Annotated in this window: 29 protein-coding genes (2 of these 29 only partly in view); 28 read left to right on the top strand and 1 reads right to left on the bottom strand. The window is 43.1% G+C overall.

Translation table 11 applies throughout. From position 1 onward, the window contains the following. From N7U62_RS08385 to N7U62_RS08300, 18 genes are all read left to right on the top strand, one after another. Positions 1-647, top strand: partial view of a DUF5060 domain-containing protein gene (locus N7U62_RS08385; RefSeq protein WP_264137493.1) — the 3' end only. The gene continues 1,186 nt to the left of window position 1, outside the view; only the last 647 of its 1,833 coding nucleotides appear in the window; the start codon falls outside the window, past its left edge; the stop codon is at positions 645-647. Positions 648-650: 3 nt separating this feature from the next. Then, on the top strand, positions 651-2,264 hold the full coding sequence (locus N7U62_RS08380) for a sulfatase (RefSeq protein WP_264137492.1): 1,614 nt from the start codon (positions 651-653) through the stop codon (positions 2,262-2,264). Next, positions 2,257-4,554, top strand: coding sequence for a glycoside hydrolase family 3 N-terminal domain-containing protein (locus tag N7U62_RS08375; RefSeq protein ID WP_264137491.1), 2,298 nt, complete (start codon positions 2,257-2,259; stop codon positions 4,552-4,554). Before N7U62_RS08380 ends, N7U62_RS08375 begins: the two co-directional genes overlap by 8 nt. Before the next feature lie 7 nt (positions 4,555-4,561). Continuing rightward, positions 4,562-5,809, top strand: coding sequence for a hypothetical protein (locus N7U62_RS08370; RefSeq protein WP_264137490.1), 1,248 nt, complete (start codon positions 4,562-4,564; stop codon positions 5,807-5,809). A 21-nt stretch (positions 5,810-5,830) separates the two neighbouring features. Next, the gene (locus tag N7U62_RS08365) at positions 5,831-6,682 is read left to right on the top strand and encodes a hypothetical protein (protein ID WP_264137489.1); all 852 of its coding nucleotides are present in this window, start codon (positions 5,831-5,833) and stop codon (positions 6,680-6,682) included. A 447-nt stretch (positions 6,683-7,129) separates the two neighbouring features. Next, the gene (locus tag N7U62_RS08360) at positions 7,130-11,233 is read left to right on the top strand and encodes a hybrid sensor histidine kinase/response regulator transcription factor (RefSeq protein WP_264137488.1); all 4,104 of its coding nucleotides are present in this window, start codon (positions 7,130-7,132) and stop codon (positions 11,231-11,233) included. A gap of 215 nt (positions 11,234-11,448) precedes the next feature. After that, complete coding sequence (locus tag N7U62_RS08355) at positions 11,449-12,357, top strand: hypothetical protein (RefSeq protein ID WP_264137487.1); 909 nt, start codon at positions 11,449-11,451, stop codon at positions 12,355-12,357. Between the two features lie 29 nt (positions 12,358-12,386). Then, on the top strand, positions 12,387-15,440 hold the full coding sequence (locus tag N7U62_RS08350; protein ID WP_264137486.1) for a SusC/RagA family TonB-linked outer membrane protein: 3,054 nt from the start codon (positions 12,387-12,389) through the stop codon (positions 15,438-15,440). A gap of 41 nt (positions 15,441-15,481) precedes the next feature. Further along, the gene (locus N7U62_RS08345) at positions 15,482-17,164 is read left to right on the top strand and encodes a RagB/SusD family nutrient uptake outer membrane protein (RefSeq protein WP_264137485.1); all 1,683 of its coding nucleotides are present in this window, start codon (positions 15,482-15,484) and stop codon (positions 17,162-17,164) included. Between the two features lie 113 nt (positions 17,165-17,277). After that, a complete protein-coding gene (locus N7U62_RS08340) occupies positions 17,278-18,525 on the top strand; it encodes a hypothetical protein (RefSeq protein ID WP_264137484.1) in 1,248 nt (415 codons plus the stop codon). 4 nt (positions 18,526-18,529) lie between these two features. Then, the gene (locus N7U62_RS08335; RefSeq protein ID WP_264137483.1) at positions 18,530-19,390 is read left to right on the top strand and encodes a hypothetical protein; all 861 of its coding nucleotides are present in this window, start codon (positions 18,530-18,532) and stop codon (positions 19,388-19,390) included. Between the two features lie 52 nt (positions 19,391-19,442). Next, entirely contained in the window at positions 19,443-21,905 is a 2,463-nt protein-coding gene (locus N7U62_RS08330; protein ID WP_264137482.1) for a beta-galactosidase, read from the top strand. 502 nt (positions 21,906-22,407) lie between these two features. Next, the gene (locus N7U62_RS08325; protein WP_264137481.1) at positions 22,408-25,221 is read left to right on the top strand and encodes a BNR-4 repeat-containing protein; all 2,814 of its coding nucleotides are present in this window, start codon (positions 22,408-22,410) and stop codon (positions 25,219-25,221) included. 266 nt (positions 25,222-25,487) lie between these two features. Further along, entirely contained in the window at positions 25,488-28,334 is a 2,847-nt protein-coding gene (locus N7U62_RS08320; RefSeq protein ID WP_264137480.1) for a BNR-4 repeat-containing protein, read from the top strand. 301 nt (positions 28,335-28,635) lie between these two features. Continuing rightward, entirely contained in the window at positions 28,636-31,071 is a 2,436-nt protein-coding gene (locus N7U62_RS08315; RefSeq protein WP_264137479.1) for a glycoside hydrolase family 2 TIM barrel-domain containing protein, read from the top strand. Beyond that, the gene (locus tag N7U62_RS08310) at positions 31,071-31,862 is read left to right on the top strand and encodes a 3-keto-disaccharide hydrolase (protein WP_264137478.1); all 792 of its coding nucleotides are present in this window, start codon (positions 31,071-31,073) and stop codon (positions 31,860-31,862) included. Before N7U62_RS08315 ends, N7U62_RS08310 begins: the two co-directional genes overlap by 1 nt. 32 nt (positions 31,863-31,894) lie before the next feature. Next, the gene (locus N7U62_RS08305) at positions 31,895-32,560 is read left to right on the top strand and encodes a TonB-dependent receptor plug domain-containing protein (RefSeq protein WP_264137477.1); all 666 of its coding nucleotides are present in this window, start codon (positions 31,895-31,897) and stop codon (positions 32,558-32,560) included. A 93-nt stretch (positions 32,561-32,653) separates the two neighbouring features. Further along, positions 32,654-33,877, top strand: coding sequence for a mandelate racemase/muconate lactonizing enzyme family protein (locus N7U62_RS08300; RefSeq protein ID WP_264137476.1), 1,224 nt, complete (start codon positions 32,654-32,656; stop codon positions 33,875-33,877). 38 nt (positions 33,878-33,915) lie between these two features. Here the strand turns inward: N7U62_RS08300 and N7U62_RS08295 are convergent, their stop codons facing one another. Next, the gene (locus N7U62_RS08295; protein WP_264137475.1) at positions 33,916-34,800 is read right to left on the bottom strand and encodes a helix-turn-helix transcriptional regulator; all 885 of its coding nucleotides are present in this window, start codon (positions 34,798-34,800) and stop codon (positions 33,916-33,918) included. 86 nt (positions 34,801-34,886) lie between these two features. Here N7U62_RS08295 and N7U62_RS08290 point away from each other — a divergent pair, with 86 nt between their 5' ends. The 10 genes from N7U62_RS08290 to N7U62_RS08245 form a co-directional block, all read left to right on the top strand. Then, positions 34,887-36,317 carry an L-fucose/L-arabinose isomerase family protein gene (locus N7U62_RS08290; protein ID WP_264137474.1) on the top strand — a complete coding sequence of 477 codons (1,431 nt, stop codon included), beginning with the start codon at positions 34,887-34,889 and terminating at the stop codon, positions 36,315-36,317. A gap of 18 nt (positions 36,318-36,335) precedes the next feature. Further along, the gene (gene rhaT / locus N7U62_RS08285; RefSeq protein ID WP_264137473.1) at positions 36,336-37,388 is read left to right on the top strand and encodes an L-rhamnose/proton symporter RhaT; all 1,053 of its coding nucleotides are present in this window, start codon (positions 36,336-36,338) and stop codon (positions 37,386-37,388) included. A gap of 10 nt (positions 37,389-37,398) precedes the next feature. Then, positions 37,399-38,916, top strand: coding sequence for a sulfatase family protein (locus tag N7U62_RS08280; RefSeq protein WP_264137471.1), 1,518 nt, complete (start codon positions 37,399-37,401; stop codon positions 38,914-38,916). Next, positions 38,913-42,350: a glycosyl hydrolase gene (locus tag N7U62_RS08275; RefSeq protein WP_264137470.1), complete on the top strand. Its 3,438-nt coding sequence runs from the start codon at positions 38,913-38,915 to the stop codon at positions 42,348-42,350. The genes N7U62_RS08280 and N7U62_RS08275 overlap by 4 nt, the downstream gene beginning before the upstream one ends. A 93-nt stretch (positions 42,351-42,443) precedes the next feature. Then, positions 42,444-44,822, top strand: a complete 2,379-nt coding sequence (locus N7U62_RS08270; protein WP_264137469.1) for an alpha-L-rhamnosidase-related protein — start codon at positions 42,444-42,446, stop codon at positions 44,820-44,822. After that, on the top strand, positions 44,823-47,201 hold the full coding sequence (locus N7U62_RS08265; protein WP_264137467.1) for an alpha-L-rhamnosidase-related protein: 2,379 nt from the start codon (positions 44,823-44,825) through the stop codon (positions 47,199-47,201). It begins immediately after the preceding gene. A gap of 30 nt (positions 47,202-47,231) precedes the next feature. Then, positions 47,232-50,498, top strand: coding sequence for a family 78 glycoside hydrolase catalytic domain (locus N7U62_RS08260; protein WP_264137466.1), 3,267 nt, complete (start codon positions 47,232-47,234; stop codon positions 50,496-50,498). Between the two features lie 230 nt (positions 50,499-50,728). Next, positions 50,729-53,980, top strand: a complete 3,252-nt coding sequence (locus tag N7U62_RS08255) for a glycosyl hydrolase (RefSeq protein WP_264137465.1) — start codon at positions 50,729-50,731, stop codon at positions 53,978-53,980. A gap of 11 nt (positions 53,981-53,991) precedes the next feature. Next, positions 53,992-56,943, top strand: a complete 2,952-nt coding sequence (locus tag N7U62_RS08250) for a DUF8487 domain-containing protein (protein ID WP_264137464.1) — start codon at positions 53,992-53,994, stop codon at positions 56,941-56,943. A 49-nt stretch (positions 56,944-56,992) separates the two neighbouring features. Beyond that, positions 56,993-57,671 carry the 5' portion of a family 43 glycosylhydrolase gene (locus tag N7U62_RS08245; RefSeq protein ID WP_264137463.1) on the top strand. Its footprint extends 260 nt past the window's final position, so only the first 679 of its 939 coding nucleotides appear in the window; its start codon is at positions 56,993-56,995; the stop codon falls past the right edge of the window.

Here is a 57,671-nt window from a genome sequence, read left to right as displayed (position 1 = left end):
AAAAGTACTATCAACCTTTGGTGGATGAAGCAACCGATGTTAAAGGGTTTTCAATACAGACCAACAAACCGGACTTTCATCGTGTGCATAGCGTCACCAGCAAGTGGGTGAAAGCCTCGGCGGCCAGTGGTCGCAAGCTGGTAGTAGCAGTAGATGAACCTGGAGATGCACGACACGCGCTGGTACCGGATAAAGACAACATTGATCATAACAATGCACGAATAAATGCGCTATGGGGTACGCTGATGGCAGGAGGAGCCGGACTAGAATGGTATTTCGGGTATCAACATGATCATTCTGATCTGACTTGTGAATCTTGGAGAAGTAGAGATGCATTTTGGGATCAATGCAAAGTGGCGCTCGACTTTTTTACTCAAAATGAATTGCCATTGACCGAGATGGTCAATATGAATGAAATGACGGCTGATACCACAGACTATGTGTATGCTAAAAATGGAGATACCTATCTGGTCTTCATCAAGGAGCCTGGGAAAATTGAAATGGAATTGCCAGATATCGGTTACAATGCCTCTTGGCTCAATCCCAAAACTGGCGAGCAAATCACCATTGATGGACAAACAGAAAATGAGAAGATCAACTTGGATAGCCCATTCGAGCTTGATGCTTTGTTATACTTGACTAAATAAGAAATGAGCGAAATTAGGAGATTTAGATGGGTTGTTATGGTTTGGTGCTTTGTGTTAGTAAGCTGTGCTGAGCAAAGTTCCGTGAAACCCAATTTTCTGGTGATTGTGGTGGATGATTTAGGAAAACACGACTTGGGAGTCACGGGCAGTCAATTTTACGAAACTCCCAATATAGACCACCTGGCTTCTGTCAGTACCCAATTTGAAAATGGTTATGCTACTTGTGCAGTTTGTAGTCCATCCAGAGCCAGTTTGCTTACAGGTAAATTTACCGCTACCCATGGCATCACAGATTGGATTGGTTCTCCATCTGGTACCGATTGGCGCAAGAAAAATCGTCATACCGTACTGTTGCCAGCGGAGTATGAGCATCGACTAGATCAAAATTATGTAACGCTACCAGAAGCGCTCAAAGACAACGGGTACAAAACCTTATTTGCAGGCAAGTGGCACGTTGGTAGTCATAAAGATCAGTCCTCACCCACAGATCATGGATTTGATATCAACATCGGTGGTACCCACAAGGGGTCTCCTCATGGTGGGTTTTTTGCTCCTTTTAATAATCCTGAGCTGGAAGAGAGACCGGATGAAAAGGGAATGAGTCTATCAATGCGGTTGGCCAATGAGACTTCAAAATTCATAGAGGATCACAAAGACAATAGTTTTCTGGCATATCTATCCTTTTATGCCGTTCATGCACCGATACAAACCACCGAAGAAAAATGGAATAAGTATCGTGACAAAGCTGAGGAGATGGGACTTGCCGAAAATGGATTTGAAATGGAGAGAGTATTGCCGATCCGGGTGCAACAAGATAATCCGGTCTATGCCGGACTGATCGAGCATGTGGATGATGCTATTGGTTCTGTTTTGTCTACTTTGGAGCGATTAGGCTTGGATGAAAATACTGTCGTGATTTTTACCTCGGACAATGGAGGGGTGGCCTCTGGAGATAATTTTTCAACATCCAACTTGCCTCTGAGAGGAGGCAAGGGATACCAATGGGAGGGAGGGCTGAAAGTGCCACTTTTCATTCATGTGCCCTGGATGGAAAATAGAGCTATGGACATGTCGCCAGCAACAGGAGCCGATTTGTACCCAACCATTCTTGACCTGGCAAATATTCCACTCAGACCAGATCAACATACCGACGGACAGAGTCTGCTTGCTGCCTTGAAAGGAGAGGAAATGCAAGTACGACCTTTATATTGGCACTATCCGCACTACGGCAATCAGGGGGGTGAACCGCACGCCATTATCAGGTTAGGAGATTGGAAGCTGATTCATTATTGGGAGGATGATCGAGACGAGCTTTACCATCTGTCTTCTGATCCAGGAGAGCAAAAAGACTTAGCCAATTCAGAATTTGAAAGAGTGAGCCAAATGCGTGCACAGCTTCTCTCTTGGCTGCAATCAAACCAGGCGAACTACCCCACCGTCGATCAAGAAAGAGACCCTGTCAAAACTGCTGAGGTATTGCAGAACCATATAAAAAGGAAAGACAGGTTGGAACAAGAAAGAAAGAAAATGTTGAGCCCCGACTGGAAACCAAATGATAACTGGTGGGGAAGTAAAGTTGGAGAATTTGAAGAATTAGCAAATAGTAAGAATGATTAGGAACAAATCAAATATTGGAGCAGTGAAAATGAATGTGTCAAGATTGATGGTGCTGCTGGTAGTGGTATTGGCAGGCTGTAGCAACCCTTCAATAACTGATGATCCCTCCCAAAAACAAACCTCTGAAATTGATGCAAAGGTACAGGAGCTTCTAGCTCAGATGACCCTGGAAGAAAAGGTAGCTCAGATGAGGATGTTTCATGCCCAGATTGGGGTCGAGCTAGATGAAAATGACAATTTGGTATTAAAGGACAAGGTCAAAGAAAAGCTTAAGCTTAGCATAGGAGGTATTAAAAACCCAGGAGAGCACCTAAGCCCCAAAAGAGCGGCCATCCTAAATAATAAACTGCAGAAGTACATTATCGAAAACAGCCGTTTGGGTATTCCAGGGTTCTTCGTTACAGAGTCCTATAATGGAGTGGATGCAGAAGGGTGTACGAGTTTTGGTCGGCCGATCAACATGGCTGCTACCTTCAATACTGAATTGGTGAAAGAAGTTTATGATGCAGTGGGCAGAGAGGCCAGACTAAGAGGGCTTCATCTTACCCATTCGCCTGAAGCGGATATAGTTCGTGATCCTCGTTTTGGTCGTATGAGTGAGGCTTTTAGCGAAGACACCTATCTGACCACTCAGATGATCATCAGCGCTGTGACTGGTATGCAAGGAGATTATGATGGATTAAGCTCGACTCATATTGGTGCGGTTACCAAGCACTTTGCTGGCTATGCACAGCTGGCTGGAGGTACCAATTTTGCCTCCATCGAAATATCTCCTCGTACATTGATCGACGAAATTTTCCCCCCATTCAAGGCAGCGGTAGAAGAGGCTAATTCTTTGGGTATTATGGCTTCTCATGGAGATATCAATGGAGTGGCCAGTCATGCCAATCCATGGCTGCTGACGGAGGTACTACGTGATCAGTGGGGCTTTGAAGGCTATGTGGTCTCGGATGCCAATGATGTGGGGCGTTTACACTATTTCATGAAGGTGGCAGAAACACCAGAGGATGCCGTGTTGCAAGGCCTGAAGGCAGGAGTAGATGTGGATTTATACGCTGAAGATGCCTACGCTTTGTTGCCAGAGATGGCCGAGAAGGATCCTGCGTTGATGAAATACATTGATCGATCTGCAGGAAGAGTGCTGCGCACTAAGTTTATTTTAGGACTATTTGACAACCCTTACATTGATGTTGAAAAAGTAAACGGAACGGTACGCTCAGAAGATCACTTAGAGTTGGCTAGAGCAACGGATAGAGAATCTATCATTTTGGTCAAAAACGAAGGTGTATTGCCATTCAATACAGATAAGAAAATGAAGGTAGCCTTGGTAGGGCCAGTCTTGGGGGAGCATGATCACGAGGATTTTGCAGATGCTTTTGGTGCTAATGTTCAAATCGTATCTGAAAAGGGGTTTGATTTGACCAACGGACTTGGTGGCATACCCATACTGACGCCCAAATCCGAGCAGCAGGCGGGCATCAAAAAAATCTTGAGCAAGGCAAAATCTGCAGACGTGATCTTGGCCGTAGTGGGAGGCGATGAGTTTACCGCCAAGGAAGGCTTTTTCAACAATGCCTTTGGTGATCGAGATAATATTGATCCAGCAGGTTTGCAAGATGAGCTTATATTAGAACTTAAAAAATTAGGTAAGCCTTTGGTCATAATCATGAAGCACCGTCGTACGCTCTCCGCCAATGTATTTGTGGAGGAAGCAGACGCCATGCTGGATTGTTGGGATCTGAGTGAGCAGGGCAATTATGCCATCGCAGAAGTGTTGTTTGGAAAAGTGAATCCTTCTGGAAAATCTCCAGTCACAGTGCCCAGATCCATTGGTCAAATTCCATTTCACTACAGCATGAAGGAGATCAATTACAAGAAGGGTTATCTCTTTGCTCAAAATACGCCACTTTATCCATTCGGATATGGTTTGAGTTACACCACTTTCGATTATTCTGACATTACCTTGTCGGATACTACCATGACTACAAATGGGAGCATCCAAGCAAGTGTAACCATCACCAACAGTGGAAATGTGAAAGGAAAGGAAGTTGTGCAGCTTTATCTGAAGGATCTCATAGGTACAGTAGTGCGTCCTATGCAAGAATTAAAAGGATTTGAAAAAATTGAGTTGGAGCCAGGCGAAAGCAAAGTAGTAACCTTTGATATCGCGCCAGACATGTTAGAATATACCGGTTTGGAAATGGAAACGAACCCTGGTAAAGGTGACTGGGAGCTTCGCATTGGTACCTCATCTGCTGATTTTAAGTCAGCCTCGTTTAGGCTCAAGTAGTACAATCATGAAATTAAAAACAGCTTATATAACCATTGTTGCAGTAGTGGTTTTCGGAAATTTTCCGAAAGCGCAACATGCTGATTTGACCAATGCCATTGTCGATGAAAATATGGTTTTTGAAGGCAAAGATGAGGTGATTTCCATTGAGGCGGAATTTTTCTATAAGCAAACCAAAACAGAGGTAAGGAAGTGGTATCGTTCTTCGAAGCTAGAAAATCCAATGGCTGGCAAGGATGGAGATTCGCCTCATGTGTTTGGGGCGAGCCACAATGCCTACCTTGAGATTTTGCCGGATACTCGAGTAACACATGATGATCCACTCCTAAAAGGGGAGAATTTTAGTGATAAACCTGGAGAGCTAGCTGTGCTTCATTACAAGGTGAAAGTTGATGTGCCAGGTAGGTACTATGTATGGGCCCAAGCCTTTAGTACAGGTAGTGAAGACAACGGGGTGCATATTGGAGCGGATGGAGAGTGGCCCAGCAGCGGAAGGCGCATTCAGTGGTGCGATGGAAAAAATCAATGGACCTGGAGCAATAAGCAGCGCACCAAAGAAGTACATTGTGGTATTCCTGATTCAGTCTACCTGGATATCTCAGCTCCTGGTGTACACGATATTCAGATCAGTATGCGAGAAGACGGTTTTGAATTAGATAAATTTATTTTAACTAATGATGTGGCCTACACCCCAAAAGGTATGGGGCCAAAAGTCGTTGCTTCTGGCTCACTTCCTGCAAAATTTCCTGAGGTAAAAAAGCCGATTTTGAAGAAGAACTACTTTAAGAAAGTAGCGGACGCATGGCCAGAAAATAAATCCATATCGGCACAGGAATTTCCTTCTGTAGGTACGGATTTCTATCGCCATGGAAAAAATTGGTTGGCTATAAACCCAACTACGCATAAAGAGGCAGTTACGAGTTTGCCTTTTCCTTTTGAAAGTGGAAAGTATGACGTAGTGTTTGTAGGTGTAGGTGAAAATGATGGTCGTTCGACTTTCAGGTTCTCGGTCAATAGTAAGGAAATTGGCAGCTTTCAACCAAAGGATACCAATAGCATGTTCGAAGAAGGAAAGGATATTAATGCCCTTTGGAAAGCAGTAGAGCTAAAAAAAGGAGATAAAATTACAGTGTTTGCGCAAGTAGGGACGGACGGCAAGGAGTTTTGTAGAGCCAGATGGGCTGGGAATGTATTTGCCCCTGTAGGCAAGGGCATGAAGATTCAGGACTTTCCATCCACTTTTGATCCAAACTAAAATTAGATAAACCATTTGGTAATGCAATTCAATCGACTTTTTTTCGCTGTTTTAGTAATCAATTTGGGATGGGCTCCAGTAGCAGTGGCGCAGGTGATCAACCCACCGGCAGGCCGAATAGCAGTGGTAGCAGATGGAAATTCACCTGACCCGGACGACCTCGGGGGAACTGCGGTATCTCTTGCGCTTTTGCAATCGGCAGGTTTGGCAGATCGGTTGGTTCATTACTCACATAGTTGTGATATTGTCAAAAGCAATCGGATATCGGCGGAAGCTGAGAAAGAGCGACATGAAATGATGGCATTGACATGCATTGGTACCGCACGAAGATGGGGCGGTTTTGAGCATATCAATTTCCTTGATGTGAAATGGGAGTTGGATAAGGCTATCACGGATTTGGCCCAAGCGATCAATGCTTCTAGTGCTGACGACCCACTTTGGATAGTAGAGGCAGGTGAGCCCGACCTGATCGGTTTTGCCCTGGATGCTTCCCTCCAGGAAAAACATCAATTTGTCAAGGTGATTACTCACCATCCAGCCAACGACCAAACTGGTGATTTTTATGAATGGGAAAAAATTTTGACCTATGATATAGAGGAAGTACGTATCCCTGATCAGAACTTACTGTTAAAAGTAGATGAAGAACATTGGGATTGGGCAAAAAACCATCCAGATGATCGAATTCAGTGGATTTGGCTCATGGGCAAAATGGCGGAAATAGACAACATCGTGAAGTTTCAGAAAGGCAAGTGGGACTGCTCCGATGCAGGTATGATCTACTACTGGATCACGGGTGCCAATGTAAATGGCGGAGAAATTCAATCTGCCGTCTATGGTATAAAAAAAATGTTGTTGGAGTTTGTGGAGAAGTAAAACTATTCTTTTTTAAATGTAAAGAACTACTTATGGATACAGACCGATCGTAAAAATTAAAGGAGATGAGACCAATGAAAAGAATATCCTTGGCATAAGGAGGAGAGGCATTTTGTACCAATAATAGGCGAATTGTGAAACCTAAATTTTTGGAGAAAGAATTCACTTCTTGAAAATAACAAGCCAATTCATCATGAAAACATCGTGATAAGTTTGGTGTCATAGACGAGATTTTCTCTAGGCCAAATTATTCTGTAACCTGATTGCTGGCCAAGGAATGGCTGACAAATAGGGCAAGCAAGCTTCTGCTCTCATACCAATAGTATTGCAATGACGGGTCTTAACTAGACAGCATTGATTTCAGATTTAATCTTCCGAGGTTAAATAAATTTTTGAAGAGTTTAAATTAACTAGATAGATTTCAGAGAGCGGTTAATGAGTGCATTTATGTTTTTACATAAAGAACGTTATAAAGGCCTAAAATACTTTTTTGTGGTCTTTTTCTTTTCGTCTCTGAATTTGTGGGCACAATCCTATGAATTTGAAACCTTTTCAAAAAAAGATGGATTATCTGACAACAATGTAAACTGCATATATCAAGACTATCAGGGTTTTATGTGGTTCGGTACCGACGAAGGTTTAAACCGTTTTGATGGGTATGAGTTTAAAAAGTATAGGCACAAAGTTGAAGATGCTGGTAGCCTTACAAGTAATATCATCCAATCAATTACTCAGGATCAAAATCAAGATTTCTGGATTGGAACAGCGGACGGAGGGTTGAACCTCCTTCAAAATGCTAATGATGAAATTCTCTCTCCTCAAGTTTTTGGGGTTGAGTCAAGTACCCTTGATCAGGAGAGTGTGAATCAAGTAGCCATGATGAATGGTTTCGCTATGGTTCTAACTAAAGAAGAGCTGTTCTTTTTCAAAAAGAAAGAAAATACATATCAGCATGTAAAAGTTAATGAACTTCCCTCTCTAAAAACAGGTTCTTTGTATACAAATTGTTATCAGGAAGTAGGTGAGAAAACCTACCTTATAGGAACTAAACAGGGACTCAAAAAACTATGTTGGGATTTTGAAAATGAACAACTTAAGGCCTCTATCTCCAATGTTTTGGATAGTTTGAACATTTACAGAATAGTTCCTTTTCGCAAGGGCCATTTGATTTATTGCCTTCATGATTCGCTTTACTACGCAAATGAGGAATTGTTCTTTGAGCCAATTGTCAAAAAGCAGATCAATTGCTTAACCGTTGAAGACGATGAACACGTTTGGGTAGGTACGGACATGGGGCTTGAATATTTAACGTTTGAAAACGATACCTCTCTTTCGATAGCTTCTATCGTGAGTCATGAAATGAGTACTACAGAAAACGTCTTGGGAGGCATTTCAATCAATACAATTTTCGAGGACAGAACAGGAATGCTATGGTTGGGTACGAATGAGGGTGTTACTAAAGTATTTGAACGCCCTAAAAAGTTTGATACTTTCTACGAGAATCATCAAAATGACAAGAACACTAGAAATCGAGTCAATTGCTTCCTAGAAGACTCTGAGGCAAAGCTTTGGGTCGGTACATCGGAAGGCACACTCTTTTATCATATAGGTAAAGATTATACGGCGAACGAAGGCAGTTTTGAGGTTTTGAACCTCGGCAAACCATACGGCATAAGATCATTGAGCGAAGTGAAACTCAGTGGAGAGTCATACATAATTGTAGCGAACGATTACTCGACTAAAGTACAGATATTGGACCTTAAAGGTAATCAGATCAAAAAAGGTCGATTAAGAGAATTATTTAACACAGTGAGGCGTCCGATCAATGCACTAGTATCTGATGAAAAATATATATGGGTTGGAACAAAAGAAGGAGGCTTGTACCGCTACAGTCTTGTTGACAATGGCGTCAAACATTTTTTGGTCAGTGATACATCGAATTTATGCTCTAATCTGATCAATTCACTTTTTATTAGTTCTGAATCAGATCTTTATATTGGTACGAATAGAGGTCTTAACATCCTGCCCTCTAATGAGCAGCATAAGTCAAACCCTACTTTTCAAAGATTTACCCATTTGCCTGGTGACAAAGGTAGTCTTAGTTACAATCACATCACCGCTATACTCCAAGACTCAAATCAGAAAATTTGTATTGGGACGCTGGGCGGAGGACTGAACCAATTCGATGTAGATAAAAATACATTTTCATGTTTGACCACAAGTGATGGTCTGGTAAGTGACTGCATCAAAGGTGTTGTTTTGGATAGTCAACAGCAATTATGGCTTTCATCTAGTAATGGCTTAAGCTCTTACAACCAAAACACAAATCAAATCACTAATTTCAGCACCTACGATGGGTTGCAAGATTCTGATTTTAGCCAAGGAGCATGTATAACGCGAAAAAATGGAGAGATTCTTTTTGGAGGAAAGTATGGGGTCAATTTTTTCTACCCACAGTCCTTGGAAAAGGACAGTACCGAGGCTGAATTGGTACTGACAGCATTGTATTTGGTAAGTCCTGTAAAAAATGAAGATATTTATTTCACTAGTGCTAAACTCCTGAAGTATGTGAACGACTCTACCAAAATCCAGTTTGACCATACTGAGCAAAGTTTTACCGTACATTTTTCATCACTGAATTACGATACACCTGCAAAAATTGAATACAAATACCGTTTAGTAGGATTTGAAAAGGAGTGGAATAGCACGAGTCATCTATCACGTTTTGCCAAATATACAAACCTTCACCCTGGAGAGTATATCATTGAAGTAACAGCGACCAATAGTGATGGCGTCTGGATGGAAAAACCCTTGCAATTGAATATTGAAATTGCAAAAGCCTGGTATCAGAATAATGTAGCGATTGCTGCCTATATGTTGATTGTATTGATGGCTACTCTCTTTTTTACTCGATATTCTTTCATTCGCAACAAGGTCAAAAGAGACCTGATGATGGAGCATATCGAAAAAGAAAAGACGGAACTGCTTACACAGTATAAACTAAGTTTTTTTACCAATGTGTCCCATGAGTTGCGAACCCCGATTACAATTATCAAGAGTTATTTCGAAAGCATAGCACCTAATTGGCGAACCATGCCTTTAGATAAGGTCAACAAGGAATTGTCGATCATCAGTCGAAATGTAAACACACTGAATCATTTGATTAATCAATTGCTGGATTTCAGAAAGCTTGAGCAAGATAAGATGGAACTTCTTATTGAGTATAAGGACATTGTTCCATTGATTGAATCAAGAGTCGCTTCCTTTCAGATTCTGGCTAAGAACAAGAACGTTGATCTGCATTTTAGAAGTGAAGCAAATTCAATAGAATTTTACTTCGATGAAGATAAAATGGAGAAAATCATCAATAACTTATTATCAAATGCGGTCAAATACAGCATAGATGGAGGTAATGTAAATGTAAGGCTAAAGGAAATAAACAACGACATAGCAATAGAAGTCGAGGATAATGGTGTGGGTATTTCTGAGGATGTTCAAAACACAATTTTTGAACGTTTTTCTAGGGCAAGTATGGCTACTAAAATCACACAGAGTACTGGTATAGGATTAAACCTAACCAAAGGCTTGGTAGAGCTTCATGGGGGGCGGATAGAATTAGCCAGTAAAAAAGGAGAAGGTTCAATTTTTTTTCTTTTCTTTCCAAAAGACGCGAATCACTTAGATCATCCTATGTATCGTTTCGAAGCAAAACCAATTGAGGTTTTTGATCAGGTTGAACAAGATGGACTATTGGAAGGAGAATTAAACACTTCTTCATATAGCAACCGAACCATCTTGATAGTAGAAGATAATGAGGATTTGTTGTCTTTTTTATCAGATAAATTACGCGATCATTTTAACGTCCTTAGCGCAAAAAATGGACAAATTGGTCTTAAGAGTTGCATTGAAAATAATCCTGATTTAGTTATCAGCGATATTATGATGCCCGAAATGAATGGGTATGAGTTGTGCAATGCGATAAAGAACGATGATCGAGTTTGTCATATCCCCATTGTTTTGCTGACTGCCAAAACAAACCATGAATCAGAACTTCATGGATTTAAACTAGGTGCCGATGCCTATGTGGGAAAACCCTTCGATTTTGAAATCATTGTTGCTCGGATAGTTTCGATATTCTACTCAAGACAACAACTATGGAAGAGAATTGCCGATAATCCGTTCTTTAAGCCTGATGAAATTGACTTGAACACACGAGACGAACAGTTTATGCGCCAAATCAACAATACCATCGAAGAGTATATGGCAAGTCCGGAATTCTCTGTAGAAATGCTAGCCCGACAAGTCGATATTTCGAAAAATAACTTGAATACTAAGATTAAAGCGCTGACAGGAAAGACAAGCGTCCAATTTATTCGCTTGCTAAGATTACATCGCGCGGCAATGTTACTCAAAGCAAAAGATAGTCGTGTTTCTCAAGTTACCTATCAAGTAGGGTATACAGACTTACAGCATTTTAGAGATCATTTCAAAAAAGAATTTTCAGTCACCCCTTCTGAATTCAAAGAGCAACAAGGATCTAAATTGAAATAATTATTCTGCTATCTCCAATAGATCCTTTTTTTAACGTGTTGAAATAGAGGTTTTTATGTAAAAACCATTGTATTGTTTTTTTTTTGCCATGGGTGATTTCATCTTGGCAATTCTACTTTTAGCAGCTGAGTAGATGCAGGTTATTCCGAATAATGTCCTTCCAATATGAAGACTTATTCTAGCGAAGAGTCCTGTGATTTATAAAGAACTAATGCATGATAATCCATAGAAAGCTTCAAATACTATTGTTGGTTTTAATCATTGCCTTGCCTGCCATTGGCGCGCGTACTGATTCGTTTTATTCTTCCAAAGAAGAGATAGTTGGAGATTCGATCGCTCAAGATTTTGGAACAGTAAAAATCAAAGGTGAACATAAAAAAACAAGGCTTAAAATAACTTTCTCAATTGGAGGGCCATTAGCCAGAGAAACAGACACTCATCCAAACCTTTTTTTGGATTATTTGATTTCAGTTTCATTCAGTAATGGAGAGGATACTATCACATTGCCGGGTTTCTTCGCTGCGTATGGAGAGAGGTCTAACACCAGTGCAAACCCGCTCAGGTCATTCAAAGAAGATAGCCAGGCCGCCAATGGAGGTGAATCCACCCCAGTTGCCAATATTTATGACGTGTCGATTGGTCAAATGACCTATTATGTTCAGATTAATAATACTGGTATATACGATTTTGATTGGAGAGTGGCTATTAACCAGGAAGATTCTCGATCTGAGCATACTGAGGCCTGGCTAAAAATTGGAGGAGTCAAACACTTTTATGGAGTCAATGAGGAGGGGCATAAGTTGAAACCGAGACCCTATTGTGAAGGAGGGACGGAATTGGAATGTCCAAATAAGGAAGAAGGTCTTGTTGGGTATTTAAAAATTTATAGAGGGATGGTCAGAAACTTCTATTGGCAATCTTGTACAAGTGATGTCTGGCATCATAAAATTGAGATAGAAGTGGATCAACCGGGTATTATCACTATCTATTTATTAGGACGATCCTTTTATCAATCCATTGATCGAATAGTACTTTATAAAAATGATAAAATATCTTCTGAATCGGCCAAGGATATGTCAAATGTCCCATCAGAAATTAACCATTCAACTTATAAACAAATATGATTTAAATGTAATACTTAAACTATCAATTTATGAAACGAAAGACTATACTTAATCAATTGAAAAACTCACTGCTATTCCTACTGTGTTTGGCGATGAGTGTTAATCTACAGGCGCAGGACGTCGGTACGATAAAGGGGAAAATTAAAGATTCCGACGGTCAATTCCTGCCAGGGGTGACAGTATTGGAAAAAGGGACAACCAATGGGACTATTACCGATCTAGATGGTACTTATACTATTAGCGCATCTCCAAATGCTATATTGGTATTCACTTTTGTGGGGATGACTACCCAAGAAGTACCCGTTGACAACCGATCAGTCCTGGATATTACGTTAGAGTCAGATATGATTGCACTTGATGAAATCGTAGTAGTAGGTTATGGAGAGCAAAAGAAGGAAAATCTAACAGGTTCAGTTAGTACCATTTCTGCTGATGAAATGACAACTCGACCTGTTACCAATCTTAGTGCTGGACTGTCTGGTATGGCCGCTGGTGTAAGTGTAGTTCAAAACAGTGGAGCTACAGCTGGCGGAGATGGAGCTACCATTCGTATTCGTGGAGTAGGTACAATGAATAATTCTAACCCGCTGGTGGTCGTAGATGGTGTGCCTTCTGAAGGCACATCTATCATGAATGATATTGATCCTAATGATATCGCGAATATTTCCATTTTGAAAGATGCTGCTTCGGCTTCTATTTATGGTTCGCGTGGTGCTAATGGCGTAATTCTGATTACCACCAAGCGAGGAGAGTCAGGTAAGCCACGCTTGACGTACAATGGCTACTATGGTGTGCAAAAAATTCCACGAATGATTGACTATGTCAGCGATTTTGCTGACTATATGGAACTGGCCAATTACATCAGACCAAACGAGCAGATCTTTTCAGCTGCTGAGATTCAAGAGTGGAGAGATAACCCTAACGATCCCCTCAATCATCCCAATGTGAACTGGTATGAAGAAGTGTATGGTGGCACGGCCCCTATCATGAACCATTCTTTAGGCTACAGCGGGGGAAATGAAAGGACGCAGTACCGTTTTTCATTGAGCTACTTGGATCAGGATGGTATTATAAGTGGCAATAGTCTACAGCGATATGGCGTGAGAACCAATTTGTCAACAGAAGTGGCCAAAGGTTTGAAAATTGGAGGAAACGTGTTTTTTAGATGGACGAACGAAAAACCAAATAATGTCAATACTTCTATTCAGTGGGTGCCTAATGTCCCTACTGTGCGTCACCCTGATGGAAGATGGGGCGGACCTCAAAGCGCATCTACCAGTGGTACTGACAATCCTTACGCTGAACTAGCCAATAGAGTCCACGAAGAGAACAATCGTAAAGTGATGGGAGACGTTTTTGCCGAGTGGGAAGTTATTTCTGGCCTGAAAGCAACTGCAAAGGTGTCTTTGAACTTCGGTAACAACGTTTCGAATCAGTTCTTCAAACGATATGACCTATGGGATTTTAATCGGGATATAGTGGTGGATCAGGTGGAATTAGGTACCGGTAGGAGAGGTATCGTAGAGCATAAACAGGATTACCTAGTGAATACCAACTTTTTGCTTGACTATAGCAAAAGTTTTGATAATCACAACTTCAACCTCTTGGGCGGATATGAAGGTCTGCAGTTTAGATCTGATCAACTCAAGGTAGAAAGAAGACAATTTCCTAACAATGAAGTAACAGGTTTAAATGCTGGGTTGGAGTTGAATGCTGGAAATGGAACTATCGCTGAGTGGTCTATGGAGTCGTATTTTGGTAGAATAAACTACGACTACAACGGCAAGTACCTTTTGGAAGCCAATCTTAGAGCAGATGGCTCTTCTCGGTTCAAAGAAGGAAATCGTTGGGGTTATTTCCCATCTTTTTCTGCTGGATGGAATTTGTCCGAAGAAGCTTTTATGAGTGGTATTAGATTTTTGGATCATTTGAAAGTAAGAGCTTCTTGGGGGCAACTGGGTAACAACAGAGTTGGTAACTATCCATACCAGCCTACCTATGGGTTGAATCAGAATTACTCATTTAATGGAGTAGTATCGTCAGGTATTGCACAAACGGCTCTTACAAATGAAGAAATTGTATGGGAGGAAACCACCACAACAGATTTTGGAATAGATGCGGCTTTCTTTGAAGGTAAATTGAGCTTGACGGCTGATTACTTTATACGAGATACTGAAGGTATTTTGACTGAACTGCCGATTCCTTACTTCTTAGGAAACAAAGATGAGCCTGTAGTTAACCTTGCTTCGATGAGAAATAAAGGATATGAGTTTGTGGTAGGCTATCGAGATGCGATCGGGGAACTGAAATATAATGTATCTGCAAACCTTACCATAATTGACAACGAAGTGACCGATTACTTTGCAGACATCAAAACGGGTGGTACACAAATAGGCTATGCATACGATTCGTATTTTGGTTACGAAGTAGAAGGAATCTTCAAAACTCAAGAGCAATTAGCCAATGCGGCCACTCACAGAGCCAATACCACATTGGGAGACCTTCATATAAAAGATCAAATTACTGAAGATACCGATGGTGATGGTGTTCCGGATGCTGCCAATGGTGTGATCGGTTCGGAAGATCAGGTCGTGATTGGAAACAAAATTCCTAAATATACCTATGGAGGTAATATTGGATTGAACTATAAAGGGTTTGATTTTAGTATGCTCATCCAAGGGATATCCAAACGCGATAGAAATACCTGGGATTGGTCTATTACACCGATGAACTGGGTGAATAAAGGAGTTATTCCTCAACGCTGGGTAGACGAAGAATGGTCAGCACAAAACCCTGACGGGACTTTGCCTAGGATGTCACCAGATACCAGAGATCTAAACATAGCTACTTCTGATTTTTGGGTGAAAGATGTTTCTTACCTCAGAGTAAAAAATATGCAATTGGGCTACGATTTTACCCATTCTCTACTGACGGACAAAAATATATCAAAGCTTAGAGTTTACGTGAGTGCGGATAACTTGTTCACTTTTACAAATGAAGAGTGGGGATTTGACCCGGAAACTACCAATGTTCGAAATTTCAACGTTCGTACGATCATCTTTGGTGTAAACGTTGGATTCTAGAATTTCACTGAACTCATATTGTACCGAATAAAAATATAATTATGAATCATATAAAGAATTTAATATTAATTCTAATTCTGTCAGCTACTACATTTTCATGTGGTGACGACTTCTTAGATAAGAATCCGAAAGATGAGCTGTCATCAGCGACTTTCTGGATCGATGAAAATGACGCAAATGCCGGACTAGTAGCCATTTACGATGCTTTGAATCCTCCTAAGCATGGCAATCCGTATCGTGGATGTGCATCTTGGGCTTCTATGGGGGTATTGGCTGATGTCACACCGATAGGTTTCGAACGTCAGTCTCACAGGCTGAGACCTGTGGGAGATGGCGTGCACACTGGTACCAACGAATATCTGGCAGTGTGCTGGAGACTTGGCTTTAGAGGTGTGGTAAGAGCCAATGATTTTCTTGCCAATATAGATGGGATTGAATTTTCAGGGGCGAATGTAGATCAAGTTAAAAATAGGATGAAAGGCGAAGCGAGATTCCTGCGTGCTATGTATTACTATTGGCTAATTGAGCTTTTTGGTGATGTGCCTTTGTTTACCGATGTGCCTACTGTAGAGGATGCTTCTACACCTCGATCGCCAGTGGCTGATGTAGTGGCTTTAATCAAAGATGACTTGTCATTTGCCGTAGCAAATTTACCTACTCGTGCAGATGCCGAGGTAGGAAGAGCTACAAGAGGTGCGGCTATGGCCTTACAGGTAAAAACGGCATTGTATGAAAAAGATTGGGCTACGGCTGCCACCGTTTCAGGTCAAATTATTAGCGATGGGGAATACAGCCTGTTGCCTAATTATGAGGATGTAATCAACATCAACAATGAGAACAATGAAGAAATAATCTTCAGCGTGCAACACGTGTTTATGAATGATGCCGAAGACGGTAGCTACGTAGAGAAGATGTATGCTCATGGGTCTGCTGCCGCCGGTGGCTGGTCTTTTATTCAACCAACGCTTTGGTTTGTTGATCAATTTGAGCGAATCATTCCTAACCCTCAGGAGGGTGTTGACTTTGTAAATGAAAGTCCGTTGAATTCTCTCGGAGAGCATTCTATTCCCAATGAGATTTACGAGTACTTTGAAGGAAGAGATCCTAGAATGGATCATACCATTATTCGACCTGGCGCTCGTTTCCTCGATCTTAATGATAATGATATTTTATATCCTCATGAATTTAGAGGGCCTAAGGATGCGCTTACAGGATTGAGAATGCGCAAGTATGTAGTGCCTGGTGCAGGAACTTCTGCAAGCTGGGACGGGCCACTCGATTATGTGATCTTTAGGTATGCAGATATATTACTTTGTCATGCTGAGGCTGTGGCTATGCGCGATGGTGTAGGTAGTGTTTCTCAGACTGTACTAGACAATACGATCAATGCTGTTAGAGCGAGAGCTTCTGCCTTGCTACCTGCATATACTGCCGGTAGTATTACCATGGACGATATCTATCGTGAGCGAATTGTTGAGCTTGGTTTTGAAGGATGGACTTACTTTGATATGAAGAGAAGCGGTCAGATAGAAATTCAAAATGGATATCAAGTTCAAGGACTAACCATCGCTACGGGAGATGAGGCTACTGTAGGTTTCAATCCTGATGGTATAGCCAATGTCAGAATCTTTGATCCAAGTATGCACTACGTTTGGCCTATTCCTTCTACCGAAATTGAGAGAAGCGGAAATGTGTTAACACAAAACCCTGGCTACCCGCAATAACTTTGAAATTAACTATATACCGGAATCAGTATATCTGATTCCGGTTTCTTTTTTCTGTTGGACTGCCAATTCATATTGGTACAAACCTTATTAATCACATTACGGAATTTTCAATGAAAATAAAATCGCTCTTAGTTATTGTAGCCATCTTCGCTACCTGCATTTTGCATACCAATGCACAATCAACATATACCAACCCAATAGTTGATGAAAGTATAATATTTGAAGAGAAACTGGGAATAGTGGCTGTGGAGGCCGAATTCTTCTATAGACAATCCAAGACCGATAAACGGGAGTGGTATCGGTCATCAAAAAATGAAAAACCGAATGCTGGACGCGACGAAGATACTTTGCACGTTTATGGCGCTAGCAACAATGCCTACTTAGAAATTTTACCAGATACAAGGGTAACACATGCAGATCCGCTAGTCAATGGCGAAAATTTTAACAACATCCCTGATAGCATGCCCACAGTACACTATAAGGTTAAGTTTACCAATCCAGGGCGGTACTACGTTTGGGCAAGGGCTTATAGCACTGGAGGAGAGGACAATGGAGTTCACGTAGGGCTGAACTATAAGTGGCCAGAAAGTGGTCAGCGAATTCAGTGGTGTGATGGCAAAAACGAATGGACCTGGAGCAGCAAGCAACGCACCGACGAAGTTCACTGCGGCATCCCCTATGCCATTTATTTGGACATCTTAAAACCTGGTATTCACGATATTCAATTTAGTATGAGAGAGGATGGCTTTGAGTTTGACAAATTTATCCTGACCAAAGACAGGTATTATAAACCTGAAGGTACTGGCCCAAAAGTAGTGGCCAATGCGGCATTGCCCGATGCTTATCCAGCTGTGCCAGCACCCAAGATTGAAAAGACCTATTTTGAAAAACTGGCTCAATCAATACCAAAGACCAAGTGGATAGCAGCTCAGCAGTTTCCATCGCTAGGTACAAATTATTATGAGCACGGAAAAAACTGGATGGCAATCAATCCCGAAGAGTATAAAGAAGCCATTACCAGTACTTCCTTCGATTATGAAAGCGGAAAATATGATTTGGTTTTCGTAGCTGTTGGTGAAAATGACGGCAGCTCTACCTTTCGCATATCTATCAATGGTAAAGAGTTGGGTGAGTATTCTCCAAAAATATCTGAAAACATGTTTGAAATGGGTAAGAATTCTAATGCCCTATGGAAAGGGGTATCCATGACTAAAGGAGATAAGATAACTGTATGGGCCAAAGTGGGAACCGATGGACAGGAGTTTACGCGTGGACGCTGGGCTGGTATCATATTTACGCCAGTAGGCAAAGGTCAGAAAATTCAAAATACTTCACTTTCATACGTCCAAAACAAATAACAAAATGCTAAAATATATTCTTGTGTTCTGTACGCTGCTTGTTGTTTCATCGTTAGTAGCCGCTCCCAAAATTAATCCGCCAGCAGGCCGCATTGCCATAGTGGCTGATGGCAACTCGCCGGATCCTGACGATTTGGGAGGGACGGCAGTATCACTAGCGCTATTACGTGCAGCAGGTCTTGAAGATCGATTGGTTCATTATTCACATAGTTGCGATATCATCCCGGTCAAACGAATTTCAAAGTCAGCCGAAAAGGAAAGACATGAAATGATGGCCTTGTCTTGTGTAGGTACCGCCCGCAGATGGGGAGGTTTTGATCATATCGGTTTTATCGATGCTAAAAAGAATTTGGACATAGCCATTGCGGATTTAGCCAAGGCTATAAATGCCTCTTCTGCTGATGACCCGCTGTGGATTATCGAATCAGGTGAGCCTGATTTGATTGGACTAGCATTAGATGCTTCTTCAAAAGAAAAGCACCAGTTTGTGAAAGTGATTACGCATCATCCTGTCAACGATAACACAGGAGAATTTTATGAATGGGAGGAGATTTTAGAATTCGACGTAGAGGAAGTGCGTATTCCAGATCAAAACATATTGTTGAAAGTAGATGAAGAGCGCTGGGATTGGGCCAAGAATCATCCTGATCATCGAATTAAATGGGTTTGGCTGATGGGCAAAATGGCTGAGGTTGATGATGTAGTTCAATTTCAGAAAGGAAAATGGGACTGCTCTGATGCTGGCATGGTGTACTACTGGATTACGGGAGCCAATATCAATGGTGGGGAAATTCAACCCGCTGTGTATGACGTAAGGAAATTATTGCTCGACTATGCAGAAAGTAAAAGCATTGATGCTTTGTGATTGAATTAAAATATTGTGACTTCATATTAAAAATTAGATAAGAATTATGCTATTGAAAAGATATATTCTTTCGTTTCTGACGATGTTCATGCTTAGTGTCATTTCTAGTTGCCAGCGTAGCGAACACAATGAATTTGAACAACGACTATCTGTGTTGAATGAAAAAATTAATGAAGTCTCAATTGTCTTGTCAGAAAATGGAGGAGGCGCAAATTCAGATGAAGTAATTAATAGAAATGTAGCAGGGTATTTTGCAGATTATATCCGCTGGGAGTTAGATCATCCTGAACTTACTAAGGATGCGCTCGCTCGAAATGACCTCTGGCCAGGTCAGGAGAAACTAAGTCCAGAGGAACGGAATCAACGATACGATCAGCATATCGATAGGCAGCTCACAGATGCCTTGAAGCTCGTGGATAAAGCTTTGCAAATGACCAACCAACAGCCTGTAGGTCGGGCAATGAATGAGCCTATTTCATGGAACGAAATGGTGTTCGAGGATGGGTATTTTCGAGTGGAGGATCGAGTTGTTTTTCCTGGAGGATTCAATATTGTAGATCGGCAGCTGGTAAATCGTGATCTGTATCCCGAGTGGACAGATTCAGATGAAGCAGAGTCAAAGGATTTTCTTACCGAAATGCGGGACATGGGTCTGGGTGTAGTTGGGTTGAGTATTTCAATCCCTCAATTAATAACCAAAGACAAGACCATCGATCAGGCCGTTGTTGATGACAAGATTGCTGAGCTCAAAAAGTTTGAGGCGCTTGGGGTCAGAGTAGATATGCGACTCAAATGGGGTGGTAATGAGGAATTATTGGAAGAATTGTGGCCGGGCATAACCAAGCATGCAAGTAACGGAGTAGATTTGGATATAGACCATCCGGGTACATTTGAATTGATCAGTATAGTGATGTCACAGTTCATCCCTCAGATCATTGATGAACCTGCCATACTTAGTTGGGATATGGCCAATGAACCATTCTTTGATATGAAGGGGTGGACAGATCATGGAATGAAGCACTTTCATGAATGGCTAGAAGGTCGCCACCAAACTATCGAAGCTCTAAACCACTCTTGGAATACTGACTATGTCTCATTCAGTGAAATCCCAAAACCAAAAGACAATCCCACCCAACCAGAATATAATCCTGGGCAACGAACAGCTCCGCCAAAAATAATTCCTGCATTAGATTACTCTCCAGGCCAATGGTATGATCTTATCACTTTCCATAATTATCGCGTAGCGAGATTTTTTGGAATTGTGGCAACTGAAATTCGCCACCAAAGTCCAGAGGCTATTATTCATATGAAAGCTCAGGATAATAATAGTCTTGGTCCCAAGCCCTTTGCTGTTGCTGATGGAATTGATCGAGAAATGTTAACATCGGCAATCAACCTACATGGAGTGGATACCAGACCGTTACCCGAAACTGAACCTCGAATGGCTGTGATAATGGATTCCAACGCACCAAGAGCAGTACTCAACTATGATGAATCGCTGTACAGTTTCCATTGGTTGGGACAATCATTTTTGTATGATTACCTGACTTCTTTGGAGCCCAATCGTCCTATCGTAGATATGGAGTATCATGCCTTTTCGATCAACCCGATTCGTGTACCTGATATAGGGTATGGACATGCTTCAGCATCGCTTTGGTTGGCGCATTTGCATGGTATGGTGGCCAATATGGTTTGGTATTGGCACCAGCGATACGGTCCCAACCCCTTTCCTAGTGAGGAGCTCAAATCTTGGTTTTATGGTAGTATATCCACACAACCTATTGTTGCCGCCGAGTATTTTCAGACGATGAACAGGTTAAACCGTTTTTCCAACGAAATTGCTTCCTTGGCCAAACCATCCGCTAGACCGATTCGACTTTTAGTTTCCAAACCATCTTACATTCAAAATCAAAAACACATTGAAAGCTTGCATCGGACCTATGAGGCTAGCTGTTTTCATGGCGTGCCGTTAGGTTTCGTGACTGAAAAAATACTGGCAAATAATGGACTGCCTCCAGATACTGAATATCTTTTGATTGCTGATATTCAGTTTTTAACACCAGAATCGATAGAGATACTACGTACGGCCAAGAGAAATGGGGTGCAATTGATACAAATTGGTCAACAAGGAATAGTCGATGACGATTTTGGATTTCCTGTTGATAAGGAAGCAATTTCTTTTCTCGAGGATATTCCTAAGTATGACTATGCCACAGCACCCGATCTTGACAAACAACTTGGGGAAATATTTCAACCCTTGATAGATGAACTTTTGGTAAAAGTTAAAATATTAAATAAGCAGAATGCCTTTGGTGTGATGCATCGTGTCACTATGGTGGATGGGCGCCTTGTATTATTGATTGTAAACCTAAGATCAACACCTGTGAATATTCAATTATTCAATAATCAGGGTGATGTGCTGGATGGATTTGACATGTTGAATCAAAAGCCAGTAAACGGGGAGAAAATCTCAATGGATATCAAAGAGGTCTGCTTGATTGAGATAAAGAATTAGATATCATTAATTAGAGTAGATCAGAATTGGCTTTCGCTCTGAATGAAGTCAGGTAAAAGATTCTTTATAAGGCGGCAATGATAAATACAGTAGTAAGAAAAATATGGCCTTTTATCAGATCTTAAATCTGCTGAAATTAATATCTAAGTGTTTAATAAATATGTCTCTCATATTGAATTGGATTATTTTACTATTTTTTGGATTTATGTGTTCTTGTTCTAAGGTAATTTTCCAATTAAATAAGGCCGATTTTTTTGTTTAGTCCGCGAATGTTTTGGCCAGATATGAAGTCAATTTTTTGTCTAGCGAATTGGATATTTTCCCTCTCTTTTTAGAAAAGGATTGAAGGAAAGGATTACTAAGTGAATGTTGTAAGAGTAATCGAGTGAGGTTGGAGGGGAAATCATTGTAATAGTTTGAGAAGTTGGTAGTAGGGTTGAACCGGTAGACAGTTCTAGTGCGAATTATTTAACTCTTTTTATGAACTAAATCTATACAAACAATGAAGACTAAAAACTATTTATTAGGAAAGCTCAAGTATGGGCTGCTACTTTTATTTATCTTGACAATGGGTGTGGACGCACTTTCTCAAATACAGTTAGAGAGTGAAGTCCAAATTGCTACTAATGCGCTGTTCTTCGATGGTAACGATGTACCATCCAATGAGCCAGACAACGGTACAGCCGTTTACGATTTTTTCTTTGGTAACAAGATCAGTGTACATGGTGACTGTATCGAAGAATATGATGGCTATGTGTTTTTGACCTGGTACAAGGGTGGTAAGTTCAACAGGCAGGTAATGCTGAGTAGATACAACCCCTATACAGGTGTGGTGAAAACCATTGAATTTCCTCATCGGCACAACGGTTATCAAAACAGATGGTGGATAGGGGAATCTCACAATACCATTGCCGTAGGTATTTGCCCAAAAGATGAGACTATTCATCTTTTGTATGATATGCACGCATATAGTCCTACTAAACCATCGGATGGAAGTTTGGCCGATGACTATTTCAGGTATTCATTTTCTATGAAAAATGTAGCCAAAATTGCCGATGCTGAATTCACCCTTGACAAGTTTGTTAAGGACAGTGATGGTGACTACAAGCATATCAAAATGCGAGACGGTACTGATTACCAGTCGCTTACCTATCCACACTTTTTTACCAACAAACAAGGTGACCTTTTTATGTGGATTCGTGAGGGAGGTAATAACAACGGTGCCTATAAATTCTGCAAGTATGATGGGAACAGTTGGAGTGACTTTACACAGTTCAATATCCTTGGAGCTAAAAACAATGGCTTGTCTTACAACTGGGGACTGTATGGCGATATAAAATTTGAAAGCGGGAAGATGCGGATTGGCTTTTGCAAACGATCAAGTAACAATAATGACAAATTTAAGTACAATAATGGGTTCTACTATGCTTATTCGGATGATCCAAATGGACTCAGTCAATGGAAAAATCATGCGGGTACAGGTTTTTCACTTCCTTTAATTGACCCTGATCAAATCATGGTGTCAGAACCAGGAGATGAGGTGAGCTGCACATCTCCGAATTCTGTTACCCTATCTGGTGGAGCGGATTGGACTGCAACCGAGAGGGGTGATGTGCATATGCGTACTGTGGTTAGATGTAATGGACAATCCACCTGGGTACATACATACAAAAAAGGTGGTACAAATAATTTCATAACAACCACCGATTTTCCAGGCGGTGATTTTTATGCTTATAAAAACGACATTTATTTAATAGGTCTTTCTGGCGGTCGTCCATTTGTAGACAAAGCTGAGGGTGGAACTAATGATTTTACTAGGGTCTATGAAGCTACCAGTGGTAAATCTTTCAGACATGGTGTTGTTCATATTTCTAATGGCAAAGTCCACTACTATTTGATGGAAAACCAATCAGGAGCCGCACAGCCAACCCATCTTCAAATAATTGACTTAGGTCTGGACGAAAATGACGCTCCACCCGCGGGCTTCTCTTATGCCGCTGACGAAGGGGATATGGTAAATGTAACAGGTACCATTGACATAGCCTATGGTGCCATTGGCCAATTCAATTACCTCTACAACCAAACCAGCGATGTGACTTGTAGCAATGCCACGTTTGGAGATCCAATCCCAGGCACGGTCAAAAAATGTTATGTCAAGTCAGTTTCCTACCCTGAGATCGAATCCGCAGACGGAGCGCAGGCTCCCAATGTGGCAGAAAATCTATTGGACGGCTTGACCGACGATGACCATCGCTGGAGTGCGCAGGTGTATCCTAAATCAGTAGTAATCGACTATGGAGAATCAAAGAACATAGTGGGTACACAGGTGCACACCTACCAGAACCGATCCTATCACTATACGATCAGCATATCAGACAATCCAAACAGTGGCTTTGTAGAGGTGGTGAATCAGTCCGGTAAAGCCGCATCACATCCTATCGAGCATAGCTTTGCCTCTACCAGCGGCCGATATGTGAAACTGACAGTGACCGGCGCGACTGGCTATTCCAGCAACTGGGTGAGTATCAACGAGCTAAACATCGTGGAAGGCTCAGTCACTCCTGATCCGGTTACTACTACGCTTTCGCCTACAGAAGATGCTTATCTACAGGGCAGTACTAGGCATAACAATACACTGATTCGAATCGAAAGTGGAAATAGGGTAGGTTATCTGCAGTTCGATCTTTCATCGATCAATGGTACGATTACAGATGCCCAGCTAAAGCTGACATGCGATAGCGATGGGGGCAGTGGATTGATCACAGTAGCCAAAGGCAATTCCAGCAATTGGACAGAGGATAATCTATCGACCAGCAATGCACCGTCTTCTTCTGGACAGCTGGGGTCGATCAATACGACCTACAATGTGGGCTCGACCTACACTTGGGCATTGGATGAATCATCCATCAGCGGTGGTGGAGAATTAAGTCTAATATTGACTCAATCAGGAGGAAATGATGCAGCCTTTGCCTCCAAAGAAAGTAGTGTTCCTTCAGCTAAGCTGGAGATTACGTATATCCCGTCGGGTGGTGCCCGCATGAGATCGGATAATGAAAGTGCTGCTTCAAAACCGAAGGGCCAGTATCTCCAAATTTACCCGAATCCTGCGAAGGACAAGTTTACTATTACCCTTGACGGTAATTCCATTGAAACTTTGGCGATTTATACTTTGGGAGGTTTGGAGCTTTATCAAACTGATTCCATAGAGGGCAAGATTGAGTTATCTAAGGGTACTTTGTTTACCAGAGGAATGTATCTAATCAAGGCCATCGATAATCAAGGTCTTATGTACCAGCAGAAATTGATTGTTGAATAATCAGATCTTGCTCTCTACCCTTCGAAGGGTAGGGAGCAAATCAATCAGCTATGGATTTTAACCCCAAATCATGCAATAAAACTTAGGGCATATACCACGATGAAATCGGAGGTTTAGTTGGTTTTATCTTACTGTGAATGGTGAGAGTGCAGTACCGATAGCGATTTTTTCTCGTGGTTACAATTTATCCCAATTGGTGTGTACTTACCAAAGTTTTTCCAAGGCTAATGCGGGTAAATATGGAAGACTAAAAAAATAGAAATTACATGAAATATTTTAAAAATACATTTCTCTTACATGGGAAAACTTTATCAAAAATTACGCTGGTATTTGCGTTGCTCGCTGTATTATCTCAGCGCGTATTTGCACAGGTATTTCTGGAAACAGAGGTGAAAATCTCAGATGATGTTATGTTTTTTGATGGAAATCAAGTTTCTATCAACCATACCGCAAATAATCCTAATGGATACGATTTTGTTTACGGTAATGCACTGACTCCTCATGGAGACTGTATCAAAACGTATAAGAACTTTGTCTTTATGACATGGTACAGGGGTGGTAAAAATGATCGCCATGTGATGCTGAGCCGGTACAATACGAAGACAGGTGTTTTAAAAACCATCGAATTTCCACACAGACATACAGGGTTTGATGGGCAATGGTGGATAGGAGAAACACACAATACGATCGGTATAGGCATTTGTCCAAAGGACGAAACCATTCACATGGTTTATGATTTGCACCGAAACGGAAATATTATCAGAGACAATATTGGTACTGAAGATTATCTGAGATACTCCTTTTCTGAAGATGGAGCAGCTACGGTACCTGACAACCAATTTACAATTGAGCGTTTTGTCAACTCACCGGCCGGAAATTATAAACATTTAGAATTTGTAGGTATTGATGATGTGAATACTACCAAGCTATTGACCTATCCTGCCTTCTTTACGAACGACGAGGGAGACCTTTTTATGAAAACCAGATTTGGATATTCCAGAAATGGAAAATTTATGCTGGCTAGGTTTGACGGAACTAAGTGGGAAGGATATACTGATTTTAACAGAATGCAAGCCTCTAGTCATGGAAGTGCTGATAATTGGGGGCTTTATGGAGATTACAAGTACGTCAATGGTAAGATCCGTATTGGATTTCAAAAACGCTCCAGTATCAGAAACGATAAATATTTATATCAAAATGGTATTTATTATGCTTATTCTGATGATCCTGAAGGAAAAACCCAGTGGAAAGACTTTCAAGGCACCAACTTTTCATCTCCGTTGGCAGATGCAGAGCTCATTAAAATAGCCGAGCCAGGGGACTTTGTACAAACCACACAAAAAGACAAAGTCTTCATTGTTAGCGGATTTGACTTTACGGTGACTGATGCTGGAGATGAGCACTTTGTAAGTATGGTTCGAGATGATCAATATAATGTAACCAAAAGGTTGCATACCTATCGAAAAGCTGGAAATTCACAATTTACAACTGTAGAATATGATGCAGGAGGCGAAGTATATAATGCTGGAAACGATGTTTATGTGATTGGCCTAAAAAATGGGCGTGTAAACATTGTAAAAACTGAAGGAGGTGAAAGTAATTTCGTTGAAATCTACCAACACAATTCAGGGCCTACTTTTGATAAAGGTGTAGTTTATGTAAAAGAAGGGAAATTATATTATTATTTAAAACAAGCGGGAGGATCTGGCGACAAGCGAACCACTTATTTACAAGTATTTGATTTGGGTTTGGCTGGAAACAATGACACCCCACCAGCCGGTTTCACCTTCGCCGCTGACGAAGGGGATATGGTAAATGTAACAGGTACCATTGACATAGCCTATGGTGCCATTGGCCAATTCAATTACCTCTATAACCAAACCAGCGATGTGACTTGCAGCAATGCCACGTTTGGAGATCCAATCCCAGGCACGGTCAAAAAATGTTATGTCAAGTCAGTTTCCTACCCTGAGATCGAATCCGCAGACGGAGCGCAGGCTCCCAATGTGGCAGAAAATCTATTGGACGGCTTGACCGACGATGACCATCGCTGGAGTGCGCAGGTGTATCCTAAATCAGTAGTAATCGACTATGGAGAATCAAAGAACATAGTGGGTACACAGGTGCACACCTACCAGAACCGATCCTATCACTATACGATCAGCATATCAGACAATCCAAACAGTGGCTTTGTAGAGGTGGTGAATCAGTCCGGTACAGCCGCATCACATCCTATCGAGCATAGCTTTGCCTCTACCAGCGGCCGATATGTGAAACTGACAGTGACCGGCGCGACTGGCTATTCCAGCAACTGGGTGAGTATCAACGAGCTAAACATCGTGGAAGGCTCAGTCACTCCTGATCCGGTTACTACTACGCTTTCGCCTACAGAAGATGCTTATCTACAGGGCAGTACTAGGCATAACAATACACTGATTCGAATCGAAAGTGGAAATAGGGTAGGTTATCTGCAGTTCGATCTTTCATCGATCAATGGTACGATTACAGATGCCCAGCTAAAGCTGACATGCGATAGCGATGGGGGCAGTGGATTGATCACAGTAGCCAAAGGCAATTCCAGCAATTGGACAGAGGATAATCTATCGACCAGCAATGCACCGTCTTCTTCTGGACAGCTGGGGTCGATCAATACGACCTACAATGTGGGCTCGACCTACACTTGGGCATTGGATGAATCATCCATCAGCGGTGGTGGAGAATTAAGTCTAATATTGACTCAATCAGGAGGAAATGATGCAGCCTTTGCCTCCAAAGAAAGTAGTGTTCCTTCAGCTAAGCTGGAGATTACGTATATCCCGTCGGGTGGTGCCCGCATGAGATCGGATAATGAAAGTGCTGCTTCAAAACCGAAGAGCCAGTATCTCCAAATTTACCCGAATCCTGCGAAGGATAAGTTTACTATTACCCTTGACGGTAATTCCATTGAAACTTTGGCGATTTATACTTTGGGAGGTTTGGAGCTTTATCAAACTGATTCCATAGAGGGCAAGATTGAGTTATCTAAGGGTACTTTGTTTACCAGAGGAATGTATCTAATCAAGGCCATCGATAATCAAGGTCTTATGTACCAGCAGAAATTGATTGTTGAATAATCAGATCTTGCTCTCTACCCTTCGAAGGGTAGGGAGCAAATCAATCAGTTATGGAAGGTTTATATTCTGTATCTAGGAAATTAATCCGGAAGCTGGTGCCCATATGTAGACTGTTAATTCATATAGTTGTGAAATATGGCCTGAATGGCATTAAATATGGATTTTTTTTCTAATTGAAGATGTCAAATTGCTAGAGTATTTATACCCTTTAATCAAAGGGAGTGGTGCTACTATGAAATGGCGATAATTATTCCAAAATTTATTTTGAGACTTTGATATGATTAGATTATTGATAGTACTAATGGCGGTACTTTTAGTTTGTGGCTGTAAAACAGATTTTAAAAGATTCGAATCTGACCGAAAAGTTAGCTTTAACGCGGGTTGGGAGTTTACGCTTGAAGCAAAAGAAGGTGTTGGAAATGGGGGGCTTGATGATAGGAATTGGTCTGAAGTAAAAATTCCTCATGACTGGAGCATAGCAGGCGAAATAAAACAGGAAAATCCTTCGGGAAGTCAGGGAGGCTTTTATCCTGGAGGCATTGGCTACTATCGCAAATCCTTTTCGTACGATTCATCCTGGGATGGAAAGAATGTGTCTGTCACCTTTGATGGGATCATGAGCAACAGTGAGGTTTGGATCAATGGACAATCACTAGGAACCAGACCCAACGGATATGTTGGTTTCACCTATGATTTAACACTTTATTTAATCGTTGGAGAAAACGTTTTGCTGGTCAAAGCAGACAACTCTGCCCAACCGAATAGCAGGTGGTACACCGGAGCTGGAATCTATCGGAATGTATGGCTTAATGTAAAAAACAAGATTGCTGTGGCGCAAAATGGCACATACATAGTAGCCGAAGACATTTCTAACAAAAGTGCTACCATCAAAATTGAGACTGTCGTAGAAAATACAACGGGCGATAAAGCGGACATACAAGTCGTTTCAATCATCCAGAATAGAGCAGGAGAGCAAGTGGCTGAGATTCAAAATGATCAAAGCATAGATGCGAACGGACAATCTACGCTCAACCAGAAAATGACAATCTCCAATCCGGCATGTTGGTCATTTGACGATCCTAATATGTATTTGCTCCTAACTAAACTTGTATCCAATGGAGAAGTGATCGATGAGTATGAAACGCCATTTGGAGTACGCGATATTCGTTTCGAGATTGAAACCGGATTTTGGCTCAATGGTGAAAATATAAAAGTAAAGGGTGTAAACAACCACCACGATGGTGGTCCTGTGGGTGCTGCCGTTCCTGATGACGTTCTTTATAGAAGATTGAAGATTTTGAAGGACATGGGCTGCAATGCCATCCGTACCGCACATAATCCTTTTTCACCTGAGTTTTATCACATGGCAGATACGATGGGCTTTCTGGTCATGGACGAGATATTTGATGAATGGATTGCCTCATGGCCATGGGAAGATTACAAAGATCGAGGGAAAGTGACTCACGGCTATCACGAGCACTTTGAGGAGTGGTCTCAGCGGGATTTGACGGATATAATCGTGCGTGATCGCAATCACCCAAGTATTTTTATGTGGAGTGTTGGTAACGAAATTCCAGACCAGTGCTATCCGGAAGGGCCGGAGCGACTGAAGCCTCTCATGGAAACAGTGCACCGATTGGATCCGACGCGTCCAGTCACAGCCGGATGTTGCTTTATACATCTCGCCAATGATACTGGTTTTTCTTCTCTTTTGGACGTGACTGGTTACAATGGCGGGGGAGGGTCTGTTTTCTATGAAAAGGATAAAGCAGTATATCCAAATAGAAAATTTATCGCTACCGAGATCCCTCACTCATTTCAGACCAGAGGTTATTATCAAACCCAAACCGACATGCGCTCGCCGCAGCAAGGCATACACGTTCCAAACCTGACTGAATCGGAAGTATTTGCAGATTATACTAACAAATATTATAGCTCGTCTTACGACAATTCTAGTGTTCGCATCAGTGCCAGGGATTCCTGGAGAAGAACAGACAGCTTAGCTTATGTAGCTGGTGAGTTTCGCTGGACGGGGTATGATTATTTAGGTGAGGCGATCAAAGGATGGCCTGCCAGGTTCTTTAATTTTGGTATCATAGATTTGTGTGGATTTCCCAAAGACCATTACTACTACTACCAAAGTCAATGGACAGACGAACCCATGGTTCATATTTTACCGCATTGGACATGGCCAGGACTCGAAGGCAAAGTGATACCGGTGTGGACCTATTCGAATGCAGATGAAGTAGAACTTTATCTCAATGGGAAATCACTCGGAGCGAAATCCAACAAAGGACAACAAAACCTGACTTGGGACGTGACTTATCAACCTGGCGAATTGAGAGCAATAGCCAGAACGAACGGAAAGGTGGTCAGTGAAAAAGTAATGAAGACTGCTGGTGCTCCGGCCAGTGTAGAAGTGATAGCTGACAAAAATGCCTTCAAGGCAGATGGATTGAGTTGTGTGCATCTGGAAGTAAATATTCTGGATGGAGACGGTAATTTCGTACCAAATGCGGGTAATCAACTCAAATTTGAAATCTCTGGTCCGGTCGAAAACATTGGGCTAGACAATGGAGACCCACTAGACCTCAATTCTACAAAGCTAAATGAGCGAAAAGTTTTTAATGGCAAAGCTTTGATGATTCTGCAAAGTACTGGCCAGCCAGGAGAGGTTTTAGTGAAGGTGTCTAGCCAAGGGTTAGCCTCGGCAAGTATCAAATTGAAGTCGCTTTGATGGGTAAGCATAAAAATGTAATAAACAGTGCTGCCTATAGCAGTCTACTACTGATGATATGGGGACTGGTGCTGGGATGCACCAGCTCCGAGCTTGATCAGAGGCAGCGTAGTTTTGTCAAAATATTTGACGGCAGATCCTTGGACGGATGGAAAGGTGACTCGACCTATTGGCGTGTTGAAAATGGAAACCTCGTAGGTGAAGTAACCCCTGAGACCATTCTGGAAGCCAATTCATTTGTCATTTGGCAAGGAGGTCAGCCAGAAGATTTTGAATTGATGCTTGAATATCGGATTTCAGAGTCAGGAAATAGCGGGGTAAATTATCGAAGTAATTATTTCAATGATAAGCCTTTCGCTTTGCAAGGTTATCAATGTGATATAGATGGCAAGAAACGCTATGTAGGTCAGAATTATGAAGAGAAGAAGAGAACGACCCTGGCATACATGGGTGAGAAAGTGAAAATTGGTAATTGGAACAAGCCGGATTCAACACAAAACTTGCGCTCTAATGTGACTAAAAATTGCTGGCAAACCAGGCAAGTGTTGTCTAAGGTTTTGGCACCAGATTCCTTGAAATCATTAATCAAAGATAATGATTGGAATACGCTGAGAATTTTTGCCAAAGACAACCTATTGCAACACTACGTGAATGGCGTGCTTATGAGCGAGGTGCTAGACAAGGATACACTAAACCGATCAACCAAAGGGTTTATCGGTATGCAAGTGCACGTGGGACCGCCTATGAAAGTAGAGTTTCGAAATATAAGCTTAAAGAATCTAATTGATTAATCCGTTACACTCTTTAAAATTTATAAACAAGTATGAAGTTAATATTTACCCTTCTAATGGGGCTCATCACAGTTTGTTCTTCTGCACAGCATACTAGAGGTACGGTAACCGCGTTTGGCGATGTGCCTCTTCGCAGAGTAGAGGTAAAAGCCAAGTCCGGCGCTAATACGCTAACTAACGAAAGGGGAGAATTCGTGCTAGAAACCAAGAAAAAAGATGCACTTACCTTTAGTGCTGCAGGGTTTGTGGACAAAAGAATAAAAAAGCGCGACAATGCTGATATCAATGTCAACCTACTCATCGAGGATTGGACAGGTGCCGAGGAGGAAGCTGTGTCGAATAGACATATCTCTGCAGCTGATATGAAAAAAGGATTGGAAACTGTGGGGTATACAAATTATGAGTATTATGAAATGAGTTCCATTTATGAGGTGTTGCGTAGAGAGCATCCAGGGATTAGGATGGATGAATCTGGTCAGGACAAAAACGTCTACCTGGTTAATCAAGGCGTACACTCGATTAGCATGAGTCAAGAGGCACTGCTCGTGGTGGATGGCAGCATCGTCGATGATATATCGATGATCCAGCCCATGCAGATCAAAAGCATAAAAGTCCTACTGGGACCGGATGCCGCACATTGGGGCGTACGGGGTGCAAATGGAGTCATAGAAATTGACCTAATGAATGGTGAAAGATGAATGAAAATGATGCTGAAAATTTAGCGGAGCATTCAGCAATATATCATTCTAGGAATAAAATTTTCTTGTCTCAGAATGGATAATCAAGTAACAATGAAAAAGGTAAGGAGAGAATTTATAAAAGACCTATCAGTATTAGGCATGATGAGTATGACCTACCCATTGTTGTCTTCTTTCGTTAGTCAAAATAAAAATCTGGGGGTTAAAATTAGCCAAATCGAATGCTACAGGTACGACATCAATATTCCGCGCTATTTTTCATTTGGCACTTGGCTCAATCGTCAGCATCTTTTTATTAAAATAAGTGCCGGAGATCAGTGCGGCTGGTCCGAAATTCCAGCGTCCAGAAACAATCCGAATGAAGACTTTAGTTCTTGGGTCAAATACGTGGAGCAGTTCAAAGGATTAACAGTGGCAGAGGCTCAAAATCGTCTGAAATCCCAGCAGATAGAAGGTTCATCTACCTCGCTAAAACAGCTGGAACTGATGGATATGGGACTTTTGGATTTAGCGGGTCGCTTGCAAGGCAGACCAGTGGTCGAACTGTTGGGACTGAGCCAGCGCGAGCCAGTTCCCGGACTTTACTGCATCTTGCATAAAGATGAATCGAAGCTGCGAGAGGAGACCGAAAAAAGTCTAGAGCAAAATTTGGGTCATCACATGAAGTTCAAAATGTATGGTGATCAGGAAGTTGACCTTAGCCTGCTGCGTATCATTCGAGAGGTTTTGGGTGAAAAGGCAACCGTAATAGCCGATGTGAATAGTGGGTACAAAAAATGGACATCTCTAAAGGAACTGGCTTCTACGATGAAACTGTTCAGTGCGAATGGGTTAGACGCCATCGAGGATCCGGCAGAGATGACTACAAAGCAATGGGTACAATTGCAAAAAATGGTAGGGAAGTTGGATCTAATTCCTGACAAACCAATGCGACCTGCATGGCATGGTATCGAGACGATATCGCCAGACATGGGCAGAATTTTTAACCTTCATCCATCTACCATGGGAAGTTTTAGTCATACTGCCCTGCTGGCCGCCAAAGTTCAGCAATTAGGAGCAAAAGTAATGATCGGCGATGATAGTTTGGCTGGTCCTGCATGTACTGCCTGGCAGCAGATCGCCATTGGTGCTGGTGCGTCTTGGGTAGAGGCCATCGAGAAAGAGGAAGATTCGAAAGACTACATGAATTGCATTGTCACTTCCGCCACAAGAAAAGACTCGAACGGTTATTATGCAATGAATCCCGCACCAGGCTTTGGGTTGGAGCTGGACGAAAAGCGCTTAAGAACTATATGTGCCAAGTACATCAAGGTGTAGCCCATACATGATTCTAATAGAAAGGAAGTGGGGTGATATCAGTCGTTCTTAAATATCATTTGGGATCGAAACATACCAGGAGCAACCCCTACCATTTTTTTGAACATCCTATTAAAATAATATTCATTTTGGAATCCTGTATCTACAGCTATATGCTTAATGGGGTCGTTACTTTTGGCTAGTAGCAATTTGGCTTCCGTTATTCTCACTTGTATCAAGTATTCACTTAGAGTCATACCCATGTATGATTTGAACAACTTTCGCAGCTTTGAATAGCTTACTCCATTATTCTTACTTATCTTTTCCCAATTGATTTTTTCTGTCAGGTTTTCGCTTATATGGGCCTTTATGTTTTCAATAATTCGCTCGGTACTGGAATCCGTATTTTGATTGTTGATCAGATACATTAAGTCACCAATCAAATGGATGACGGCACCTGAGGCCGCTTGTTGCCAGCCTTTTTTCTCATTTTTAGCTAGTTGGAAAATTTCTTTGTAATGTCGGAGCAGTCCTTCACGAGTGCCTACCTGGAGAATGGGGTGATTCACCGACAAGAAACCAATATTGAGAAAATTGTCCATAATGGCGCCTTCCACCCCTATATAATACTCTGTCCATCCCGTTTCGATATTGGGGTAGTACCGGTGGGTGACTCCAGGAAACAATAAAAATACTGTACCAGGCATCACGCCATGTTTGATCCCATTTTCTGCTTCAAAAAGACCTTTGCCTGAGGTAATATAGACGATTTGATATTCGCTAACACTGCGTGTTTTGAGGGCGTCAAACTGATAGCTCTTTGGGTGCTCTAGCGGAGGATATGAAGAGCCAGGTGGGATAACGGTGTGTCCGAGGGTTTTTAATATTAGCCCCCATTTCAAATCCTCCTGACTATGTGTGGGATATTGGAAGAAATTACCCATAAATCAAATAGTATAAATGAAATGCCAAATTGTTAAAAAATAGGCGTTTTGTCCTTTGTAAATTGTTCAATTCAAAAAAGCAAAGAATGAAAGATAAATCAAATACTGTAAAAGTAGGTCTTTTTGGTATTGGGTTGGACACCTATTGGCCCCAGTTTGATGGGTTACTGGAGAATCTAAAAGGCTATCAGTCTCAAATAAACCAAAGAATTACCAACTATGGAGTGGAGGTAGTAAATGCTGGTATGGTAGATAATCCACAAAAAGCTCGAGAGGCAGCTGATCTACTTAAAATTTCGGATGTCGAAATTGTCTTTCTCTATGTGTCGACGTATGCTTTGTCTTCCACCGTGTTACCTGTTGCACAAAAAGTAAAGGTACCTATCGTTATTCTAAATCTACAGCCTACTGACCAATTGGACTATGAAGCGTTCAATCGATTGGGAGATCGAGGTACTATGACAGGAGCTTGGTTGGAAAACTGTCAAGCCTGTTCTGTTCCAGAGATCGCTTCAGTGTTTAATCGGTCGGGGATACAATATGATTTTGTTACCGGCTACTTGCAAGACGAAGAAGCCTGGTCGGAAATTGAAGCTTGGACTGAGGCGGCCAGAGTCACCGCATCGATGCGCAGCAATCGACTCGGAATATTAGGTCATTATTACAATGGCATGTTGGACGTTTATACGGATGTTACTCGTCAGTCAGCTGTTTTTGGAACACACATGGAATTGCTCGAAATGTGTGAAGTCAAGAAGTATCGTGATGAAGTCACAGATGCGCAGGTAGTCCAAAAAATTAAAGAATTTCATGAGGCATTTGATGTGGCAGAGGAGTGTGAGGCTGCCGAACTAGAGCGAGCAGCAAGAACTTCCATCGCCTTAGATCGATTGGTTCAGGAGCACCAATTGGGGTCTATGGCCTACTATTATGAAGGCGAATCAGGAAATGAATACGAAAACATTGTCACCTCAGTAATTGCGGGAAATACGCTACTGACTGGTAAGAATATCCCGATTGCGGGAGAATGTGAAGTGAAGAACGCACAGGCCATGAAGATCATGTCGGAGTTTGGTACTGGTGGTTCATTTTCAGAATTCTACCTGATGGATTTCAAGGAGGATGTGGTTTTGCTGGGGCATGATGGGCCGGCACATTTTGCCATTGCTGAAGGGCGGGTCAATCTGGTGCCGCTACCTGTTTATCATGGCAAGCCTGGTAAAGGGCTATCCATTCAGATGACCGTAAAACACGGTCCTGTAACGCTGCTATCTGTGGTGGAAGGAAAAGATGATGTTTTCTTATTGGTAGCGGAGGCCGATTCTGTAGAAGGGCCGGTTTTGCATATCGGTAATACGAATAGTCGATATAAATTTTCTATTAGCGCAAAGCAGTTTATGAACGAATGGTCTAAGCATGGTCCATCGCATCATTGTGCTATTGGCGTGGGGCATATTGCGCATAAGATCGAGAAGTTGGGGAAAGTACTAGATATGCGAGTGGAAAAAGTATGTTAACGAATAGAATCATATAAAATGCAGGCATTATTAGGTGTTCTTTTTCATTCAATAGGTGGTGTTGCTGCGGGCAGCTTTTACATGCCTTACAACAAAGTGAAAGGTTGGGCATGGGAGAGCTTTTGGATCGTGGGTGGGATCATGTCGTGGTTAATTGTGCCGCCGATAGCTACATGGCTCACCGTTCCTAATTTTCTGGATATCATTATCTCTAGTGCCAGCGAAGTTGTTGGCTTTACCTTCATGATGGGTTTGCTATGGGGAGTCGGGGGATTGACTTTTGGTCTAGGAGTAAGGTACCTAGGTATGTCATTAGGAAATTCGGTGGTGCTTGGCTTTTGTGCGGCTTTTGGAGCATTGGTACCTTCCATTTATTACAACATAGTGCCTACGGCGGGCAAAGAGTCGTTTACGGATATGCTGGCCAATTCTGGCGGTCAAGTGGTACTGCTGGGTGTTTTTGTTTGCCTGGTCGGAATCGCCATTTGTGGCAAAGCAGGGATGATGAAAGAAGGTGAATTGTCCGATGAAGAAAAGAAGAAGTCGGTGGCAGAGTTCAATTTGGTAAAAGGACTCATTGTAGCGATACTTTCCGGAATATTGAGTTCGTTTTTCAACTTTGGTATTGAAGCCGGTCATTCAATGGCGGATGCTGCAGTGGAGGCCGGACATAATCCACTATACCAGAACAACGTGACTTTCGTGGTGATCCTTTGGGGTGGGCTGATCACCAACCTAATCTGGACTACAATCCTAAGTGTTAAGAATAAATCATATCAGGATTTTACCAACAAATCAACGCCAATTGCACGCAATCTGCTCTTTTCATCTCTGGCAGGGACTATATGGTTTCTGCAGTTTTTTTTCTATGGGATGGGAGAAAGCAAGCTGGGCAATGGCGCCAGCTCATGGATCTTGCACATGTCCACAATCATTTTGACCGCCAACCTGTGGGGCATCTATCGGAAAGAATGGAAAGGCGTTGATGGGAAAACCAAGTGGACAATTACCACTGGTATTTTGGTGATTCTGTTGTCTGTGGTGTTGGTAGGAATTGGGAATTCGATGTAGAAATAGGAATATGGAAAAGGATATAATGAGACAGGTGTTCGCCATTCTTGGCGTCTGCTTTTTTTTAGGATGTCAGCAAGGTGATGGTCATGGGGAGTGCTCGAGCACGCAAAAGGTAAAAAAACCGAACATCATTTATATTCTCACGGATCAGTGGCGTACTTCATCTTTGGGCTATGCTGGCAACCCGGATATTAAAACACCTCATCTAGATAAATTCGCTCAAGAATCTGTGAATTTCATCAATGCCGTATCAGTTACTCCCGTTTGTACGCCGCACCGTGCTGCCCTGCTCACGGGTCGGTTTCCAACTACAACTGGGATGATCGTCAATGACATTTATCTGCCTTCTGAGGAGCTCACAATGGCGGAGATTTATAAGGAGGCGGGCTATAACACAGCATACTATGGCAAGTGGCATCTTGATGGGCATGGCCGCCAAAACAATGTTTTGGCTGAACGCAGACAGGGGTTTGACTATTGGAAGGCGTTGGAGTGTTCTCACGCCTACAACAAGATGGCCTATTATGACAATGACGATCCGGAGATGAAATACTGGGAAGGGTATTCGCCATTCGCTATTACCGAAGATGTTAAAAAGTACCTGACCAATCACGCGAATGACTCAGACCCGTTTTTGTTGTTTTTGGCCATAGGCACGCCCCATTATCCACACGAAAGCGCTCCAAGGAAGTACAAACAAATGTATCCGAAAGATAGCCTTACGATCCCGCCAAATGTGCGTCCCGAACTTCACGAGAGAACTAGGCTAGAGCTACAGGGGTACTATGCGCATGGCACGGCCACAGATGAGGCAATAGGTGGAGTGTTAGCCAAAATCAAGGAGCTGGGACTTTGGGACAACTCAATCATTGTGTTCTCTGCCGACCATGGTGAAATGATGGGAGCCCATGGAGTCAAGCCATTTGTGAAACAACTAGCTTGGGATGAATCGATTCGTGTACCGTTTTTGGTGAGATATCCATCGATTGACAATAATGAAGGAGCAGTAGTGAACGCTCCGTTGACTACACCTGATGTTTTACCTTCTTTGCTTTCACTTTCTGAATTGGAAATTCCTGAGTCCATACAGGGAGATGATTTATCCGAGCTTATGCAAAATCCCAATCCCCAGACAGACCGTACAGCGCTAGTGATGAACGCTGCACCTTTTGGAGCCAATTACTTCGATCCTGAATACCGAGGTATTCGCACCAAGCAATATACCTATGTGAGTACGCTCGAAGGAGGAGCATTGCTATTTGACAATCTCAGAGATCGTTTTCAGATGGATAATCTGATTAACAATCCAGATTACAAGAAACTTCAGGAGGATTTGGACAAAAAGCTAAAAGTTGAGTTGGCTGAAATTGGTGATGAGTTTAAGTCACGAGAATATTACATGGAAAAGTGGGGACTGGAATTTGATATGTCACGAAGAGCAATCAACTGGTGGGATAATACTGACGGTTGCATGGTTCAATCGCCAATGGCTGCCACCAATTCAAAGAAAAACTTGAACCAATGATATATAATAACAAACTTCTTCTTCTCTTTTTTGTCATTCTGTTTCTTGGCTGTCAACAGGAACAAGGAAGAAATAGCAAATTGGCCGCAGACTTTGCCCAACCACCTATGGAATACCGGCCAGAGACCTGGTTTCATTTCATGGGCAATAATATCAGTAGGGAGGGAATTACCCTTGATCTTGAGGCGATCAAAGAAGCCGGCCTACAAGGTATCCATTTGTTCAATAAGTCAGGCCAGCCTTATCCTAAAGTGGAGCAAATTAAAATCCTTTCGCCCGAATGGGAAGACATGATTCGCCATACGGCGGATGAGTGTGAGCGACTGGGCTTAAAATTCACCATGCAAAATTGCCCGGGTTGGTCGATGACCGGAGGACCATGGGTGCCTGCCGAAGAGGCGCAGCGAGAAGTTGTGGAGACAGTTTATCACTTTCAAGGAGGTACCTCTATTTCACAGAAACTAGCGATGGACGAGAACTATGCTAAACCAGAATATGACTATCAGGACATTACCGTTTTAGCTTTTCCAACAACTAAAGGAGATAATGAAACACCAGCACGCCCATCCAAACTTTCTTCTAATAATTCATTGGTTCCTTGGCAGCGGATAATCAACCCTGAAAAGCAGGTAGAGATGATCAAACGAAATCTGCCGGAAGATTGGAAACCATATTCTGAAATAGGAATCGAACCCGTGAAAGGTGAGAAAACATGGGTTAAAGTCCAGTTTGACCAAGCAACAACTGTTCGTTCGCTCGTATTTCCTCCAATCCGATTTATGTTGCCATCGACAGAGTATCCAGTGATCGATGTGATAGTGAAAGTGCAAGCTAAGGTTGAAAATGAGCTAGTGGATATTGCAGAACTAAAAATCCCAAATGGTAACTGGAACGATCGTCAGTACGACGTGACACTGGCTATTCCCGAAACTACATCCAATGAGTTTAAGCTCACTTTTCTGGGAAGTCATGTGCTAAACCCAGGTTACATCTACCTCAGCCCCCAACCGAGATTACACAACCACGAACCGAAGGCTTTCAGAGCGCTCCGAAGCCTTCAGCGAGATGTCAAAAGCACATTGGGCAAGGAAAGCTACGTAGATCGATCATCTACCATCGATATCTCGGATAAAATGGATGAAGCAGGAATCCTCACTTGGGATTCTCCGGCAGGAAAATGGACGGTCGTTCGTTTCGGTCATGTGAATATGCGCCGCACCAACAAACCTGCTGTCCCTGAGGCCACGGGATGGGAGGCGAGCAAGATGGATAAAATTGCTATCGAAAACCATTTGAAAAAAGGAATGATTGGTAATCTGATGCGAGAAGGTGGGCCGATCGCTGGTGGCAAGTTGGACGGTTTGCTGATAGACAGTTGGGAAAGTTATACGCCTACTTGGAGCATGCACTCGGAAGATATGTTCCGTGAGTTTAAAGCGAGAAGAGGATATGAACTGAAGCCGTTTTTACCAGCGACGATGGGGTATATCGTGGACAGCCCCGAAATCACCACTAAGTTTCTCAGAGATTTAAGGCACACCATGGACGAACTCTATGTCGAAAACTTCTTCACGCACTTTGCAACCGTAGCACACGAGATGGGTGCGGAGGTCTACACCGAAGGAGCAGGTGGTGAGGTACTTCCGATTGACCCGATGCGGTACTATGGGGTGGCTGATATCCCAATGACCGAGTTTTGGTATCCAAGTGCTCCATCAGCGCAGAACGAATATGCCAAGCCCATTTTCAACGCTGCCTCAGCCACACATTTATACAACAAACCTAAACTGGCGGCAGAAGCTTGTACGCAAGTAGGTGTCCAATGGAATGAGCACCCGTTCAGTGTCAAAGATTTGATCGACTACAATTTTGCAAAAGGAGTGAACCACCTTGTTTTTCATACCTTCTCACATACTCCACAGTTGGACGTTTATCCTGGGTCTAGCTTCGGTGGCAACATTGGATTTCCTCTGGTGAGGCAACAGACGTGGTGGTCTTATATGTCTGATTGGACGGATTATCTGACCAGAAATCAATATTTGCTACAGCAAGGAGAGTATGTGGCCGATGTGTTGTGGTACTATGGGGACCATTTTGAGCGCCCTCCTTTTGATTTGGATTATTTCCCAGAAGGGTATCGTTTTGACTATCTCAACGCAGAAATCTTACAGAACAATCTAAGTGTGGAAGAGGGAAAAATCAAAGCGAAGGATGCTGGTAGCTACCGGGTGATCATGCTGCGAGATTCCAGGCAGTTGATGCTTTCTACGATCCAAAAGCTCAAAGAATTGGTAGTGGCGGGAGCAGTGATTCTAGGCGATAAACCTGTGGACTCACCAAGTCTCATGGATGATGAAAACGATTTGGAAGAATTGAAAAATATCTCAGATCAACTCTGGGGAGAAGGCGATAGTGGCGTAAAGTCAGTTGGAAAAGGTCGAGTGTATTGGGGCAAATCCATTGAAGAGGTGCTAAAGTCGGAGGACATCCAAAAGGATGTAAACACACCAGCCGAGTTAGATATTCACTGGATCCATCGGGAGACAGCCGAAGAGGATATCTATTTTGTCTCTTCCAGAAAGGATGAACCCTTGAAGCTATCTGTTGGATTCAGAATCCAAAATGCTGCACCAGAAATATGGGATGCATTTACAGGTGATAGAAACGAAGCATTGGTTTGGGATCAGAAAGATTATTACACGAACGTGGCGATTACGCTCGCTCCTAAGGGAAGTGCGATTGTGGTATTCCCTAAAAACACGCAAGGGGTGACCAACGAGAAAATAGAGAGGAATGGAGAAACCATACTAAGTGCGAAAGAAGGCTGGTATCGTATGGAGACAGCCAAGTCAATACCTGAGGTAGCCTTAAAGGACGGGGCAATGGTTGCTTCGAAAAGCGGTACGTACACTTTCTACAAGCAAACAGGAAGGGAAGAGATCCAATTTGAAACCAAAGAAAAAACGATAGAGGGAACTTGGAAGTTGATGTTTGAAGAAGGATGGGATACACCTAACTCCACTACCGTTCAAAGCTTGGCATCACTAACCGATTTTGAAAACGAAACAATCAGACACTATTCAGGGACAACCACTTACACGAACACTTTTTCATTGGATCAAACCGAAGGCACATTTACGCTGGATTTAGGCGAAATACACAACATAGCAGCCATTACATGTAATGGACAGATGGTCGGAACCCGATGGGCTTCACCTTTTTCATTCGATGTTAGTGATTATGTGAAAATCGGACAGAATGAAATAGAAGTTAAAATCACGAATACCTGGCGAAATCAATTGCTATACGATCGTCAAAGAGCAGATGGAGAAAAGAAAACCTGGACGACAGGATTCAGACCTTCACCTGATGCGGAATTGGATAAGAGTGGCTTAATAGGTCCAGTGAGGATTAATCGTTCGATACGAAAGTGATCGCCATTCGAAAGGTCCATTTTACATAATGAATGAAACGGAATTTTTAAGCCAGTGAGCGGAATTAACATCTACTTCAAACAGTTCTTGAATTTGAAATCTAACATAGGAAAATTTTTGGTGCTAAAAGGGGTTGTCCTTTGCCTCCTGATCCATTCCTTCTCGTCATATGCTCAGGAATCGAATTCTGAAGAAGCGCAGTGGATTTGGCAGGAAGAATCAGGTCCTGCAAATACCTGGGTGGCATTTCGTAAAACCATCAATGTAAGCGAAGTGCCCTCTGAGGCAATGACTAGGATTTCAACTGACACGAAATACTGGCTCTGGATCAATGGAGAATTGGCATTGTTTGAAGGTGGGCTGACCAGAGGAGCTGGTCCCAATACCATTTATTATGATGAGGTGGATTTTGCGCCTTATTTAAAAAGTGGAGAAAATACCATTGCAATTTTGGTGTGGTATGTAGGTCGTACCTGTAAACCACACGTGAGCAGTGGACAGGGAGGTCTTTATGTTGCAGCCGATTGGATGCCGGATTTGATTTCCAATACATCTTGGAAAATGAAAGTTCATCCAGCCTACGATCCGAATAGTGGGGGTGGGGGAAATGGCCCAAACACCTTACCCTCTTACAATGTGAAATTCGATGCACGAGATGCATTGGGTGATTGGTCGGATCATGCATGGTACACCTCCGAATATGACGATAGCAACTGGGGAACACCAATAGAAAAGGGTGAGGTCAATAGTTTACCGTGGGGTGATTTTGTAAAACGTCCAATTCCGCAATGGAATGATCGAGGGTTGGCCAAATATGAATCACTTACGGTGAATGATACGTCCATCCAGTTGCCCTACACCAATAGCACCGGATCAATTGTTACCATAAAGGCCAAGTTGCCATTTAATCAACAAATCACACCATGCCTAGCTGTTAATTCCGGTGAAGGAAAGACCATTACCATCGACGTTGATAATCCCTTTAATAAGATAAAAGCTACCTATATCACCAAAAATGGGACTCAGCAATTTGAGTCCTACGTCTGGACCAACGGTCACCATGTGATATACACAATACCGTCTGGTGTTGAGGTCACCGAATTAAAATACAGATGGACAGGAATCGGCGATATGTCAGGTAATTTCGAGTGTAGTGATCCTTTTTATACACGTCTATATTGGATGGGCCGCAACACCTTATATGTGTGTGCTCGTGATGGTTACATGGACTGTCCGGACAGGGAACGAGGTTTATGGATCGGGGATGTGGCGGATCAGACAGGGGCCATATTTTATACTCTCGACGAGGGGGGACGTTCACTGTTGAAAAAGGCTATTGACAATACCATTAACTACCGATTTGGTGATACCCTTGCGGGCCTAGCTCCCGGATTCAGAGGTGAAGGTGCTGTTAATAATGAACTGACTGCCCAGAGTTTACAATTTATTGGTCAGGGTATATGGGGGTATTACTTTAATACCGGTGATAAAGCCACCTTGGCGAATGCCTATCCTGCAGTTTTTAATTATCTAAACCTATGGTCGATGCAATCCAATGGGATGCCCGAACATCGAAAAGGTTTTGCCAATTGGGTTGATTGGGGAATTGATTCAGATGCGTACAGTCTAAATGTAACCACGTATTATATGGCATTGAAAGCAGCCAAAAAGATGGCTATTGAGTTGGGGCATTCCGCTGATACAGCTTGGTACAATGACCGTATTTCAAGCATAAAAGAGAACTTTGATCAGGTGTATTGGCAAGGAACGCACTACGGAAGCACCGGTAAACCGATTGACGAACGTGCAAGTGCAGTAGCCACAATTGAAGGCCTTGCCAATGAGAAATATTTTGACACCATGGTTGAAGAGGTGTTGTTCCCGATTCAAAAATGTAGCCCTCATTTAGAATGGATGGTTGAAGAGGCTCTTTTTTTGGCAGGAGACGGTGAAAAGGCCTTAGAACGAATGAAGCAACGCTACGGATGGCAGATGGAAAACAATCCGGAGATTACCACATTGTATGAGCGGTTTCCCAACGATCCAAAAGGAAATCTTGGAACCTACAACCACGCGTGGAATGCGCCCAATTATGTGCTATCAAGGTATATCGCAGGGATCAAGCCCACCGAGGTGGCATGGTCGAGGTTCGAGGTAAAACCAAACCTGCTTCACTTATCCCAAGTCAAGCAAATCGTGCCATCTGTAAAGGGGAATATCATTCTGGAGGTGAACAAAGATCAAAGCAGCTATCGCCTGGATCTGACTTCTCCGGATCAGACCAAAGCCACTATTTATATCCCATATCCTGATAAAAGTACATCTCAGGTTGTTGTCAACGGGAAGATTGTTTGGAAAAAGGGGGGAATCAAAAGTGGACTTGCTGGATTAAAAATGATCAAATCAGATGAGTCAAATCTGTGCTTTGAGGTAGAGCCGGGAGAATGGTGTTTTGAAACGAGTAATTTCTAAATGAAGAACAAGATTAAATCTGGTATCGGAAAATTCGTAGCATGGAAAGGAATCCTCCTTTCCTTATTCATCCATTCATTTTCATTGAACGCACAGGATTCGATTACAAAAGAAGCGCAGTGGATATGGCAGGATGAAGCGGGCCCTGCAAATACTTGGGTGGCGTTTCGTAAAACCATCACCCTAGATGAAGTGCCTACCAAGGCTTTGACCAAGCTATCGGTAGATACCAAATACTGGCTGTGGATCAATGGCGAGATGGTGCTGTTTGAAGGTGGTTTGTGCCGGGGGCATGCACCGAATACGATTTACTATGATCCTGTGGACTTTGCTCCTTATTTGAAGAAAGGAGAAAACACCATAGCCATCTTAGTTTGGTACTGGGGACGCACACGCAAGCCACATGAAGACAGTGGTAAAGGAGGGCTTTTAGTGTCAGCAGGCTGGAACCAGGATTTAAATACAGATGCTTCATGGAAAATGAAAGTGCATCCTGCATACGATCCCAACAGTGGAGGAGGTGGTCCTTCGGCCAATCGTGTCAATGCTTATAATGTCAAGTTTGATGCTCGCTTGGCGATGGGCGATTGGACAAATGCAGCTTGGTACACCACTACCTATGATGATAGTGACTGGGAAGTGCCAACCGAAAAGGGAGTAATGAATAGCGAACCCTGGGGCACGTTTGTTGAGCGTGCCATACCGCAATGGAACGACCGTGGTTTGACCGATTACGTAGCGCTGACATCTAATGAAGAAACCATTGCCTTACCTTTTAAAAATGAATCGGATTCCACGATAATTATTTCCGCGAAACTTCCTTTTAACCAGCAAATAACGCCCTACCTAAAGGTGAATAGTGCAGCGGGAAAAGCCATTGTAGCGGATACGGATAATAATTTTAACATGCTCACATCTACCTATGTCACCAAAGATGGCGAGCAGGAGTTTGAGGGGTTTACTTGGTTCAATGGTCATTTTGTTGAGTACGCTATTCCTGCTGGGGTAGAGGTTATAGCACTTAAATATCGCTGGACAGGTGTGGGAGAGATGCCTGGTACCTTCCAGTGTAGCGACGACTATTTTACACGGCTGTGGTGGATGGCGCGCAACACCTTATATGTGTGTATGCGCAATAACTACATGGATTGTCCTGACCGTGAGCGTGGACTTTGGATTGGCGATGTGGCGGATCAAACGGGAGCGGTGTTTTACTCGACAGATGAAGCAGGGCGTTTGCTTTTGAAAAAAGGCATTGACAATACCATTGCCTATCGCAAGGGTGATACCATTCAAGGATTGGCTCCTGGCTTTGGCGCCTACCGAGGTAAAAGCAGCGAGTTGACCGGGCAAAGTTTACAATACATTGATCAGGGCATCTGGCAATATTATTACAACACCGGCGATGAAGGCACATTGGCGTATGCCTATCCGGCTGTATTCAACTACCTGAAGCTGTGGTCAATGGGTTCTGATGGTTTGCCCGAACATCGTAAAGGATATGCCAACTGGGTTGACTGGGGCATTGACACGGATCCCACACCCACAAATGTGGTCTTGTACTACATGGCTCTAAAGGCGGCCAAAAATATGGCGGAAGCTTTAGGTGAAGACCAGGACTTGCCATGGTACAACGAACGCATACAAAGTATTGCAGGAAACTTTGAGCAAAAATATTGGCAAGGAAACCGATATGGGTCAAAAAATGCACTCGTAGAAGAGCGCGTGTCTGCCCTTGCTGTCTTAAGTGGGCTGGCCAAAAAAGAGCACTATGATTTGTTGGTTGATAGTCTGCTATTGCCAGTGCAAAAATCGAGTCCACATATGGAGTGGATTGCGGAAGCGGCCATTATGGAAACTGGACAATGCGACAAGGGCCTCTTGCGTATGCAGCAGCGCTATCAGGAGCAAGTAGATATGGAGTGGCTCACAACACTTTATGAGAAGTACCAGCCCAAACTACGCGGCACCTATAATCACGCCTGGAATGCCCCCAACTATGTGCTTTCCCGCTACATCGCAGGGATCAGGCCTACCGGTGTGGCATGGTCACGCTATGAGGTAAAACCCAATCTGGCTCACTTGTCACAAGTCAAGCAAATCGTACCTTCCGTAAAGGGAGACATTATCCTGGAGGTGAACAAAAGTCAAGACAGCTATCAAATAGACCTGACCTCTCCTGAGCGGACAAAGGGAACCATCTATATCCCGAACCCCGATGAGACTATCCATCAAGTGGTAGTCAACCAGAAAGTGATTTGGAAAAAGGGGAATTTCAAAGGAGGCTTGAACGGACTGAAAATGATCAAATCAGAAGAGTCATTTCTGTGCTTTGAAATAGAACCGGGAGTGTGGAGTTTCGAAGCAAAAAAGCAATGAACATGAAGGAATCTATTTAACAAACGACCTATGAATACTACTAGACTCAAACAACGCCTTTTCATTCACCTATTATTATTTATAGGGATCGGACTTTTATTTTCATGTAGTTCAAGTGATACAAGTACAGTACAAGTCACGGATCTTCTATGTGAATACCGAAGAGACCCTTTAGGAATCGACAATGTTGCACCTCGTTTAAGCTGGAAGCTGATTGACGCCAATCAAGAGAGAGGCCAGAGACAATCGGCCTTTCAAATTTTGGTGGCGAGTACACCGGATCAGCTAGATAAGGATGAAGGCGATGTATGGGATTCGGGTAAAATCAACTCCGATCAGTCCGTCAATAACGTCTACTCCGGAAGTTCGCTAACTTCCAATCAGCAGTGCTACTGGAAAGCCCGTGTTTGGGACAAAGATGGTAATGCTTCTGATTGGAGCGAACCCGCACGATTCACCATTGGCCTGCTAAATGCCGAAGACTGGAAAGGAGAATGGATTCAGAAAAGAGATCAAAATCCAAAAGATCATAACTGGTACCGAAAAAATTTCATCCTGGATAACGTGCCAGAAATAGCCTTAATCTATGTGGCTTCTTTCGGCTATCATGAGATCTATGTCAATGGTCAAAAAGTAGATGAGGGAGTGATGAACCCCGTTCAATCGCATTTAGCCAAGCGATTACCCTATTTAACCTATGACATCCGAGAATACCTAACTGAAGGTGACAATGTAATCGGCATCTGGCATGCAGCCGGATGGACTCGATGGGGCAGAGTTAAAACCTACTTCAAACCTCCCTTTGTATTCAAAGCACAAGTTGAGTTGGTCAGTCAAAATCAAAAGACCACACTCGTTTCCGATACTTCCTGGAAATGCAAGAAAAGCTATAGTGCCTATTGGGGCGACTGGGACATTTTGGATTTTGGTGGTGAGATCATCGACGAGCGATTGCGGGAAGATAGTTGGAACACAGCGACCTACGATGATTCCGGCTGGGAGTATGCTGTCGTTTTTGATCATTCTAATACAGGCAGCATGGATCCAAATGACATTGATTTGGGGCCGAAAGGAGCCGTTCGAGTTGATAACTCAAAAGAAGGTATCCCTACCAATCCAATTACGGCCACCTTAAGTGCGCAGATGATCGAACCACAAGTCAAATACAAAGAAGTACGTCCCAAAGAAATCACAGAAAATGAGGATAGTACCTATCTCATTGATATGGGCGAAAATTACACTGGATTCTTTTCTATCGATATGCGAAATGGACAAGAAGGAGATTCGGTTACTTTAAAGATCGCTGATCACAGAGAGGTGATCAGCTCCTGGAATCAACAAAGCAAATACATCTTTGATGAATCCGGAACGGGTAATTTCACTAATCGCTTCAATGTGGCTGGGGGACGTTGGGTAACGATTGATGGATTGAATGACAAGCCAAAGCTTGAGGATATTAAAGGGTATGTCATCACCAACGACCGTAGGCAGATCAGCAGCTTTGAAAGCTCCAGCGAATTGCTCAACCAAATCTACCAGATCAATCTCAACACTTACATCGCTAATACCCTAGATGGCATTTTGATGGATTGTCCTCACCGTGAGCGAAGAGGATGGGGTGAAGTGACCGTAGCTGCCATGTACGGTGACGCCCTGCCCAATTTTGAAAGTGGGGCTTATATGGATCAATATGCCCAGTTCATGGCCGATGCTCAGGCAGAAGATGGCAAGATGAGAGCCGTGATCAATGGAGATGATTTTGAATTTCTGATGTGGATGGCCAATAGTCCAATCACCCTTTGGGAAAGCTACCAATCCTTTGGCGACAAAAAGTCGCTCGTCGATCACTATCCTAGCATGCTTCTGTGGATGGAATGGCTTAAGAAAAAATCGGGCTACCATATTGGCCGGGCACTCACCCTGGGCGAACGAGGCTCTCTGGAGTTTCCAGGACTTGGCGACTGGTGCACACCCAGAGGCAACTTCTGGTCGGCTAGCAATTCGCCCGAATCGGCACATTTCAACAATTGTGTCTATGCCTACATGCTAGAATGTGCGCTTAAAATGGCTGAGGAGCTAGGTCAAACCCAAGACATTGAAGTTTTTTCTAAAAGGCTGAAAATACAGAGAGAAGCTACACACAGGCAATCTTACGATCCTGCCACGGGTAAGTACCTCGATGGCCGTCAGATCAATCAAGCCTTAGCCCTGCTTGCAGGCGTGACTCCAGAGGCTGAGCGGGAAAAGGTAAAATCACATCTGGTTGACAATGTCTTGTATAAGTTTCCATACTATGACACGGGCAGCTCTGGACAGGCGCTTTATACGCGCTACTTTACCGAACATGGAGAACGGATGGACTTGATCTATGAATTGCTTCAAGATAGAAGTCACCCAAGCTACGGGTACTTTTTGGAGCAAGGCAAAACCGTATGGCCTGAGCGCTGGTCTGCAGTGGGTAAAAGCCAAATCCATACTTGCTATACAGGTATCGGGGGCTATTTTATAAAAGGTTTTGGAGGTATCCGATCCGACCCTAAGAATCCTGGTATGCAGCAATTCTTGATCAAACCTGCACCAGTTGGAGATCTTACTTTCGCCAATACCAGTCATCAATCCATGTACGGTGATATTATAGTCAATTGGAAAAGAGATGATAATTTGGCCAGCTATCATCTTGAGGTACCGGTAAATACCACCGCCAAAGTGTACATCCCTGCCCTGCAATCTGGAGATGTGAAGGAAGGTGGTAAAAATGCTGATCAGTCTGAAAGCATTCAATACATCGGAACAGAAAAGAGTGAACCCGTAGGGAATTATGTCATCTATCAAGTAGCCTCAGGCACGTATGATTTCGAAGTGACTCAGCAACCTGAGACTAGTTACCCTGATCCCTTAGGTGAAGTCAAAAACCTCGCGACAATAGGGAGAATGAACGCCTCTTCGATGTACATCGAAACGGAAAAGTTACCTGGATTTGAAGCATTTAAGGCTAATGACGAAAATATGGAAACCACCTGGCAGGCCAATAGTAACGTTAGCGAGTGGTTGGAAATAGAATGGGTAAAACCCGTAACATTTAACCGATTTGTACTACATGAGTCTGGGAGTCAAATCCGAAGTTTCAAAATTCAATATTTAGATCAAGGCAAATGGGTCGATCTGATAGAAGGTAAACAGATTGGCGCTGAACAGACTTTTACGACAAGTGAGGTGACGTCAACACGGTGCAGACTATTGGTCGAAAAGTCGATAAACAATCCAAAGATCTCAGAAATTCAAATATTTAAGAATTAAGGAGATCTACTTTAAACCCGATTTATGCAATAGCAAAATCGGAGTTATTGGTTAATCAGTTATTGAGTTAATAGGTTGGTGATTTTTAATCAAAAACAGCACGAATACTCATTAACCATTTTGGTAAGTTCCTGTTAATTGGGGTGAAACGATAAATATCTGATTTTTAACCTAATAACTAATAACTATTAACTCCTGCATTGCATAATGCAGGTTAAAGAAGTCGTAATATGAAAACAATTCTATTCCAGAGATTCGAAATTATGCTGTTATTCCTTGTTTTAATGGCTTGCTTCGGGTGTAACGAATCGAAAAAAATTGACCTTGTTCATTCGGACTTTATCAAACCGAAAGACGACAATACCATCTGGTGCTATTGGTATTGGATCAATGACGACATCTCAAAAGATGGTATCACCAAGGATTTGGAAGCCATGAAAAAGGCGGGTATCGGTGGTGCGCTCATCGGGAATATAAATCCGGCTCGGGAAGACGGTAAAGTACCGATGCTCAGTGATGAGTGGTGGTCGCACATGGTACATGCAGTAGTAGAAGGTAAGCGCATTGGTGTGGACATTGGAGTGTTCAATTGCCCTGGATGGAGCCAGAGCGGTGGTCCCTGGGTGGATTACACCAAAGCCATGCGTTATTTGACTTATAGTGAAACCAAAGTAACTGGTGGTCAAGCGGTCAATTTGAAACTCGAACAGCCTAATGAGGAATTTCAGGATACCCACACATTGGCATTCAAAGCAGCAGATTCCGAACTACGAAGCACCCAATTTATCCCAACCAAAATCACTTCAAATTGGGACGATGTGGATGTTGCAGAATTGACCAATGGCATTACAGAATCCGAAACAGCATTTGAGGTGAAAGAAAAAGAGCCTTTGGTAATCACCTTTGATTTGGTGGAAGCGATTGAGGCGCAATCTATTTCTATCGTGCCTAGTCAGGCCTTTAAATGTGATGTGGAATTGTCGGCTGTAGTGGATGGCAAAGAAGAGGTGATAAAGACCTTTCATTTTGATCGTTTCAGGATGGCGGCTAATATTGGACCTATTAAGAAAGGAGCCTATTCAACGGTTTTTCCAAAGGTAAAAGCTAGCAAGTTTAAACTGAAATGCTCCAACTTTCGGATGTTTCGAAGAGGGGGAGGATACGGTTTTGCTGAAATCACGATTACTGAAGCTCCAATCCTAGAAAAGTACGTTGAAAAGCAACTGGGTAAAATGCATCCCACTCCCAAACCAAACTGGGATACCTATATTTTTGATCGACAGGATGAGTTGAATGCAGATGAATTTAGGCTGAGCCCTAAAGAAGTACTTGATGTCAGCGATAAAGTAGATGAGGAAGGGAATTTGAAGTGGGATGCTCCGGTAGGGGAATGGACGGTCATGCGTATGGGGATGTCTCCAACAGGTACGAAGAATTCACCCGCCGCTCCTCAGGGAGTGGGGTATGAAATTGATAAAATGAATGGCGAATTGGTGCAATACCACTTCGATAAATTTGTGGGTGAGTTGTTAAAACGAGTGCCTGAAGAAAGCAAATCGGCTTTTAAATATGTAGTAGCAGATAGCTACGAGATGGGGTCTCAAAACTGGACAGACGATTATGAGGTCAAGTTTCAGGAGAAATTTGGGTACGATCCAGTCAAATACCTTCCAGTCCTCTCAGGCAGAGTCGTAGGAAGTGTCGAAGAATCTGAGCGTTTCTTGTGGGATCTTCGCCGTACCATCGCAGACGATATCGCGTACGAATATGTGGGAACACTAAGGAAAGCAAGCAATGAACACAACCTTCAAACCTGGCTGGAAAACTATGGTCACTGGGGATTCCCGGGGGAGTTCATGATGTACGGAGGTCAATCAGACTTAATCGCGGGTGAGTTTTGGAATGAGGGTACGTTGGGCAATATTGAATGCAAGGCTTCCTCTTCCACCGCACATACCTACGGGAAGCCAAGGGTTTCAGCCGAAGCATTTACCTCTTCTCGCAAAACTTACCTACGTCATCCCGCCATACTGAAAAAAAGAGGGGACTGGTCCCTGACCGAAGGGATCAATCATTTTGTGTTGCATTTGTACATCCAGCAGCCTGATGATAACAGAAAGCCAGGCATGAACGCCTGGTTTGGTACAGAGTTTAACCGGCACAACACCTGGTTTGGGCAGGCAGATACGTATTTTGATTATCTAAGAAGATGTCAATACTTATTGCAGCAGGGTACCTATGTGGCGGATGTATGTTATTTCATTGGTGAGGAAGCTCCTATCATGACTGGAGGAAGAATACCTGAAATCCCAAATGGATATTCTTATGATTACATCAATGCTGAAGTCATCATGAATCTATTGTCAGTGGAGGATGGACGCTTTGTGTTACCCGATGGTATGTCGTATCGAGTGATGGTATTGCCTCCATTTGAGACCATGCGTCCTGACTTGTTGGAGAAGATTGCATCTTTGGTGAAGCAGGGTGGAGTAGTCTTGGGGCCAAAGCCAAAGAAATCTCCAAGTTTGGAAGATTATCCCAACTGTGATGATCGGGTGAAATTGCTTGCCGATGAACTATGGAGCGGCAGATATGCCAATGGCAAAATGTCTGCATCCTATGGAGCTGGAAAAATTATGGATGGCTATGAATTAGCTGAAGTATTTTCCGAAATAGGACTAGTAAAGGATTTGGCTACTGAAAATGATAGCAGCATTCTTTGGACCCATCGTCGGACTCCTGAGATGGACATCTATTTCATTACAAATCAGACAGATCAATCAATCAAAATAGCTCCCGAATTTAGAGTGGAAAAGTCATTGAAGCCCCAATTATGGGACGCTGTGAGTGGAGTTGTTCGTCCATTACCAGAATATAAAATCACCTCTACCGGAATAAAAGTACCCTTGGAAATGCAAGCAGCGCAAAGCTGGTTTGTGGTCTTTGCCGACCAGGATTTACCATCTGATCAAACATCCAATTTTCCTGCCTACAAAGAACTGATAGCACTGGGTGGAGCCTATCAGGTGGATTTCGAAAATAAAGACATTGCTCCTGAAGAATTGGTGGTTTTGGATGAATTGATGGATTGGTCCAAATCAAGTGATGAGCAGATCAAGCATTATTCCGGGACGGCTACCTATACGAAGACATTTGAAGTATCCTCCCTTCCGAAGGATCAGGAGATTTACCTCAACTTAGGTGAGGTGGCTGTCATGGCTAAGGTGAAACTCAATGGCCAATATGTTGGAGGTGTTTGGATGGCACCTTACAGACTGAACGTTTCTGAGGCCATTAGAGAAGGTGAGAATAATCTAGAAATAGAAGTCGTCAACCTTTGGAGAAATCAATTGATCAAAGATAAAGAGCGACCTGAGGAGGAGAAATACACCTGGTTGGTCACAGATGATATAAAGCCTGATTCTCAATTGCAGCCGTCGGGATTGATCGGGCCAGTAGTCGTGGAGGTCGCTCAGTATTAACATGTCTTTAAATGAAAAACAACATGCGCTCGACATTTAAATTACTCATAATAGTAGCCGTCGCTTTTGGATGTGCACGCCCAAATGAACGGCAAGTAGTAGACCTTGCAGGAGAATGGCAGGTGAAGCTAGACCCTGAGGATAAGGGTGTGGAGGAAGGCTGGTTTGATGGGCCTTCATTCCCGGACACCCTATTGCTTCCGGGTTGCCTTCAGGAGCAGGGATACGGGGACGTTCCCGGCCCTAATACCCCTTGGTATGGCAATACAGAGTGGGCTGGTACCGGAGGACTTAATGGTTGGGGGCCTGAATGGCTTCAAAACTATCAGGAGCAAGGGGTCTACAAAATGCAGCACTTTCTACATCCCGACCGCCACTACATAGGGCCTGCCTGGTACAATCGCACAATCGAGGTTCCCAAGGATTGGGAAGGAAAGTCGGTTTCCATCTCTTTTGAACGCGTCCACTGGGTGTCCGATCTATGGCTTGATGGCAAAAAGATCGGGCGAGGCACCAGCTTGGCAACACCTCATACGTATGAACTAGGGGAGCTTTCGCCAGACACGCATCAAATCACCGTGCGGGTGGACAACTCCGAGTTCGTCCACATGGGATATAACGCACATTCCGTGTCAGAGCAAACCGCGGGTACGTGGAATGGCCTGGTGGGAGAAATTAAATTGGAAGTACACCCCATTGTTTGGATTGAAAAATTAACGGTCTCTCCAAAACCAGATGGCAATATGCTGAAAGTCAGCATTCAGCTCAGAAAAACCAAAGCAGCCCGGGGAGACTGGGAGCTTATCTTGGATGTAGCCGGGGCGAGTGCTGGCAATTCCCATGATCCGGAGGCATTGATCATCAAAGGAAGTGTTGGGGATATTAATGATGACCTGCTGACCATAGATTACCCCATGACCGGCACGGTCAAACTATGGGATGAATACGAACAGCCCCTATACCAAATTGAGGCGAGCTTACGGGCAGAGAACGCAAGTGATTCCCGTCAATTAACCTTCGGTCTGCGGGACATCACAGTGGATGGCAGGCACTTTAGCATGAATGGCTATAAAACCTTCATACGGGGCAACAACGACTGTGCGGTCATGCCTGCAACCGGATACGCGCCGATGGATGTGGAGTCCTGGCGAAAAGTGTGGCGTACATACAAGGGCTTTGGTCTCAATCTGGCGCGTTTTCACTCATGGACACCTCCTGAAGCCGCCTTTGTTGCTGCAGACGAGATTGGCATCTACATGGCTCCCGAAGTGGGGGAATGGGGCACGGTAAAAAAGAAAGATCAATTTGACTTTATGCGTGCTGAGGCTAAAAGGATACTCGATGCATTTGGCCATCATCCAAGTTTTGTGATGATGGGACTTGGCAATGAGTACGATGGTGATCATGGGTTTTTCGAAAAGATCGTGGAGGAATGGAAAGCATATGACGATTCTAAACTTTACATGGTCAAAGCCAACTCGTGGAGCCCTGAAGGTGCCGACTATCAGGTGCAGCGAGGTATCTGGCCGGAACGCACCACCAAATTGCGTTATCAGTTTGGCTGGCCGCCAACTCCTGATCGCACAGAATATAACCTCAATGCGCCGAACACCTCTATTGACTGGAGAGAAGCTGCTTCTACCTTCAAGGTGCCGGTGATGTCACATGAGATCGCTCAGATATGTACCTATCCGGATGTAGCAACAGAGATAAAAAAATATACCGGATACCTGAAGGCAGACTATCTGCAAATCGCTCAAGACCAGCTCAGGGAACGGGGCATGTATGAGCTACTACCTGAAATAGTCCAGTCATCTGGCAAGTGGCAAGTTGAGCTGATACGGGAGTCTTTTGAAGCGGCTTATCGCACACCAGGTATGGCAGGGTTCCAGTGGCTTTCGCTGGCAGACTTCACCGGACAGAGTAGCGCTCCTGTAGGTTTGACAGACCCGTTTTATGATCCTCGCCCTTACGTGGACTTGGAGTACGTGCGTCGTTGGAGTGCCCCGACGGTACTTTTGGCTCGTATGCCCAAACGCGTGCTTACCCAGAGCGAAGTATTCAAAGCTGACCTTGAAGTCACTCATTTTGGTAAAGAAAAGCTGGAGCTCAACGACCTCACTGCTACCTTGCGAGCCGAGGATGGCACGGTCATCAAAACATGGAAACTTCCCAAAGGGGTTTTTGCACAAGAAAGCGCCCAACCAATAGCCGCAATCGAATGGGCACTGGACAACATCGCTGCACCAGCTAAGCTCATTCTAGAACTTGAGTCCAAAGCCAATCAGCTGATCAATGACTGGGATATTTGGGTTTACCCTGATTCTCAAGCAGAACCTTTCCCAAGCAGTGTCCATGTAACCAGGAAATGGAACAGCAGCGCTCAGAAACGACTAGAAGCTGGTGAAACCGTGTTGCTCTTGCCTCAGATTGGCGATATGAAAGGCGATCTCCCTTCGTGCTTTACCAATCACTTCTGGACGGCAATAGGAGAAAAAGGCGGTCAGTCATCAGCCTCAGGCATGCTGATGGATCCTGAGCATCCACTATTCGCATCCTTTCCTATCGATCCGCATGTCAACTGGAACTGGTGGGATGTTCTTAACCATGCCCAGCCAATGATTTTAGACTCGTATGATTCAAAAACCCCTTGGCCAAAAGCATACCGATCGCTCATCCAGCCGGTTGACTCATGGAAGATCAACCGAAAATTGGCCCTGGTGGCTGAGGCCAAAGTAGGTGAGGGTAAGTTGCTCATCTGTAGTATTGATCTCGAAAGTGATTTGGACAACCGACCCGCGACCCGGCAGTTCAGAAAGAGCCTGATGAACTACTTGAAGTCGTCAGCGTTCGATCCGCAATGGCAGATAAAACCGGAAGCCATTGCAGAAATATTTGCGAAAGAAGCTGGTACAGATGACGAAATAGACTTTAGTGCCAACGCGCTCCCAACGGATAATTAAGGATGGAGGAGAATATTAATTATAAAATTTTCTAGAATCTGATATTTGTATGATGAAATCATTTCTGTTTTTAAGCCTTTTCACATTAATCCTCTACAGTCAGGCGCAAGACCCGATTGTTGAGCATATGTACACAGCTGACCCTTCGGCACGCGTATTCAACGACACGCTTTATGTATATCCATCTCATGACCCGGATACTGCCACCTGGTTCAATATGGCAGACTGGCACGTTTTTTCCACCACAGATATGGAGAATTGGACGGATCATGGGGTAGCTTTCTCGTTGGAAGATCTCAGTTGGGCCAATCGCTATGCGTGGGCTCCTGATTGTATCGGTAGAAATGGGAAATACTACTTCTATTACCCCGTAGAAAAGAGTATGATCGGTGTGGCTGTTTCGGATAAACCTACTGGCTATTTCAAAGACCCCCTGGATTCAGCTTTGATCCATATCAATAGCAAAGGTGTAGTGTGTGATCGTGATTTTATTGATCCTGCGGTTTTTATAGATGACGATGATCAGGCCTACTTGTACATGGGACAGCATACTGTCAATGCAATCAAGCTCAATGAAGATATGATCTCCTATGATGGAGAAGTGCATCATCTGGAAAGCACGCTAGGATTTTTCGAAGCGATTTGGATGCACAAGTATGATGGAAAGTATTATTTGTCGTATGTGAGTACTAGTCGTGAATTGAAATACTGCATCGGCGATAGCCCAT

Origin of the sequence: Reichenbachiella ulvae, from assembly GCF_025833875.1 — a bacterium.
GTDB lineage: Bacteria > Bacteroidota > Bacteroidia > Cytophagales > Cyclobacteriaceae > Reichenbachiella > Reichenbachiella ulvae.
The sequence above is the reverse complement of the archived record's forward strand: the minus strand, read 5'-3'. Positions and strand labels throughout refer to the sequence as shown.

Bases quoted from the DNA above. Each gene is read 5' to 3' on its own strand.
- N7U62_RS08280 (WP_264137471.1), top strand. From the start codon at position 37,399: ATGGAAAAGGATATAATGAGACAGGTGTTCGCCATTCTTGGCGTCTGC.
- N7U62_RS08350 (WP_264137486.1), top strand. From the start codon at position 12,387: ATGAAACGAAAGACTATACTTAATCAATTGAAAAACTCACTGCTATTC.
- N7U62_RS08340 (WP_264137484.1), top strand. From the start codon at position 17,278: ATGAAAATAAAATCGCTCTTAGTTATTGTAGCCATCTTCGCTACCTGC.
- N7U62_RS08300 (WP_264137476.1), top strand. From the start codon at position 32,654: ATGAAAAAGGTAAGGAGAGAATTTATAAAAGACCTATCAGTATTAGGC.
- N7U62_RS08320 (WP_264137480.1), top strand. From the start codon at position 25,488: ATGAAATATTTTAAAAATACATTTCTCTTACATGGGAAAACTTTATCA.
- rhaT (WP_264137473.1), top strand. From the start codon at position 36,336: ATGCAGGCATTATTAGGTGTTCTTTTTCATTCAATAGGTGGTGTTGCT.
- N7U62_RS08305 (WP_264137477.1), top strand. From the start codon at position 31,895: ATGAAGTTAATATTTACCCTTCTAATGGGGCTCATCACAGTTTGTTCT.
- N7U62_RS08295 (WP_264137475.1), bottom strand. From the start codon at position 34,800: ATGGGTAATTTCTTCCAATATCCCACACATAGTCAGGAGGATTTGAAA.
- N7U62_RS08335 (WP_264137483.1), top strand. From the start codon at position 18,530: ATGCTAAAATATATTCTTGTGTTCTGTACGCTGCTTGTTGTTTCATCG.
- N7U62_RS08255 (WP_264137465.1), top strand. From the start codon at position 50,729: ATGAAAACAATTCTATTCCAGAGATTCGAAATTATGCTGTTATTCCTT.
- N7U62_RS08370 (WP_264137490.1), top strand. From the start codon at position 4,562: ATGAAATTAAAAACAGCTTATATAACCATTGTTGCAGTAGTGGTTTTC.
- N7U62_RS08380 (WP_264137492.1), top strand. From the start codon at position 651: ATGAGCGAAATTAGGAGATTTAGATGGGTTGTTATGGTTTGGTGCTTT.
- N7U62_RS08290 (WP_264137474.1), top strand. From the start codon at position 34,887: ATGAAAGATAAATCAAATACTGTAAAAGTAGGTCTTTTTGGTATTGGG.
- N7U62_RS08365 (WP_264137489.1), top strand. From the start codon at position 5,831: ATGCAATTCAATCGACTTTTTTTCGCTGTTTTAGTAATCAATTTGGGA.
- N7U62_RS08360 (WP_264137488.1), top strand. From the start codon at position 7,130: ATGTTTTTACATAAAGAACGTTATAAAGGCCTAAAATACTTTTTTGTG.
- N7U62_RS08275 (WP_264137470.1), top strand. From the start codon at position 38,913: ATGATATATAATAACAAACTTCTTCTTCTCTTTTTTGTCATTCTGTTT.
- N7U62_RS08315 (WP_264137479.1), top strand. From the start codon at position 28,636: ATGGCGGTACTTTTAGTTTGTGGCTGTAAAACAGATTTTAAAAGATTC.
- N7U62_RS08250 (WP_264137464.1), top strand. From the start codon at position 53,992: ATGAAAAACAACATGCGCTCGACATTTAAATTACTCATAATAGTAGCC.
- N7U62_RS08260 (WP_264137466.1), top strand. From the start codon at position 47,232: ATGAATACTACTAGACTCAAACAACGCCTTTTCATTCACCTATTATTA.
- N7U62_RS08345 (WP_264137485.1), top strand. From the start codon at position 15,482: ATGAATCATATAAAGAATTTAATATTAATTCTAATTCTGTCAGCTACT.
- N7U62_RS08310 (WP_264137478.1), top strand. From the start codon at position 31,071: ATGGGTAAGCATAAAAATGTAATAAACAGTGCTGCCTATAGCAGTCTA.
- N7U62_RS08265 (WP_264137467.1), top strand. From the start codon at position 44,823: ATGAAGAACAAGATTAAATCTGGTATCGGAAAATTCGTAGCATGGAAA.
- N7U62_RS08355 (WP_264137487.1), top strand. From the start codon at position 11,449: ATGATAATCCATAGAAAGCTTCAAATACTATTGTTGGTTTTAATCATT.
- N7U62_RS08325 (WP_264137481.1), top strand. From the start codon at position 22,408: ATGAAGACTAAAAACTATTTATTAGGAAAGCTCAAGTATGGGCTGCTA.
- N7U62_RS08375 (WP_264137491.1), top strand. From the start codon at position 2,257: ATGATTAGGAACAAATCAAATATTGGAGCAGTGAAAATGAATGTGTCA.